Here is a 57671-nt window from a genome sequence, read left to right as displayed (position 1 = left end):
GCTCGGTCAATCTTTTTTTGTTTTCCTCGACATACGTCGTATCCTGCGTCTGCAAGTACGCCTGGCGATACCAGTCGGCCTTGAGCAGATTATACGCCGGATGATCCGGCGATAAGGCCAGCGCTTCATCAAGCGGCGCCAGCAGCTCGTTGAGCGGTCGCTGCTCGCTTGTGGCCAGGTAGACCGCATGCTTGAAATAGCGCTGTGCGTTATACTCACGGTAGGCGACGACGGCCAGGATGATCGCGAGTACGGCCAACACCGATGGATAGATATAGCGTATGATACGTAATTGATTCCAGGATAGTTTCGGAATCTTGATTTCCTTAGGATAAATGCCTCCAAGCACGCCCAATGATAGAAAGACGACCGAAGAAACATAGACATAACTCATATCAAAGTCAATCAGGCTGTGCACAAGAATTGCGGCAGAGAAAATAAAAAATACCAGGTGGTCCTTCTCGTCCTCGCGGTCTTTGAAGTAATGGCGAATGTACCAGTAATAGACAAAGCCAATCAGGCCAATCAAGACAACAAAGCCGATCCACCCAACCTCGACCAACGATTGCACCAGATAGCTGTGCGCCTGTCGGCTGATGTACGGGTTGTTCTGATACTGCTCATACAAAGCGGTCCAGCCGCCCCCGCCTGCGCCAAGCAAGGGATAATCGGCTACGACTTTCATAGCGTCCACGTAAAAGGTGGCGCGCTCAAGCACACTGTGCTGCTGAAAGTTGATGTTTTCCAAGCGATTGGCGATCGCTTCCGGCAGGAATGTGTTGGCGAAACCCGACAGCAACACAAAAACAAAGACAATGCCAAGTACAGCCAAAAGCACCGGGACAGCGAACACAGAAAAACGTTTTTCGGCAATTTTCGCAAGCTTGTCGTGAACCCAGCCGCTGGAACGGTGCAACCCGTAGACAACCAAAGCCGTCAATAAGGATGCTGCGACCAGCCAGATCCAGCTCTCCAGGGCCGGCGACTCCCAAAACGGGATCGTATTCGCTACGCCGCCGTTCGCCCGTGGTTGGACGCGTTCGGCGATACTTATGTAATTCTGAGTAATCTTACCCAAGATGATGAGCATTGAAACGCCTGAAATCGCCATCGCCAAAATAAATTGAACTTGCTTGTGCAGGCGCATGAATGGCAGCACCAGCAGAATCAAAATCGGCAGCAGCACGAGGGCGCCGCGCGAGTAGGTCAGCATGAGCGAAAGCCAGATGGGGACCAGCATTGCGCCGTGAAAGGCCGCGCTATACCAGCGCCTCGCATGCGTCGCGCAATACAGGGCCGCCAGTACGAGGGCTACCAGATATCCGGCATAGGTGTTAGAATACTGAAAGACGGAGGTCAGCCGGTAGTCGCCGCTGGAGAACCAGAGTGCGTCCGGGAAGTAGCGCTGGCCGAGCAAATTCAGCACGCCGAAAAGGACGACGCAGTAGCTGGAAAGCAGCAGGGCGTACTTCAAGACCTGACGAGTGGTGAAGGTAGACGCAATGTACAAGCCAAGCATGAAGAAGCCTGCCAGCAGGCAGTAAATTAGTGTCATGAGCTTGGCATTATGACTGGCCACGGCCTGAAAGGAAGAGAGCCAATAGACGAAAGGCAAAAGGAGTGAACCAAGCGCCAACAGGCCGCGGGAGGTCTCCAACTGCCATTGCTTGAACAAGTAAGCTGCGAAGACAATAAGCATGATGAAGACAAATAGCATCGCTTCGTAAATGGGCAATTCAAAATCGTAGATTAAGCTGTTAAATAGGCCGGTTTGGAAAGGGAAGATGAATAGGTATAGGGATGCTGAGAGGATTAATATCCAATGTAACAAAGAAAAATCGACTGATTTCGCAACCGGCCTTCCCCTATTCGAACTGTAATTTGACTTGGTTTTTGTTTTCATTTAGAACTCCTTTTTACGCGTCACTAGATTGGGATGGATACCATTTTAGCAAAATGAAGACAGTAAATCTATAATGCATGATTTACGGATAACACAATCCATATATTTGCAGCGAATGGGATAGGGTGGAATTGCATTCCGAAGTCTGCTACTATATTTTGCAAGACAATAATCGTCAATTTCAACCCGTTTACATAAAATTTTGTCGATTTAAATCGATACAAGCAGGGGGCCAAAAGCGATGAAAGTCAAGAAAGCAATTATTCCAGCGGCTGGACTGGGGACGCGCTTCTTGCCAGCTACTAAGGCTATGCCTAAGGAAATGCTCCCAATAGTGGATAAGCCAACGATTCAGTACATTATTGAAGAGGCGGTCGCATCAGGAATCGAGGATATTATCATTGTCACGGGAAAGGGAAAACGAGCGATTGAAGATCACTTTGACAGCAGCTTTGAGCTTGAGCACAATTTGATGTCCAAAGGGAAGCTCTCTCTTTTGGATGAGGTCCAGAGACCATCGCAAATGGCCGATATACACTATATCAGGCAAAAAGAACCTCGTGGTCTCGGACATGCAATCTGGTGCGGTAGAAAATTTATCGGCAATGAGCCATTTGCCGTATTGTTAGGCGATGATATTGTCGATACTTTGGGGGAGCCATGTACCCGGCAGTTGACGGAAATGTATGAAAAAACGGGCAGTTCGATTATTGGCGTCAAAAGAGTGCCCGATCATGAAATTTCCCGATATGGTATAGTCGATGGCGAAGCTATAAATGATCAATTGTTTAAAATACGCCATCTCATAGAAAAACCACCACTTGAACAAGCGCCATCCAACGTTGCAATCATGGGCCGCTACGTTCTGTCTCCTCTTATATTTGATTTGTTGGAAAATATGCCAGAGGGAGCGGGAGGAGAAATTCAGCTAACAGATGCGATCGCAGCGTTGGCCAAAATGGAAGAAGTACTCGCCTTTCAATTTGCAGGAGAACGTTATGATGTGGGTGAGAAACTAGGTTTTTTGAAAACCACCATTGAGTTTGGACTCGCTCGAGAAGATTTAAGGAAAGAATTATTGCATTATATGGAGACCCTATTAAATAGAGAGCGAATAGAGCGTCATAGTCATAGTCATAGCATAGGGACTGGAGGACGAGAAGTATGAATATAGGTGTTGTGGGCGCAGGTTATGTAGGGCTTGTAACAGCTGTGTGTCTGGCAGAAGTGGGACACAATCTAAAGGTAGTGGAAGTAAATGCAGAGAAAGTTGAAAAGCTAAATAACGGGGAATGCACAATATACGAAGCTGGACTTACTGAACTGCTTCAAAATAATATTCAAGCTGGTAGATTAAACTTTACAAATCACTTGACAGATATGATTAATGATTGCGAAGCGATTTTTCTCTGTGTAGGCACGCCTCCTAAAGAAGATGGGAGCGCCGATCTTTCCCAAATTGAGGCGGCAGTAAAAGAAATTGTAGCACAATCCAATGAAGGTCAATATAAGCTCATTGTTGTGAAAAGTACAGTGCCGGTAGGTACAGCCGATTGGTTAAAAGAAATCGTGTCGTCCCACGCGACAGGGAGACAGGTCATTGAAATTGCATCTAACCCCGAATTTTTACGCGAAGGCGTTGCAGTAAACGACTTCATGGAACCGGACCGCATTATTCTGGGTGTCTCTTCGATTGAAGGGAAACGGCTATTGGAGAAGCTTTACGAGCCTTTTGCTTGTCCAAAAATTATAACGGATTCGAATACTGCAGAAGTCATCAAATACGCGGCAAACTCCTTTTTGGCGACGAAAATTTCATTCATCAATATGGTATCCGACTTGTGTGAGGAAGTGGCAGCGGATGTATCTCAAGTGGCCGAAGGCATGGGATACGATAAGCGGATCGGACCGGAATTTTTAAAGGCAGGAATTGGCTTTGGGGGCTCGTGCTTCCCTAAGGATTTGAGTGCATTCTTGCATGTCGGTCAAGCTCGGGGGCTTAACTTTGGCCTGCTCGAGCAGGTCATTTCCGTAAACGAAGAACGTCCGGCCAGAATTCAGAAGAAAATTGAGTCCCTGGTAGGCCCCCTAAAAGGAAAAACCATTGCCTTCTTGGGATTGGCGTTTAAAGCAAATACAGACGATGTCAGGGAAAGTCCGTCCGCCAAATTGGCAGCTTTGCTGAAAAAAGAAGATGTGACGATCAGAGCTACGGATCCAATGGCCTCTGCGAATTTTAAAGCGATGTATGCGCCGCTAGCGCAAAGTATGGACTTTTTCGAATCTGCTGAAGAGACGCTTAAAGGCAGTGATTGTGCGGTGATATTAACGGATTGGGAGCACTACAAAGCAATTGATTGGAATAAAATAAAAACGATTATGAATAGAGCGGCAGTGGTTGATGCGAGGAATCTGTATACGGAGCAAAATTTGCGCCAATTGGGTTATTCGTATGCCGGGGTAGGCAAGGAATTAGAAAAACTAGAGGGAGTATTCTAATTGGTGTGAAAGGAATAGATTGCCATGATCGATCTCCTGCTGTTCTGTCAAGGAGGCATCATGGCATTTTCTCTTGTCTGGTGGAGTGGATATCCGAATAGAAATGGTGTGGATCACATTGCGTAATTATTTAAGCGAAATTTTAAAACGGAAAGACTTATTGATATATCTAGTGAAGTCGGGATTAAAAGCGGAGCATCGAAATAGTTACCTTGGGTATTTTTGGTGGCTGTTGGATCCTTTGCTCGGAGCATTGATTTATTACTTCTTAGTTGTCGTGATTTTGGGCAGGGGAGGAGAGAACTACGGCGTTTTTCTGGTAATTGGTTTGGTCGCATGGCGTTGGACCAGCTCGGCAGTTAACAGTTCGTCCAAGGCGATTACAAGCTATACTTCCATCATTAATCAAGTTTACTTACCGAAAGCAATCTTTCCAATGACACGAACCTTTGCCCAATTAATTAATTTTGTTTTTGGGCTTGCGGTAATTGCGATTTTCTTGGCCTTCTTTGGCATTATGCCTTCATGGCATATTGTTTATTTGCCTTTTATTATGCTTGTTCAATTATTGTTTTTAATTTCCATTTCATTATTTCTGGCATACATTTGCGTTTTTGTACGCGACATCGATAATATTTTGTCGCACTTTATTCGGCTATGGTTCTATGCTTCTCCTGTCATTTGGGAGGGTGGAAGGTTGCCAGAACAGTATCAATGGATTGTGAATATAAATCCTTTTGCTCACATTGTGACGAGTTATCGTAATATATTTATGTATCATCAAATGCCAAATCTTATAAATTTGACCGTAACTGGTATAGCATCTTTACTATTAATTATTTGCCTGTTGCTGTTTTATAGTAAGAATGAACACAAAATTATAAAAGCACTTTGATATATATGGAGGAATTGTGGATGGATACGGAGGCTGTAATAAGCGCTAAAAATCTCGGAGTTTCTTACATCTCCGGGTACCGCACAGACGATTATAAATCTTATATCTATCACTCTCTTTTTCGGAAAAAGGGGAATTCAAATAAAAATGTGATTTGGCCGATAAAAAACATCGATTTCACTGGATACAAGGGTGAAATATTGGGGATTATCGGATCAAATGGTTCTGGAAAAACAACGCTTTGCAAATTAATTAGTGGTATCCTTACGCCTGAGGAAGGGCAGTTGCAAGTGAAAGGCGAGGTGACCGCGCTTTTTTCATTAGGACTCGGGTTTAATAAAGAATTAACAGGACGCGAAAATGTATATATGAGCGGAATGATACTCGGAATTAAAAAGAAAAAAATCCAACAGTATATAAACGACATTCATAAATTTTCAGGGATCGGCGAGTTTATGGATCGTTCTGTGAAACACTACTCGAGCGGAATGAAGGCTCGACTAGGTTTCAGCATTGTCGCATTAATGGAACCAGAAATTCTTGTCCTGGATGAGGCATTGAATACTGGTGATCTTGCTTTCAGTACTAAGGCCGCGGAGAAGATGAAGGAGCTAGTGAAAAAAGCCAAAATGGTTATTATGGTGACTCACAGTATAGGGTATGCTGAACGAAACTGTGATCGCTTAATATGGCTGGACAAAGGTGTCATTAAAGCCGTAGGTGCCCCAAACAAGGTTGCTGAAATGTATAAAGCTTCAGTTCCGCAAAAAAAAGCGGTGAAAAAGAATAATAAAATTGAGTTTAAACAGACAGAGATTATGAAGCGAGACAACTTAATTGTAGAGGCCAAATCCGTAGGTGTTAGGTACAAAGTCAAGGGGAAAATGTTCCAAGCATTGGAAAATGTCAGCTTTAAAATAAAAGAGGGAGAAGTAGTCGGTGTTATTGGTCATAATGGAGCCGGAAAAAGCACACTTTGCAAAGCGTTAACGAATATACTCGTACCCGATCAAGGCGAGTTAATCGTAAAGGGAAGAACGACAGCGCTATTAGGGTTTGGCGCAGGGTTCAGTCAGCAATTAACTGGAGCGGATAATATATATCTTAATGGCATGTTATTGGGGATTTCAAAAAAAGAAATAGATGAAAAATATTCAGAAATTGTATCTTTTTCCGAGCTTGAGAAGGTAATAGATAAACCGGTTAAACAATATTCAAGTGGTATGAAAGCCAGACTTGGGTTTAGCATAGCGGCCGTTCTTGAACCGGACATATTTGTTATCGACGAAGCCCTGTCGACGGGAGATATGGCCTTTAATCAAAAGGCAAGTATTAGAATACAGGAAATGATTGATAGGTCGAAAGCGGTTATAATTGTAACGCATAGCATGGGGTTTGTTGAAAAAATTTGTAGTAAAGCCATTTGTTTGGGGGCAGGAAAAGTTCTATTTGACGGGTCTCCTAGGGATGCTATTAATTTTTATAAGGATAAATTTTCAAAAGACATTAAGAGTTGATGGTTCTACAACTCATTTGGGCGAGGTGATTTTTGAATTGAAAAAAAAAAGAATAGAAAGAAAATTGTCGACAATGCTACTGAGTAAAACAAATAATGTTTTAAATGATGATTGGAAACAGAAGATTAAAAAGGTATTACCGATGAGATTCCAAGTTATATTAAAAGAATTATTGGTTCAATCTTCTGTTGAACCAAGGCTTAGCGCTATTAAACTAAAATTAAGAGAGTTAGGGCTTGAAATGTCTGCTCAAGCAGAGTTGGAAAAGATAATTGAAGAAACGAAAAGCGCCAAGGAAAAGTATTTAGCTAGAAGAGAATTAGCATTGTGGTATGCAAATCAACGAAATCCAGATTCAGCAATAAAATCACTATATTATTTATCAAACATGAAACAATATAAATATCACAAAGAAGATATATTGCACATAGAAGATATATTGATAGAAACAGAAAATTATTTGCTTTTAAAAGAAACTATGAAGGGTAAACAGTTGCTTGATAGTATACTTCCAAAATTGAAATTGCTCGATTTGTTTTTTATGAGGGCAAATTTCGAAGACGAGATTGAGCAAAAAATATTTTGGATCAATAAAGGGTTAGCAGTTAAGAATCTATTACCTATTTCAATCGATGCATTTTCTGGAAAACCGCCTTATGATTGCATCAAGTCAGATATTGTGAATGAAAAAGTAGATTTAGAACGATCTAAAAAGTTTAAAGTCTCAATTATTGTCCCGGTTTATAACGCTGAGGATACTATTGAAACAGCATTGATTTCATTAATAAATCAAACATGGAGTAATATAGAGATAATTGTTGTTGATGACTGTAGCATTGATAATACTTCTACTAAACTGAAAAAAATTAAACTTATTGATAAAAGAATAAAAACAATAACAACAAATAAAAACAGTGGAGCATATGTTGCTAGAAACGAAGGGATTAAAGTTGCTACAGGCGACTTTATCACTTGTAATGATTCTGATGACTGGTCACATCCTCAAAAAATAGAAACTCAAATAACTAATTTTCTGTTAAACCCAGGAATAATAGCAAATACTTCTCAACAAATTAGGGCTACCTCAGATTTATGTTTTTATAGAAGAGGTAATTTTCGTCTTCTGATTCCTAATGTATCTTCATTAATGTTTAGAAGAAAGATCGTTATGGAAAAATTAGGGTATTTAGATTCTGTTAGGTTTGCAGCGGATTCTGAGTTTATAAGGAGAATTAAGGTAGTATTTGGGAAGGATTCTGTGCTAAATCTTGAAAGTGGGCCATTGTCTTTTCAACGTCAATCAAGTAGTTCATTGACTGGTAATGAAGCATTCGGTTATCATGGTTTCTTTATGGGAGCAAGAAAAGAATATTTTGAAAGTCAGATTTATTTTCATAAAACAGCTCCGGTGAAAAAATTATATTATGAGTATCCTATGCGCAAAAGGCCTTTTAAGGTTCCACGTCCTTTACTTGAAAAGGGAAACTCAGTAGTTAAACTGGAAAAAATACTAATATTTGATTTTAGGGTTTTTGATAGAGATATTTTTGATTTAATAGCGATGTTATCTTCAGGTGATTCATGTAGAATTGGGTTGATCCAATATTATAAATATGATTTTAACCCTACTACTTTTATAAATGAACAAATTAGAAACTGCCTTAATAATAGTGAATGCGAATTTCTAGTGTATGGACAGAAAGTTTTCTGTGAAAGTTTATATATACTAGGTTCTGATTTATTGCAACATAGACAACGTTATGTGCCAAAAGTTTATTCAGATGAAGTATACATACTTGAGAGGGGAAGCGCAGTAATAGAAAATCAAGTATACGAAAATTCTAGGTATTTTCTCAATTATAATAAAATTACAACTTTATCATTGGAAAAATTCAAGAAGAATAAGGAGGTAGAAAATGGCGATTAAACATCAAAATAATGAATCATCATATTGGGATGAAAGAATTAATTTAATTTATTATGAATACGTGCGAATCCTTGTAAGGGGCCTTGCACATGATTCAAAAAGTCTTATTGATGTTGGGTCAAATGAGACTCCTCTTATAGAGGAATTTGATTGGATTCCCACAAGAAATTCATTAGACATTGAGAAACCATATAGCTCTGACAATGTTTTGGGAATAAAGGCTGATTTCTTTGACTTTAAACCTCAAACTAAATATGACTTTTTAACATGTCTTCAAGTTTTAGAACATGTTCCGGACCCAACCAGATTCGCACACAAATTATTAGAAACTTCAGATCGTGTACTAGTTTCCTTGCCCTATAAATGGAAAGAAAATTCTTGTAAAGAACATTTGCACGACCCGGTTGATCTTGAAAAAATTGTGAATTGGTTTGGGAGAAAACCAACATATTACGTCATTGTTGATGAACCATTATACGTTTCGGAAAATAATAAAAATCAAAGAATAATTTGTTATTTCTACCCTGAAAAAAGAAGAATCGGATTTTACACTTCTAGGAAGAGGGCCTATTCTAATGAAAGATTTAATATAAATTCATTGAGAAAATTAATTGATGAAGAAAAAGATACGACTGGTATTTTGAGAAGTCAGTTAGAAGATGTTAGAGAACAATTGGATTATACAAGAAGGTGTGTTGAAGATAGTGCAGATAACTTAGACAATGTAATTTCAACTATAAAATATTTTTTGGAAATTTCAAGAAATCGAAATGAATTTTTGAAACGAAATATCGATAACATGAAACGGAAAATACATGATGAAATAAATAAAGGGAAAAAGATAGAGCGAAAATTGAGTCATTACGAAAAAATTAGTTATGAAATAGAGAATAGTAATACCTGGAGGATGACTAAAGTGTTAAGAGATATTAAAGATAGATTGAAATAATAATTCAGATAAACGAGGTGTAACCATGAGCAAAGTTTTTAAAGCAACATCAGAAAGTGTGATAGAAAATTTCCAAAGAAAAAATTTTGAAATTGAACAAAATACGAAATTATTAGAAGAAGCTTTAAGAGAGCAGGCGGCATTAGAGACTGAATATTTAAAACTAAGTAAAAACTTGAAAGTTCAAATCCGAAAAAATAATCACAATAAAAGATTGAAAGAAAAACACAAGAGGAAGTATTCGGAAATCGAAAGAAGTAGAACTTGGAGATATACTAGATTTTTGAGATACTTAGGTTCAGTTTACAAAAAGGGTTTCAGAAAAGTAAATCATTCTGTGCAAAGCGAAAAATTTATAAATGAATCTGTAGCTTTAAAGAAAGATCTGCAAAGAGTTGAGAGAATAAAACAAAAGCTGTTTAATTTGGGTTTTACTGAGAGGGCGCTGGAAGAGCTAAACAATATAATTTTAAAAAATGATACACAATTGAATACTCAAAAAAATATAGCAGCTTGGGTTTTAGCCTTGTGGTATGCTAATATGAGAACAAATGAAAATGCAAAAAAATGTTTAGAAATGTTAAGTATAGTAAAAGAAAATCCAAAAGGAATTGAAATTGATAGAGTATGTATTTTAGAAGCAGAATGCTATATCCTACTTGGGGAAATAGAAAAAGGAAAAGAAATATTAATGAAATTTGTCAATAAGCCGGGTCACATAGATTATTATCTTGCAATTAGTAATACTGAAAACAAACTAAGCGATAAGCTTAATTGGATAAATAAAGGTCTTCAGAATTATGGCATTAATGATATTTTTATTTGTTCAAATTCCTCTTTAAAACCATATGATAGATTATACTGTGAAGAATTTAATACTGTTAAAGATAACATTCAGCCCAAAGTTAGCGTTATTATGCCAGTTTATAATGCAGAACATACTGTAGAAACAGCAATTAAATCAATTTTAAATCAATCATGGTCTAATTTGGAACTTATAATTGTGGATGATTGTAGCAATGATAATTCTCTTGAACTTGTTAAGAAACTAGCTGTGAAAGATCATCGAATTAAAATTTTGCAAAACGAACAAAATGCTGGTCCTTATGTTTGTAGAAATATGGGAATTGAAATTTCCGAAGGTGAATTCATAACTTGTAATGATTCTGATGATTGGTCCCATGCGCAAAAAATTGAATTTCAAGTTCTTCATCTAATTAATAATCCAAATGTTATGGGGAACACTTCACAACAAGTTAGAGCGACTTCAGATATGGAATTTTATAGAAGGGGGAACTTGAGGCTTGTTTTTACAAATATCTCATCATTTATGTTTAGAAAAAAACCTGTACTAAATAAAGTGGGCTATCTTGATGAGGTGCGTTTCGGTGCTGACTCTGAATATATTAGAAGAGTTCGGAAAATATTTGGAAAAAACTCTGTGGCGGATCTTTCTACAGGTCCTCTTTCTTTTCAAAGACAGTCTAGTACATCCTTAACAGGAAACTCTGCCTTTGGATATCATGGCTTTTTAATGGGAGCGCGTCAAGAATATTTTGAAAGTCAGTCATTTTATCATCAAAATGCAACTTCTTTATTTTATGAAAGGAACGGTAATGAGCGCCCGTTCCCTGTTCCAGAACCGATGTTGCCTAATAGAATAAAAAGTGAAAATGAGTTAAGAAAATTTGATGTCATAATTATTTCTGACTTTAGGAAACTAACTGGAAATGAGCGGGAATTGCTTGAATTAATTAAACTTTCAATAGACAACAATCTGAAAACTGGAATTATTCAAATGTCCCTATATGAAATTAACCCCACGTACAAAATGTATGATGAAATTCGAAGCATTATAGATGGACAAAATATACAAAAAGTTGTTTACGGAGAAAAGGTTACTAGTGATAAAATAATTATTTTTGATTCCAGAGTTTTAATTGATTACCAGAAGTATGTTCCTAGTGTGAAATCGAAAGAAGTGTTGGTAACAATTAAAAACACGAGAAAAGATGTTATTGAAAAAATAGAAATTATGAAAAAACATTTAGATTTCTATTTTCAATGCATTGATGTTACAACTTGGCTTCCTGAAGAAAAGGACTCAATAAGTGAGGGAGTTGCAGGAACAGAGATAAATTTACTTATGGAAGAATGGGATTATCAATATTTGTTCGAGCACACTAAAAAAATCGGTTACCTATGATAAATATCGCTATATTGAGCGCTTTGTTTGGCAGTTGACTTATTTAATTTAGTGGCTTTATCAAATAAAAACTTTATTTCTTTTCAATAGTGTACTAATTTGATAGCTAACATGCTGTTTAGTTCTTAGTAAATAATAACTGATTAAAGAAACATCTAGTACAAATGGGTTAACGGTTTTTTTTCAATATGGTGCGTGGTGTAAAATGTTTTTATAACACTAAATTAACGGAGATGGTGTTAGTGGAAAAAAAAGATTTGAATAAAAACACTAAGACAGATTCAAAAAATCTTGTTAATATACCTAAATTCACCTTTAATACCAATAGGGATTATAAATTTCTTGAAAAAGGGTTGTATAGCTTTGAAATAGATCGAATCAAATATGATTTTTTATTTAGTCCTGGTGAAGAAAAGCGTCTCTTTGTATTTTTCAATGGCGATTTTGACCGAAATAAATATACTCCCCCAGTATTTCAACGCTGGTCGTGGGCTTCACATTTTCCAGGTCATTGTATTTATATATCCGATCCTAGTCTAAACCTTTGCAAAAATGTTGGACTAGCTTGGTACATTGGCACAAAACAAATTTCCTTTACAGAGAAGATTACCATGCTTGTAAGGAAAGTCGCACAAATCACTCGTGTTAATGAGGAAGACATTGTGTTCTATGGCTCATCTGGTGGTGGATTTGCTTCTCTTTTTATTTCAAAAAACTTTCCTGCTGCACTAACAGTTGCCATAAATCCTCAGATTGACTTGACCCGTTACTATCAAAATAAGGTGAACGACTTTTTAAATGAACTTTTTGATGGTTTTAATATAGACGATATTAAGAAATACTACTATAACAGATTTTCTATTTTAGAACATTCCAAAGAACTGATTAGTCAGAGAATCATTTATGCACAAAACAAACTCGATAAACACCATTACAACAACCATTTTAAACCATTTTGTAAAAAAATGGACTTAAAACTTGAGTCGGGGAAAGAGAATAATATTTTTAAGATTTTATTTGAACACCCGGAAGGTCATAAAAGGGCCGAAACTCCTGAAGTCTTTAAAGAAATTATGAATTATGTTATAAACACTTGAGATACTCATTTCTTAACAAACTAAATTTTTTGGATTATTTCAGACCTCCACAACGCTAATATATTACATTTTTGTTGTATGCCCACTAAGGATGGCGTTCATCTTGTATCTACAAAAGCATAGCCATGCTGGAATTTCTAAGCTGCCTTACGTCAGGGCTTTTTCAATTTGACAATGGCTAGACCTGCTCTGGCATTTACTAAGCTATCGATTGACCGAATCGTGTGAATTGATCTATGTCTGGCGCTTTTACAACATCACTGTCGCTTGTAGATCAATAATAATAAGTGCAAAGACGGCTTCTTCATTCTTTACGTGCCGATGCAATCACTTGTAGTACTGAGATTGAATTTCTACTGAATCTCTTCGATGGGCTTTAATCGTCACGTCCACGAACCGAATTATCTATAGTTCACCATCTAGCTCTCTCGGTTAAACAGGAATGCTTGTCCACAGTCGTCAATGTCTATGCTTGCCCACGAGAATTCTGAAAATTGGATGCGGACAGCACAGCTAACCAAGCAAGGCATAATCCACTTTGATGGGAGTAGCTATTTACTAGATAATGCAGGAATACACCTTGATCCTAATTTGGATGATCCTTATTTCATCCAGATGTGTGCTCCGGGAATAGCGTTTGGTAAAGAGTATGATAAGGACCATGACGACGTTGGATCGCCACTCTGAGTTGTCCAAGCGAATACCCCCAAACCTTTCCTGCTGGGCGACTTACCCTTTAGGTCTTGCCCTTGTCTAAATTCGGTGGCTTTTTGTAAAGGAGGCGTAGGCGTAACGGTACCCCTGGAATGAAGGTTCTATGGCAAGGCTTTCAGGTATTCAAGAATGTCTTCGTCTCTTTTTGTGTGTTTCAGGAAGCGTTATGGTGCAAACATAGTCATCAGTGTACCTTAAACCAGGCAGCATTTTTGGGGAACGCTACGCATGTGTGCGAATGAAAATGAAAATTCAATAATTTATTTAAATATTTCCATAAATTGACCGAACAATTAGGATTTCAACAGTGAGGTGATTATTTGAACACACATTTTGTAATAACTCCAGGAAAAAACAATGAAAATATTTTTTACAGAAGAGACCGTCTGGTTCAATTCATACAAAATTTAGAAAATACTTCAAAAGTAATTATTGTCTCAACAAAGGAAATAGGATTTAAAATAGGTGAATTGAATATAATAGATAACAAAAAAAGCTTCTTACTTACGGCAACTTATCCTAAAAATATATTGAAATATATTTTTCAAAAAAAGGCTGTAAGAGGTATTTTGGATCATTATGAAAAAAATAGTAGAAATTACTTATGGTACACATACCCGATTTATGATTCTTTGTTAAATGCAACTATGTGGGATAAGGTGATTTATGACTGCAGTGACTTCTGGGTAGAATCTGAGAAGTCAAATACAGGACTGGATTGTCTAAAGCGTCATTTAATTAAGAAAACGCAGGAAAATATAATTAGTGGGGCGGATATTTGCTTTGCATCTTCCTTAAAACTTAAAAAAATAATTAAAAAACATCAGAAAGAAGCTATACTTATTGAAAATGGTGTAAACTATAAATTTTTTCAAAAAAAATTAGTGAACTCAGAATTAAACAATAACAAGGGAGTGACTCTCGGTTTTATAGGAGGTCTTAAGTCATGGAAATTAAATTACAATCTTTTGTTGGTTATTTCAAAGTTGAGGCCTGATTGGAAAATTTCCTTAATTGGAAAGATATATGGAGAAGAAATAGATACTTATAAATCATTATTGTCCCAGCCAAATGTAATAAAAATGGATGAAGTAGATGTTTCAGAAGTTCCTCGGTATTTAAGTGAATTTGATTTAGGTATTCTCCCTTATTTGGATAATGAATACAATAAAGGTGTCTTCCCGCTTAAATTCTTTGAATACTTAGCTGCAGGACTCCCCGTAGTAGGATGCGGACTCCCTTCCACCTTGCATTACTGTGAGGAGGGTATTTATGAGCATACAGAGAATGATGCAGTACGTTTTGTCGAAGCGTGCGAACGTGCTCTCGCATGGGGGGACCATTACAAAGATCAACGATTGGCTCTGGCCAAAGAAGCAGACTGGGAGAAGAAATTTCAAACGATGTGGGACTTGGTTAGAGCAGACTGACGAGTCCCTTTTTTGCATTTAGATGAAGTAGGTGAAAGGCTTTGGGAGAACAGTTCCTCACAGTCGTGATGCCGGTCTACAATCGCGTCCACACTGTGAAAAATGCACTTGCGAGTATTTTAAACCAAACATATCCCCATTTTGAGTTAATTATTGTAGACGACGCTTCTAAAGATGGGACGCGCTCAATTGTGGAATCCTTTGATGATCCGCGGATTCGTCTTATTGCACATGCTGCGACCATGGGGGCGCCAGCCGCACGAAACACCGGAATATTAGCCGCTAAATCAGAATGGATTGCTTTCCAAGACAGTGATGACGAGTGGCTGCCTACAAAGCTGGAAAAGCAGGTTCAAGCGCTCCAAAATGCTGTTTTTGATAAAAAGACAGTGGTATACACTGGTTTCTACCGTTTCCGAGGAGAGCAAAGAGAATATATTCCGGCTAAGGCGATTATCAATAAATCCGGCATGATTCACGAAGAGCTGCTGCTGGGCAATTTTATCTCGACCCAAACCATATTGGTTTCGAAAGCGGCACTTGAGGAAGTGGGAGGCTTTGACGAGAATATGCCGCGTTTTCAAGATTGGGAGCTATGCCTTCGTCTTTCGCAAAAGCATCCTTTTCTGCTTGTGGATGAACCGCTGGTTCATGTGCATTACACCGAACAAAGCATATCTGCAAGTCAATCCAAATTGGTCGATGCCTATGCTCTTGTTCTAAAAAAGCATAAAGCTTTGTTTCAAGCGGCCGGCAAAAAACAGATGGGACGTTTGCAGTTCTCATATGGGCATAATTTATGCCTATTAGGAGAAATCCGCAAGGGCAGAAAACAACTTTTGCACTCTATTAAAAATTATCCCTATTCCATAAAAACCGCGGCCTCGATTGGAGCAAGCTTGCTTGGAAGCCGATTTTACAACTCCCTCTACCGGCGTCTAAAGAACTAGCAGTTCTTTACGCCGGTTATTTGTTCGAAGCGTGCGTGCATCCAAGAGTTCATTTTGCTAGAATGAGTACAGTGAATACAGAACATGGAGGCCACACACCGTGAAAGGCATAATCCTAGCCGGAGGCACAGGCTCGCGCCTGTATCCTCTGACAAAAGTGACGAACAAGCATTTGCTGCCGGTGGGGCGGTATCCGATGATCTATCATGCGATCGCCAAGCTGCGGCAGGCGGAGATCGCGGACATCCTGATCGTCACCGGAAAGGAGCATATGGGCGATGTGGTGAGTCTGCTCGGCAGCGGGGCGGCATTCGGGGTGAGCTTCACCTACAAGGTGCAGGATCAGGCCGGCGGCATCGCCCAGGCGCTGGGGTTGGCGGAGGGCTTCACGGGAGACGACCCGCTGGTGGTTCTTCTCGGGGACAATGTGTTTGCCGACAGCATCGTGCCGTATGTCGACCATTTCCGGCGTCAGGGCGAGGGCGCCAAGCTGCTCATCCAGCAGGTGCCGGACCCGCAGCGCTACGGTGTGCCGGAGCTGAGCGGGGACCGGATCATCTCTATTGAGGAAAAGCCGCGCTTGCCCAAGAGTAATTATGCGGTGACCGGCATATACATGTATGATCGGACGGTCTACGACATCATCCGCACGCTGGCGCCCTCGGCGCGCGGCGAGCTGGAGATCACGGATGTCAACAACGCCTACCTCCGCCAAGGCAAGCTGACGTACGACATCCTCCAGGGCTGGTGGACGGATGCGGGCACGCATGCCTCGCTCACTCGCGCCCACGCGCTCGCGCAGGAGATCGTGCTGCCCGCTATGGAGAAGGAGGGGTAGGCCCCCGCAACCAATTGCAAGTCAAGGGAGGCCAGAAGAATGAAGGTCCATGCTACCTCGCTTCCTGATCTGAAGCTGATTGAACCGGCCGTGCATGGCGATGCGCGCGGCTTTTTCATGGAGAGCTACAATCAGATGACCTACCTGTCGCACGGCATCCGCCATGTGTTCGTACAGGACAATCACTCGCTGTCTGCCGAGGCCGGCGTGCTGCGCGGGCTGCATTACCAGCTCGCGCCCAAGGCGCAGACCAAGCTCGTGCGCTGCACAATGGGCGCGATCTACGACGTGGCCGTCGATCTGCGCCGGGGCTCGCCGACCTACGGCCAGTGGCAGGGCTTCATCCTGAGCAGCGCCAATCACCGGCAGCTGCTCGTGCCGCAGGGCTTTGCCCATGGCTTCTGCACGCTGGCGCCCGGATGCGAGGTGCAGTACAAGGTGGACGCGCTCTATTCGCCGGAGCACGACCGCGGCATCGCCTGGGACGACCCGGCGCTGGGCATCGATTGGCCGGTCTCGGCGCCGATCCTGTCCGACAAGGACCGGCGGCATCCGGTGCTGGCCGACGCCGAAGCGAATTTCGATTACGGAGGGTGAGCGCATGAAGATACTCGTGACCGGCGGAGCCGGGTTTATCGGCAGCAACTTCGTGCTGCACCTGTTGAAGACGTATCCGGGCTATGAGCTGATCAATGTGGATGCCCTCACGTATGCGGGCAATCTGGACAATCTGCGCGCGGTCGAGTCGCTGCCGCAGTATCGCTTCGTGCATGCGGATATTACGGATCGGGCGGCGCTCGCTTCGCTTTTTGACGAGGGGCTGGACGCGGTGGTGAACTTCGCCGCGGAGTCGCATGTGGATCGCAGCATCCTGCAGCCGGATCTGTTCGTCCGCACCAATGTGCTGGGCACGCAGGTGCTGCTGGAGCTGGCGCGGGAAGCGCAGCTGCAGCGCTACGTCCAGGTGTCGACCGACGAGGTATACGGTACACTGGGCGCCACCGGCCTCTTCACGGAGCAGACGCCGCTCGCGCCCAACAGTCCGTACTCGGCGAGCAAGGCCGGGGCCGATCTGCTCGTGCGGGCCTATCACGAGACGTACGGCCTCCCGGTCAACATCACCCGCTGCTCCAACAATTACGGCCCGTACCAGTTCCCGGAAAAGCTGATCCCGCTCATGATCGAGCGTGCGCTCCAGGATCAGCCGCTGCCGGTGTACGGCGACGGGCTCAATGTGCGCGATTGGCTGTATGTCGAGGATCACTGCCGCGCGATCGATCTCGTGCTGCACGGCGGGCATCCGGGCGAGGTGTACAATGTCGGCGGGCGCAACGAGCGCAACAACCTGCAGGTCGTCCGTACGATCCTGCAGGAGCTGGGCAAGCCGGAGTCGCTGATCGACCACGTCCAGGACCGGCTTGGCCACGACCGGCGCTACGCGATTGATGCGGACAAAATCCGCGCCGAGCTCGGCTGGCAGCCGCAGCACGACTATGAGAGCGGCATCCGCGCGACGATCCGCTGGTACCTGGACAATCGCGAGTGGATGGCGCGCGTGCGGTCCGGTGCCTATCGCGTGCCGCAGCAGCCGTCTGCGTCGCCGGGAACGCCGCCCGCACCGGGCGCGTCGGACACGCCGGGAGGCGGCGCGTGAGCCGCGCGGGCCTGAGTGTGCTCGTCACCGGCGCCGGCGGCCAGCTCGGCCGCGAGCTGGCGCTGCTGCCCGAGCAGCCCGGCATCGAGGTGGTGGCGCTGACGCGCGCGGAGCTGGACGTCACGGAGCTCGAGGCATGCCGCCGCGTACTCGCGCATCATCGCCCCGATGCGGTGCTGCACTGCGCGGCGTATACCGCTGTCGATCGGGCCGAGGCGGAGCCCGAGGCGGCCTGGCGCGTCAATGCGGCGGGGACGCGCCATCTCGCGCTGGCGGCGCGCGAGCATGGGGCCAAGCTGTGCTATGTCAGCACAGACTATGTATTCGACGGCAGCGGCAGCGTGCCATACGACGAGTATGCGGGGACGAATCCGCAGACCGTCTACGGACGGACCAAGCTGGCCGGCGAGCGCCTCGCGCTGACGCTGCATCCGCGCTGCTTCGTCGTGCGCACGTCCTGGGTGTACGGGCGGCACGGCGCCAACTTTGTCAACACGATGCTGCAGCTCGCGCAGACCAAGGACGAGGTGCAGGTCGTGCGCGACCAGATCGGCTGTCCGACGTACACGCGCGATCTGGCGGTGTTCCTGCTCGAGCTCGTGCAGACGGAGCAGTACGGCATCTACCACGCATCCAATGCCGGGAGCTGCAGCTGGCACGAATTCGCCGCGGCGATCTTCGAGCTGAGCGGCAGCCGCACGCGGGCGCTGCCCTGCACCACGGCGGAGTTCCCGCGACCGGCGCCGCGGCCGTCGTACTCCGTGCTGGGCGATCTGGCGCTTCGCGGCAGTGGCCTCACGCCGCTGCGGCCGTGGCGCGAGGCTCTGGCGGCGTATCTCGGCGAGCTGGGCGAGCCGGGATCATCCGATGAGGGGGCGCCCTCCTCATGAGCGAAGCGAGCGTATGCATCGTCACCTACAATAGCGCCGACGACATTGAGGACTGCCTGCACGCGGTGCTGCGGCAGTCCTCGCCTGTGAGACGAATTGTCATCGTTGACAATGCCTCCTGCGACGACACGTGCGCGCGCATCGCAGCGCTGGACCTCGGTCCGCGCCTGACGCTGCTGCGCAATCGGGTGAATAACGGCTTTGCCGGCGGGCAGAATCAAGCGATCGCCCAGACCGATACGCCCTACGTGCTCGTTCTGAATCCGGACGTGCGCCTGCACGAGCACTACCTGCGCGAGACGATCGCCGAGCTGGAGCGGCAGCCTCGCGCAGGCAGCGCCTGCGGCCAATTGCTGGCCGGCGCGGACCCGCAGCGCATGGACAGCGCCGGGCTGGGGCTGCGCGCGACCCGGCAGGCGTACGACCTGGGCGCGGGCGAGCCGGCCTCGCAGTGGCAGGCGCCGCTGGACGTCTTTGGCGTGTCCGGCGCCGCGGCGGTGTACAAGCGCGCGATGATCGAGGCGATCGCGGAGGAGAGGCAATTTTTCGACGAGGACTTCTTCGCGTACAAGGAGGATGTCGATGCCGCCTGGCGGGCCCGTCACGCCGGCTGGACGGCGCGCTATGTGCCGGCTGCGCGAGCCTGGCACCACCGCGGCTGGAAGAAGGGCGGCCGGCGGGCGATGCCGCTGTTCGTGCGGCGGCATTCCTATCAGAACCGCTTCTTCGTCTTGATCAAAAACGAGCGACTCGGCTGGCACTGGCTGTGGCGCCTGCCGCTGCTCGCCGCGGCCGAGTTGGCCAAGCTCGGCTATATCTTGCTGCGCGAGCCCGGCTTGCTGGCGTGCTGGCCGGTCATCCTGCGGCTGCTGCCGCGCATGCTGCGCAAGCGCCGCGCCATTTTGAAGCGCGCCGCCGCGCCGTTTCGACAATAAGTCTAGCGAACCGGGTTGGTTCATTAGACTTTTTTTGTTACAATAGGAGGCATATGATAGATTGGCTACGTCTCTGAGGCGGGGAGAGGAGGAGACCGATGCTTCGGCAGAATCAGCGCTTTTTGACGCAATTATACATAATATCCGATCTGGGCTGTATGTTGGCCGTCTTTTTTGTGGCCTATTGGCTCAAGTTCTATAGCGGCTGGCTGCCATCGTCCCACACGCTGCCGTTCAAGAGCTACCTGCTCTGGGGCACAATTTATGCTTTCGCCGCCGTGCTGATCGGCTTTTATGTCAGTTTTTACGCGCCGCGGCGCCGCAAGAGCTTTTCCGGCGATATCGTCAAGATCGTCCAGGTGCAGGTACTCAGCTTCCTCGGTCTGCTCAGCATGCTGTACGCGGCCAAGGAGGTTCACATCTCGCGGGAGTTCCTGCTGATCTTCTTCGGCCTGAATATGTTCTCGCTGGTCCTGTATCGCTACGTCGTGAAGCTGTCGCTTGCGCGTCTGCGCCGCAAGGGCTACAACAAGAAGTACGTGCTCATCCTCGGCGCAGGTACGGTGGGGCGCAGCTTTTACGAAGGGCTCCAGCAGCAGCCGGAGCTGGGATACGAGGTGTACGGCTTCCTCGACGATCATCGCCGGCAGCACGACGCCGAGGCCGCCCATATGAGCCCGATTCGCGGCCAGCTGTCCGATCTGGAGCAACTGCTCGCCAAGGCCATGATCGACGAGGTCATCATCGCCCTGCCGCTCGAGGCGCACAGCAAGTTCGCCCGCATCATCGCGCTGTGCGAGAAGGCCGGGGCCAAGACGCTCATCATTCCGGATTATTTCGATTTGCTGCCGGCGCGGCCGTTCTTCGACAATTTTGCGGGCATTCCGCTCATCAACGTGCGCGACATCCCGCTCGACGAGTTGAATAACCGCGTGCTCAAGCGCGCCTTTGACATCGTGTTCTCGCTGGCTGCGATCGTCGTGACCTCGCCGGTCATGCTGCTGGCGGTGATCGGCATCAAGCTGACCTCGCCGGGACCGGTCGTCTTCCGGCAGGAGCGCATGGGGCTGAACCGGCGTACCTTCATGATGTTCAAGTTCCGCTCGATGCGCCTCTCCGACGAGGCGACGGCGGATACGCGCTGGACGGTCAAGGACGACCCGCGCCGCACGCGCTTCGGGACCTTCCTGCGCAGCACGAGCATCGACGAGCTGCCGCAGTTCTTCAACGTGCTGCTCGGCCATATGAGCGTCGTCGGACCGCGGCCGGAGCGGCCGTACTTCGTCGAGCAATTCAAGGAAGAGATTCCGCGCTACATGGTCAAGCACCACATCCGGCCGGGCATCACCGGCTGGGCGCAGACCAACGGCTTGCGCGGGGACACCTCGATCGCCGACCGGATCGGGCACGACCTGTTCTATCTGGAGAATTGGAGCTTCTTCTTCGATCTCAAGATTATCCTGCGGACGATTGTGAAAGGCTTCGTGAACAAAAATGCCTACTGACACAGGCCAATTGCCGCAGACGCCGTCCCGATTGCGCCATGAAGCTGATGCCACACTGCCGCCACATACGGCCATGCTGGTGCCGACGCCGACCGTATCGGTCATCATCCCGACGTATAACGCGGGCCCGCGCTTCGGCGAGCTGCTCACGCGCTTGCAGCGCCAGACGCACGCGCCGCAGGAGATTATCGTCGTCGATTCCACCTCGCGCGACGACACGGCCGCCATCGCGCGGCGTGCCGGCGCGATCGTGCTGGAGCTGCCGCAAGCCGAATTCGACCATGGCGGCACGCGCAATATGGCGGCCGCACGCGCCGAGGGCGACGTGCTGCTGTTCATGACGCAGGATGCGATGCCGGCGGACGAGCACCTGATCGCACATTTGATCGCGCCGCTCGTGGAAGCGGACGTGGCCTGCGCTTACGCGCGCCAGCTGCCCTATGCGGACGCGGACCCGCTGGAGCGGATGGCGCGCGCCTTTAATTATCCGGCGCAGCCGCAGCGCAAGCGCGCTGACGATCTGCCGCGGCTCGGGCTCAAGACATTTTTCTGCTCCAACGTCTGCGCCGCCGTCCGGCGCCACCGCTTCCACGCGCTGGGCGGTTTTGCGGCGCCGGTCATTTTCAACGAGGACCTGTTCCTGGCCGCGACAGCAGTGCTGGACGGGTATGCGATTCATTATGCCGCCGAGGCGCAGGTGTATCATTCGCACGGGTACACGCTGACGCAGCACTTCCGGCGCTTCTTCGACAATGGCGTGTCGATGCGCAGCAACGCCTGGATCTATCCGTATGCCAAGGTTGGCAAGGAGGGCGGACGACTCGTCCGGGCGCAGCTGCAGCAGCTGCGCCGGGAGCGCCGTTGGCACTGGATGCCGCGCCTGATCGGTGAATCGGCGGCCAAGTGGCTTGGCTACCAGCTCGGCAAGCGCTACACGCGTCTGCCGCGCGCCTGGTGCGCGCGCATGAGCATGCATCGCCGCATCTGGGACAAGCTTCAGCGCCAGCCGGCCCGCGCCGAGCCCGGCGGCGTCTCGATGCGCGAATGATCAATCATTCGCTCGCTCCTCGAGTGGTCGACGGCGCGTTGGGACGGACGCCAAAAAAGCCGAAAGGCCCGTTATTCGGGACCTTCGGCTTTTTTTGACGGAACCCGGATGAATGCCGGCGCCGTTACACTTTCAATTCATTTTCATAGTTTTGAATCAACTGCTTGGCCTGCTCGACATCCTTTTTGAGCACTTGGAGCAGCTGCGTTTCCGCGACGCCGGTGGCGACTTTGGACTTCACCCCCTGCGACTTCAGGTACGCCTGCAGCCGGTCGATGACGTCCGTGCGCGATCGGCTCTCGGACCGGACGGTCTGCCAGCGCCCGCGCGCCGCGATGGAGCCGGCGATAATGGCAGCAACGACGAGGACGACGAGAATCACCCATAGCACTTCCATAGCGTAACGATGCACCACCTTTACAAGAATTGGCCAATCAGCGGTTACTGCCGCTATAATGACTGTATGCGAAGGACAGGCACGTTCATGCCTGCAACATGACCGTAGGGGAGGGAGCGCTAGTGATTGCATTGGGCCTGTCGGGATGGGGCGACCACGATCTGCTGTATCCGAATAAGCGTCTGGCCGCAGCCAAGCTGCCGAGCTATGCCCAGTGGTTCCCCGCGGTAGAGCTGGACAGCTCGTTCTACGCGGTGCAGCCGGAGCGCAACATGCGCAAATGGGTAGAGGAGACGCCGCCGCCGTTTCGCTTTTTGGTCAAGGCGTACCAAGGCATGACCGGACATGCGCGAGGCGACATTCCGTTCGCGGATGAAGAGGCGATGTATGAGGCGTTTCGTGCGTCGCTGGAGCCGATGCTGGAAGCGGACAAGCTGGAGGCTGCCTTGTTCCAATACCCGCCATGGTTCGATTGTACGCGCGACAATGTAGCCCTGCTGCGCACGGCCAAAGCCCGCATGCGCGGTATTCGTTGTGCAATCGAGTTCCGCCATGCCAGCTGGTATGCGCCGGGCCTGCGCGAAAAAACGCTCGCCTTCCTGCGGGAGGAAGGCTGGGTACATAGCGTCTGCGACGAGCCGCAGGTCGGAGACGGCAGCATCCCGATTGTCGAGGAGGTCACCGATGACGAGCTGACCGTGGTGCGCTTTCACGGTCGCAATGTCGGGGGCTGGCGTTCGTCCGGCCAGCCGAACTGGCGCGAGGTGCGCTATCTGTACCGCTACGACGAGGAGGAGCTCATGGACTGGGCGGAGCGTCTGCGACGGTTGGAGCGTCAGTCGGAGCGTCTCTGCGTCATCTTCAACAACAACTCCGGCGGGGATGCCGCAGCCAATGCGCTTCAGCTCATGCGCATGCTGGAGCTCCAGCCGCCGCGCGAGCATTTCGAACCCGATCCGCCGGACGAGGAGCCTCCGGAGCAGCTGTCGCTGTTTTAAGGCCTGACGGCGATCGGGGATTTCGGGATATTCGATTGCCAAGCGCCGCATAACGAGCGCTGTCTTCACGCAAAATAAACAGGATACAAGCCCTTTGGTTTACGATAGGGGTCATGTTCATGTTGACAAAATAAACTGTAACTGATAATCTTACAGTAAGAAGCGGGGTGCCGTTGACATGAACAGCGAATTTACGATTGCCGTCCACAGTCTGGTGTTTCTGGCCTATCTTCCGGAGCGGATGGCTTCCAGCGAGACTATAGCTGACAATGTGTGCACGCACGCGGCCCGGGTACGCAAGATCATGGGCTGTCTTCGACGCGCAGGCATTGTAGAGACGCGCGAAGGGACACGCGGCGGCTATCGGATGGTTGCAGCTCCGCAGACCGTTTCGCTTGGGGCGATCTACCGCGTGATGGCCGGCGGCTCGCTGACGCCGAGCTGGTGTTCGGGCAGCCCGGATATGGACTGTGTCGTCTCTTCCAACATGCAAGAGGTGATGCATAACATTTTCGGAGCCGCCGAGAAGCACCTGGAAGCGTACTTTGGTCAGATCACCATAGCCGACGTGCTGGCGCAGATCCACGAATGCCAGGATTGTTAGTTCTCTTTGGTCGTGCATTCGTTTCAAACGCGATGTGACGGGTTATCCCCTTAACATAACTTTAAGATTCACTGAGAGGATGATAATCATGACAGTAGCACTGACAAAAGACAATTTCGAGAGCAGCATCGAATCCGGCGTATCGGTCGTTGATTTCTGGGCACCATGGTGTGGACCTTGCAAAATGCAGCTGCCGATTGTTGAGGAGCTGTCCGCAGAAATGGAAGGCCAAGCGGTCATTGCTAAAGTTAATGTAGACGAAGAGCCCGAACTGGCTTCCAAATTCGGCGTTATGAGCATCCCGACGCTGATCCTGTTCAAGGATGGCCAACCTGTTGACAAAATGGTCGGCCTGCAAAGCAAGGATGCGCTGAAAAGCAAAATTCTTAGCCAAGCATAATCGGACACGACGATCACAAAAGCCTTCTCTTCCTTGCCGCCAGGCAAGAAGGGAAGGTCTTTTTGCCATTATGCGATACGCTCTGCGCCGTTCATTATTGGCGGGCCGATCGATATATATGCAATTTGGCATGTGTTGCGGTAATTTGCTGTGCCGTATGCTGTGCTGTGTGCTGTGTGCTGTGGGTTCCGTGGTATTCGTTGCACACGGCGCGCCTCGCTTTTTGGTTTTTATTGCCGTTATGTTATCGGGAATCGAAGCCTTGCAGCCGTATCCCCTTGGCTCAGAAAAAGTTGACACATGCTGACGCATGTGGTCGTCCGCACCCCGTCATGCTGCCGCAACCCGCTCGCCGGGATATGTGGAGGTATTCGCTCGCCGGGATATATGGGGGATGTGGAATATATACGAAGGGCTACAAGGGCCTGCGGGAATTGCGCGCGGAAATAAGCTGCTTCCAAGAAGGATTTTTCTGGAAGTCCGAAGACACTCAACTGGTGGCGATTCAGTAAACGGACATGCGCTCAAATCAAAGAAACGCTTGCCAACTTCTAAAGCGTATTGGGCTTGCTCGCCCGCTATGTGCTAAGGCAAATGGACAAAAGAGAGCGGAACGCATGGTTCTCAGGGGCGCAGGAATGATTAAAACGAAAACAATACTCATCTAAATAGGCTTGGAGATACTGGCGTTTTAGACCGCCATATGTTGCTCTCATCCATTGCCGGGCTTCTGCCATATACTGCATGACAGGCAATCGGCGGGCGTAATAAAAGCGCTCGGCTCCGCTGCTAAAGGCAGGGCGGGCTTGGACAACTTCGTCCGGGGCTGCTTGCTGAACGGCAGGGAACGAGAGTTTTGAAGCAGCGTATGAAACGTTGGAATAGTATGCAGGGATAGATCGGTTGAAAGATGAGGAATTGTGACAGTTTGTAGAATCAGAATTTGGGCATTCGGGAACAGGAGCGACATGTTGATCTTGAAAGGCATTGCGTCCGCGTGGCAGTAGCGTGCGACAACGAACATGTCTGGGTTCCACAAGTTTGATTTTCAATTGAAGCGGCGTTCCTTGTGTATCCATAGCCATAGCTGCGACGACAGGACGGCCCGGCTCAGTCGGGCGCATCGCCAAATGACCGGCTTCCTCGCAATAACTCAACCCGGCCTGCACCGGACCGGATAGTAGTTTGCGGGCATCCGCTGCCGAAAGGGCGTGGCGAATTTTATGCAGCATTAGCCAGGCAGTTTTATAAGTAATCGAAAGCACCTGCTGCAAATGTGTCGCCGTGATACCGCCGGGCTCGGAGGACAGGAGGTGGATGGCGGCGAGCCATTTGACAAGCGGCGTGCGGCTGCCGGCCAAGGCCGTCCCTGCGGTCAACGAAGTCTGATGCCGACATCGCTTGCATTGATAGAGGCCGCGGCCGGCAGAGCGTACGCTGTCCGCGCGAGCCGGAGCAGGGATGAAGTAGCAGCGATCATGCTCGCATACCGGGCAGCGAAAGCCTTCGGGCCATCTGCGCTCGAATAACAAACGTGTCGCCCCGCTCTCTCCTCCGATGTGTGTGGCGAAATGCGATAAAGAAAAAGCAGGTGCTGGAGAATCAACTGCCATCGTGCGGCCTCCTTTCAAAAATGGGAACAAACGTTCTATTCTTATAGTAATTAAAAAGTGGGAAAATGTAAAGAAATATTTGTCATGCCGTATGGATCTGAGCGAAGGGAATCTGAGCGTGGGAATTCGAATTGTTGGAAATCTGAGCGAAGGGGATATAGCTGCAAAGGAAGCGGGGGGGGGGGGGCCATACGCGGTTGACTCCAAGTGCAAGAGCCACGCCTGAAGCCAGCCCGGTGCAAGCTCAGAGCTCAGAGCTGATGCACGGAGCACAAGCGCAGAACACAAGCACAGAACACAAGCACAGAACACAAGCACAGAACACAAGCACGGAGCACAAGCGCAGAACACAAGCACATAGCACAGAGCTCCGAACAGAGCGTGCCTCACAAAAGAAGCATGCACGAGGCACGCATGAAACATGCACGAAACATGCACGAAACATGCACGAAGCACGCATGCTGCATGCATGAAGCAAGCATGAAGCATGCGCAGGGATATACGCTTATTGCGGCTAGAGCGGGATAATGGGTATAATGGCGGAAGGGAATCAGGAGAAAATAAGGAGCTGTGAACAACAATGCCTCTGTCTTGTGGAATCGTCGGTCTGCCGAATGTCGGCAAATCGACGTTGTTTAATGCCATTACCCAGGCCGGTGCGGAGTCGGCCAATTATCCGTTCTGCACAATTGACCCGAATGTCGGGATCGTGGAGGTGCCGGACGAACGGCTGGATAAGCTGACTGAGCTCGTCGTGCCGCAAAAAACGGTGCCGACGGCCTTTGAATTCATTGATATTGCCGGAATCGTCAAGGGCGCCAGCAAGGGCGAGGGACTCGGCAACAAATTCCTCGCGCATATCCGCGAGGTCGATGCGATCGTGCATGTCGTGCGCTGTTTTGAGGACGAGAATATTACCCATGTCTCCGGCGGCGTCGATCCGCTCAGCGATATCCAAACGATCAATCTGGAGCTCGTGCTGGCCGATCTGGACACGGTTGAACGGCGCATCGAGCGCAGCCGCAAAAATATGAAGGGCGGCGACAAAAAATACGCCCAGGAGATCGAGCTGCTTGAGCGCGTGAAGGAAGCCCTCTACGACGACAAGCCGGTCCGGAGTCTGGAGTTGACCGATGAGGAGCGGGCGATCCTGCGCGAGCTGCATCTGCTGACCATCAAGCCGATCCTGTATGCCGCGAATGTGAGCGAGCAGGAGGCGGCCGACCTGGACGGTAACCGGTATGTGCAGATTGTGCGCGAGTTCGCTGCGGCGGAGAATGCCGAGGTCGTGCCGATCAGCGCGCGCGTGGAGTCGGAGATTGCCGAGCTGGAGGGCGAAGACAAGGCGATGTTCCTCGAGGAGTTGGGGCTCCAGGAGTCTGGCCTTAACCGGCTCATTCGCGCCGCCTACAAGCTGCTCGGCCTATATACGTACTTTACGGCTGGCGTGCAGGAGGTGCGGGCCTGGACGATTCGCAAGGGCATGAAGGCGCCGCAGGCGGCCGGTGTCATTCATACCGATTTCGAGCGGGGCTTCATCCGGGCGGAGGTGGTCTCCTACGGCGACCTCGTGAGCGCGGGTTCGATGAACGGTGCGCGCGAGCGCGGCCAGCTGCGGCTGGAAGGCAAGGAATACGTCGTGCAGGATGGCGACGTCATGCATTTCCGCTTCAATGTGTAAAACATGAGAAGCAGGAGTCTGAATTAGGGGTGTATGAACGATGATGTTGGACCGATTGCAAGCGCTGGCCGACCGGTACGAAAAGCTGAGCGAGTTGCTCTGCGACCCGGATGTGGCCAGTGATACGAAGAAGCTGCGCGAGCTCTCCAAGGAGCAGTCCGACCTGCAAGAGCCGTACGACGCTTATATGGAATACAAGACGACGCTCGAGCAGCACGAGGACGCCAAGCAGATGCTCGGCGAAAAGCTCGACGACGAGATGCGCGAGATGGTGAAGCTCGAGCTCGAGGAGCTGGGCGCCAAGCTGGCTGAGCTGGAGGAGCGCGTGCGCGTCCTGCTGCTCCCCAAGGATCCCAACGATGACAAAAACGTCATTGTCGAAGTGCGCGGCGCTGCCGGCGGCGACGAAGCGGCGCTATTCGCGGCGGACTTGTACCGCATGTACACACGGTATGCCGACTCGCAGGGCTGGCGCGTCGAGATCATGGATGTCAATGAGAGCGATCTGGGCGGATACAAAGAAATCATTTTCATGATCAGCGGCAAGGGCGCTTACAGCAAAATGAAATACGAGAGCGGCGCGCATCGGGTGCAACGGATTCCGGTCACGGAGTCGGGCGGCCGCATCCACACGTCGACCTCCACCGTGGCGGTCATGCCCGAGGTCGAGGACGTCGAGATCGAGATTCTCGATAAGGATATCCGGGTCGATACGTTCTGCTCGAGCGGGGCGGGCGGCCAGTCGGTCAATACGACCAAGTCGGCGGTGCGGGTGACGCATATTCCGACGGGCATCATGGCCACCTGTCAGGACGGCAAGTCGCAGAACGACAACAAGGCCAAGGCGCTGCAGGTGCTGCGGGCGCGCATCTTCGATATCCACCGTCAGGAGGAAGAGGCGAAGTATGCGGGCGAGCGCAAGAGCAAGGTCGGGACGGGCGACCGCAGCGAGCGCATCCGCACGTACAACTTCCCGCAGAGCCGGGTGACCGATCACCGGATCGGGCTGACGCTGCACAAGCTCGACGCCGTCATGAACGGCGACATGGAGGAGATCGTCAATTCGCTCACCGTCGCCGAGCAGGCGGAGCTGCTGGAGAAGGAAAATCTGGCGTGATGGCTGACCGGGAAGAAAAGCGGCTGATCACGCCAACACGTGAAACGCACGAAACGCACGAAATGTGCGAAACGTGCGAAACGAGCGGCGAGCCGTCAAAAGTGGCGATTACGTTGCGCGAAGCCTGCTTGCAGGCTTCTTCGCAGTTGTCCGAGGCCGGTGTCGAGGAGCCGCGGGCGAATGCCGAGCTGTTGATGATGCATCTGCTTGGGCTGACCCGGGCACAGCTGCTGCGCGACGCAGGCGAACCGCTGCCCGCCGAACAAGCGCAGCGCTGGGCTGCGCTCGTGCGCCGCAGGGCGGCAGGGGAGCCGGTGCAGTATATCATCGGCGAGCAGTGGTTCTACGGACTGGAGCTGCACGTGACGCCGGCTGTGCTCATCCCGCGCCCGGAGACGGAGCTGCTCGTGGAGGCGGTGCTGGAGGAAGCGGATCGGCTATGGCCGTCTGGTTCGGGGAGCGGCGCAGGCGGCGTGGTTCGATCTGGCACAATGGAGCCCCCTGGCGCTGGTTCGCCTCCGGGCACTGTGTCGGGCTCCGGGACCGGAATGCGGCAACGCGGGCCGACGGGTGAGGCAGCCAAGGACCGCGGGTCGGCGCCGACGGCGGTCGATGTCGGCACAGGCAGCGGCGCCATTGCCGTCGCGCTGGCGACGCAGCGCCCTCAATGGGACCTCGTCGCAATCGATTTATCCGCCGACGCCTTGGACGTGGCCCGTGCCAATGCGGCTCATCACGAGTTGGCGGGCCGGATCGATTTTGTGCAGGGCGATCTGCTCGGCCCGCTACTCGGGGAATCGCCCCCGGTCGATATCGTCGTGTCGAATCCGCCGTATATCCCGGCGGGCGATCTGGCGACGCTGCAGCGCGAGGTGCGGGAGCACGAGCCCCGGCTGGCGCTTGACGGCGGTGCGGACGGACTCGATCCGTATCGCCGACTGGTCGGCCAGCTGCTGCAGCTCGCCGAGCTGCCGCGGCTAGTCGCGCTTGAGGTCGGCAAGGGGCAAGCCCGCGACGTGGCGCGCTTGCTGGAGGCCTGCACGGCGTGGAGCCGTCTGCGTATCGTGACCGATTATGCAGGCATCGAGCGTCACGTCATCGCGGTGCGCGAATAATGTCTATCATCTAGCAATCGACCACCACGGCATCTGGCACGGAATCTGACAAGGAATCTAGCACGCGCTCCTCTCATAGGTTTAAAGATTGCGAGGACGGACCATACTAGGGAACATAGACGTTCCGGAACGCAAGCTGACGCACCGACGGGTGCGGCCGAGAGGGGCTTGTGACGTATGGTTATCCGCAATCATTCCCGTTCTACTTCTTTTCGCCGTGTCGTGCTGTTGCTGGCTGTCGTGCTGTCCGTGGCCATCATGAGTTGGGAGAATCACCGCACCGACGCGGCAATCGTCGGCGGCTCCATTCCGGAGGAATCGATTCGCCTGCGCATCCTTGCGCATTCCGACGCACCGCAGGACCAAGCGGTGAAGCGCTATGTCCGCGATGCAATCGTGGCCGAGATGGAGCGATGGTCGGACGAGCCGCAGACGATCGAGGAGGCGCGCCGTACGCTGCGCGCCAAGCTGCCGGAGCTGGGACGCATCGTACGGACTGTGCTGGCGGATCGCGGCTTCGCCTACGGCTATCGTCTGGAGCTGGGTCAGGTCGACTTCCCGACCAAGATGTATGGGAGCGAGGTGTATCCGGCAGGCGAATACGAGGCCCTGCTGGTGACGCTCGGCGAGGGCTCAGGGCAGAACTGGTGGTGTGTGCTGTTTCCGCCGCTCTGCTTCATCGATGGCGTGACCGGCGAAGCTGCCGCGGCTCCGGCCGACCACGAGTCAGGAAGCGCCGATGCGGTGCCGGCGGCAGCTGCGGTCGGGGATGCGGGTGCGGGCGCTGCGACCGACGAAGAAGTGGAAGTGCGCTTTTTTCTCTGGGATGTGCTGCAGGCCATCGTCGATTTTGTGCGCAACTTGTTCTAGTATCGGGGTATTGGGGCTGAAGCAATGGAAGGAACGACGAAAATATGGCGGGATGCCGAGGCCGGAGTGGCCGAGGCCGGCGCGATGCTCGCGGCAGGCGGCATCGTCGCCTTCCCGACTGAGACGGTATACGGACTCGGCGCCGATGCGCGCAATCCAGTCGCTGTGGAGCGGGTGTTCGCGGCCAAGGGAAGACCTAGCGACAACCCGCTTATTGTGCATATTGCCGATCGGTCCGGGCTGGAGCAGTTGACCCTGCCTGCGCCGGCGACAGCTCTGCGGCTCATGGACCGGCACTGGCCGGGCCCGCTGACGCTGGTGCTGGCGGTCCGTCCGGGCGCCGTCGCCGCGCGCGTCACGGCCGGGCTGGACACCGTGGCGGTGCGGATGCCCGCCCACGGTCTCGCGCGGCGGCTAATCGCCGCTGCGGGCTGTCCGATCGCGGCGCCCAGCGCCAATCGCTCCGGGCGCCCGAGCCCGACGACGGCGGCGCATGTGCGCGAGGACCTGGACGGCCGGATCGACGGCCTGCTCGACGGCGGTCCGGCGGGCGTGGGCCTGGAGTCGACCGTCGTGCAGGTGGATGAGGGCGGGCGCATCCACATCCTGCGCCCGGGCGGCGTCACGTCGAGCGAACTGGCGGCCTGCGGGCCTCTGGCCGAGCCCGAGCCTGCAGGGTCCGCCGAGGACGAGACGGCGGCCGCTGCGCCGCGCTCGCCCGGGGTCAAGTACAAGCACTACGCGCCGAGCGGCGCGATGCGCCTAGTCGAGGGCGCGCCGGATGCGGTGCGGGCGCGCATCCAGCAGGAGGTCGACGAAGCGGCGCGGCGCGGCGCGCGCACCGGCGTGCTGGCCTTTGCCGAGCATGCGGCGCATTACCGCGCCGATCTCGTGCTGAGCTGCGGCTCGCTGTCGCGTCTGGAGGAGGCCGCGAGCGGTCTCTACGCCGCGCTGCGCGCATTCGACGCGCAGGGCGTCACGGCGATCTGGGCGGAGGCGGCTCCGCGCTCGGGCATCGGCGAAGCGCTGATGAATCGGCTGGAGAAGGCCTCCGGCCAGCCCCCGCTGCGCGTCTAGCGCAGCGTTGCCGCTCGGGCGGCATTTGGCCGATTGCGCTGAGCTGTCGCGGTCATCTTTGTCCACTTGTTCGCATATCATCAAGAGAGATGTGCGGACAAGGGGGAGATAGGATGATCGAAGCCCATCTGCTGGCCGGGCAGCTGGCCACGATCCTGATCATGGCCGTCGCGCTGGGCATGGATGCCTTCTCGCTGGGCATCGGGATCGGGCTCAAGGGTATCCGGCTGCGCGAGGTCGCCGGGCTCAGCTCACTGATCGGCGCGTTTCACGTGCTGATGCCGTTGCTGGGGATGTATGCCGGCCTTTATATGAGCGGGCTGCTCGGTCATGTCGCGACCTCTGCGGCCGGTGTGCTGCTGGTGCTGCTGGGCGCGCATATGATCTACAGCTCGCTGCGCGGCGAGAGCGAGACGGCGATGCGGCCGCGCACGATCTGGGGACTGCTGCTTTTTGCGCTGAGCGTGAGCGTGGATTCGTTCTCGGTCGGCATCTCGCTGGGCATGTTCGAGTTGGACGTCGTGCTGACGGTCTTGCTGTTCGGTCTGTTCGGAGGCTTGATGTCGACCATGGGGCTGATGCTCGGCAGGCGGGTCAGCCGCAATCTCGGCGGCTACGGCGAGGCCTGCGGCGGAGCGATACTGCTCGCGTTCGGCTTGTTGTTTTTATTGTGAGCCGATTGTGGTATCTTGTTAACAAAAGGCCATAGAGGAGGAGCTCGCGCTATGAAACGGATTCTGTTCGTGTGCACGGGCAACACGTGCCGTTCGCCGATGGCCGAGGCGCTGCTGCGCCAGCGGGCAGCTGCGGCGGGACTCGACCTGGACGTGCGCTCGGCCGGCGTCTCGACGCTGGACGGGCTCCCGATCTCGTCGCATGCCGCCGCGGTGCTGGGCGAGCGCGGCATCGCGCGCGAGGGCGCCTCGCGCGCGCTGGCGCTGGAGGCGATCGGCTGGGCCGATCTGATCCTGACGATGACGGCCAGTCACAAGCGGCATCTGCTGGAGCGCTATCCCGGGGCGCTGGACAAGGTTTACACGCTCAAGGAATACGTGGAGCAGGACGGGGCGGTGCTCGCCGATATCGCCGAGCTGGAGCGGCTGTATACGGAGCTGCATATGAAGCAGGCGCTGGGCGGGCAGCTGTCGGATGCGGAGCGGGCGCGCCTGATCGAGCTGGAGCGGCGAATTCCGAGCTTTGATGTCGGCGACCCGTTCGGTGGCTCGCTGGCGGAGTACAGGCGGACGGCGGACGAGCTCGAGCTGGCGCTGGACAAGCTGCTGCGCAAGCTGCGCGACGGGGATTGATTTTATTTTGGCATTCCGGTATGATGGAGACAGCATAGACGGATCCGATGTGACTGGCGACGATAGTGGGGAACCACGATGGAGCATCGGAACATACGGCCGGTCGCCTGGGCAAAGAGCAGCGTGTCTTGTACACGTTTTGCTCTTTTTTTCGTCTAGCGGGGCATGCGAACACCTGTGGTATACTAAGACCAGCGCGCGGCCGGCCCGTCCGGTCAGGCCGGCGCGTATTCGATGAGGAGGCTGGAACGTCATGAAAATCGCTATCGGAGCCGACCACGCCGGCTACAGACTGAAGGATGTGGTCGTGCCGTTCATTGAATCGCTCGGACACGAGGTCGAGGACTATGGCTGCGACTGCCCGGACTCGGTCGATTATCCCGACTATGCGCTGCCGGTCTGCACGCAGGTGATCGAGGGCAAAGCGGATCGCGGCATCCTGATCTGCGGCACCGGCATCGGCATGTCGATTGCCGCCAACAAGCTGCCGGGCATTCGCTGCGCACTGACGCATGATATGTTCTCCGCCCAAGCGACGCGCGAGCACAACGACACCAACGTGCTGGCCCTCGGCGAGCGCGTCATCGGCCCGGGCTTGGCTCAGGAGATCATTCGCATCTGGCTGGAGACGCCGTTCTCCGCCGGCGAGCGCCATATCGGCCGCATCGGCAAGGTGCAGGCGCTCGAGGCCCGCGGCGCCGCCCAGCGCTAGGGGGCGACGCAGATGGAGACGCGCGAATTGCTGGAGCAGGTGCGCGCCGGGGTCGAGACCGTGGTGCGCGAGCTCGCGCAAGCGGCGGCGCTCGGCCCGGGCAAGCTACTCGTCATCGGCGCGAGCACCAGCGAAGTGCTCGGCAGCCGGATCGGCACAGCCGGCACGCTGGAGGCGGCCCGCAGCATCTACGAGGGTGTGGAGTCGGCGCGGCGCGAGCGGGGCTTCCAGCCGGTGTATCAATGCTGCGAGCATCTCAACCGGGCGCTCGTGCTGCCGCGCGAGACGGCGGAGCGGCTCGGCCTGGAGGAGGTCGCCGCCGTGCCGATGCCGCGCGCGGGCGGCTCGATGGCGGCCTACGCCTATCGCCAGCTGGCAGACCCGTGCCTCGTCGAGGCGGTGCGGGCGCACGCGGGCATCGATATCGGCGATACCCTGATCGGCATGCATCTCAAGGCCGTTGCCGTACCCGTGCGGCCCTCGATCCGCGAGCTCGGCGCCGCGCACGTGACGATGGCGCTGACCCGGCCGCGGCTGATCGGCGGCGAGCGCGCCGTCTACCAGCGCACATAAGGATACTCTTAATTACCATGTCAGGAGGATGACGACCATGGAACAATTACGCAAGCAAGATCCCGAGCTGCTCAAGGCGATGGGCCTGGAGCTGCAGCGTCAGCGCGACAACATCGAGTTGATCGCGTCCGAGAATATCGTCAGCGAAGCGGTGCTGGAAGCGATGGGCTCGGTGCTGACGAACAAATACGCGGAGGGCTATCCGGGCAAGCGCTTCTACGGCGGCTGCGAGCATGTCGACGTCGTCGAGAACATCGCCCGCGACCGCGCCAAGGAGCTGTTCGGCGCCGAGCATGCCAACGTGCAGCCGCATTCCGGCGCGCAGGCCAACATGGCCGTCTACCTGGCCGTGCTCAAGCCTGGCGACACGGTGCTGGGCATGAATCTGGCGCACGGCGGTCACCTGACCCACGGCAGCCCGGTCAACGCCTCCGGCCTGCTGTACAACTTCGTCGCCTACGGCGTGGACGAAGAGTCGTTCACGATTGACTACGAAGAAGTGCGCAAGGCGGCCTTCAAGCATCGTCCCCGTCTGATCGTCGCCGGCGCAAGCGCCTATCCGCGCACGATCGACTTCGCGCGCATGGCGGCCATTGCCAACGACGTAGGCGCCTTGTTCATGGTCGACATGGCCCATATCGCCGGCCTCGTCGCAGCCGGCGAGCATCCGAGCCCGGTGCCGCACGCCCACTTCGTCACGACGACGACGCACAAGACGCTGCGCGGGCCGCGCGGCGGCTTGATCCTGTGCCGCCAGCCGTGGGCGGCCGCGATCGACAAGGCGGTATTCCCCGGCTCGCAGGGCGGTCCGCTGATGCACATCATCGCCGCCAAGGCCGTCGCGCTCGGCGAAGCGCTGCAGCCGGACTTCAAGACGTACGCGAAGCAAGTCGTCGCCAATGCGCGCACGCTGGCGGACGCGCTGATCGGCCACGGGCTGAATCTCGTCTCCGGCGGCACGGACAACCATCTCATGCTGATCGATACGCGCAGCGTCGGCATCACCGGCAAGGTCGCCGAGCATGTACTCGATCGGGTCGGCATCACGGCCAACAAGAACGCGATTCCGTTCGATCCGACCAGCCCGTTCGTCACGAGCGGCGTGCGCCTGGGCACGCCGGCGGCGACCTCGCGCGGCATGGACGAAGCGGCGATGGTCACGATCGCCGAGGTGATCGCCATGACGCTCAAGGCGCCGGAGGACGAAGCCGTGCTGCAGCAGGCCGAGGCCAAGGTGCGCGAGCTGACGGCGCGCTACCCGCTGTACCCGGAGCTGACGTACTAGGCGGCATATATTTATAAAGGGTTTGCTGAGCGTTTTCTCCTGCCGATAGCGGGAGAAGACGCTCTTTGTTATAATGGATAAGATTATGCGTCGGGACTGCGCGCGCGTGCGGCCGCAGCCTGCGAGGAGGACGAGGAATGGGCAACGTATTCGTATGCGAGCACCCCCTGATTCAGCACAAGCTGACCTATATCCGGGACAAGCAGACCAACACCAAGGACTTTCGCGAGCTGGTCGACGAGGTGGCGACGCTCATGGCGTACGAGCTGACGCGCGACGTGCCGCTGGAGACGGTGGAGGTGCAGACTCCGGTCGGTCCGGCCGAGGGGCGGCTGATCTCGGGGCGCATGCTCGGTCTGGTGCCGATCCTGCGCGCCGGCCTGGGCATGACGGACGGCATCCTCAAGCTGATTCCGGCCGCCAAGGTCGGACACATCGGCTTGTACCGCGATCCGGCGACGCTGCAGCCGGTGGAATATTATCTGAATCTCCCGACCGACGCGGCCTCGCGCATGCTGATCGTGATCGATCCGATGCTGGCGACCGGGGGCTCGGCCAATGCGGCGCTCGCCGCGCTCAAGCAGCGGGGGTGCAAGCAGCTCAAGCTGATGTGTCTGATCGCCGCGCCCGAGGGGATCGCCGCCGTGCAGCAGGCCCATCCGGAGGTCGACATTCACGTGGCGGCAGTCGACGAGCGCCTGAATGAGCACGGCTATATCGTGCCCGGCCTTGGCGATGCGGGAGACCGCATGTACGGTACGAATTAGGCAAGGGGAAGGAGCGAGCAGGTTTGACGAATGCAAACTTGAACAAACTAAAAGTAATGACCATATTCGGCACCCGTCCAGAGGCGGTCAAGATGGCGCCGCTTGTGCTCGAGCTGCAGAAGCATGCCGAGCATATCGAGTCCATGGTGTGCGTCACCGCGCAGCACCGACAGATTCTGGATCAGGTGCTGCAATTTTTCGGAATTGCCCCCGACTATGATCTCAATGTCATGAAAGAGAGGCAGACGCTGACGGAGACGACCGTGCGCGTGCTGGAAGGACTCGAGCCGGTGCTGAAGGAAGCGGCGCCGGACATCGTGCTCGTGCACGGCGATACGCAGACGACGTTCCTGGCCAGCTACGCCGCGTTCCTCCAGCAGATCCAGGTAGGCCACGTCGAAGCCGGCCTGCGCACCTGGAACAAGCTCTCGCCGTACCCGGAGGAGATGAACCGCCAGCTGGCGGGCGTGCTCAGCGACGTGCATTTCGCGCCGACGGCGCGCTCGGCGGACAACCTGCGCCAGGAGAACAAGCCGGAGCAGGCGATCTACGTGACCGGCAACACGGCCACGGACGTCTTCCAATATACGGTCCGTGACGACTTCGCGCACCCGGTCCTGCAATGGGCCGCTGGCCGCCGCCTCATCCTGATGACGGCGCATCGCCGCGAAGCGCTGGGCGAGCCGCATCGCAACATCTTTCGCGCGGTGAAGCGGATCGCCGACGAATTCGAGGACGTCGCCGTCGTCTATGCCGTACATCCGAATCCGGCCGTGCGCGAGCCGGCCAGCGCGATTCTGGGCGAGCATCCGCGCGTCAAGCTGATCGAGCCGCTAGATGTATTCGAATTCCATAATTTTTATCCGCACGCATACATGATTATGACCGATTCCGGCGGTCTGCAGGAGGAAGCGCCTTCGTTCGGCGTGCCGACGCTGGTGCTGCGGGACACGACGGAGCGGCCGGAGGGCATCGACGCGGGCACGCTGGAGCTCGTCGGGACGGACGAGGATACGGTGTACCGTCACGCGCAGCGGCTGCTTCGCGACGAGGAGGTCTATGCGAGCATGAGTCAGGCGGCCAATCCGTACGGCGATGGCCGCGCCTCGGAGCGGATCGTGCAGGCGATTTTGCATCATTTCGGGCGCAGCGGGACGCGTCCGGAGCCGTTCACACAACGTTCATAGTTTCGCTGCGGCGCCAGCTTGCACCGGGCCAACGCCAAAGAATACAGCGTACAGTAGTACTGTACGGTTTGGAAATGGCAAAAAACCAGATTTATCAAGGCTTTCGCGAAATCTGTTCACGAAACGTTTGAATTTATTTGAATTGACAAACCTCGTATTGCTCCGATAAAATATATGAGGATTGACAGGGGTATGAGCCATGAAATCAAAACGAAACGGCGAGCAACCTTGGCGCGCAGCCGGTTTGGTCGGTGTCATGGGCCTGGATATCGCAGTGTGCATGTGCCTTGGGTATTACCTGGGCGACTGGCTGGGTGATTCACGTGGCTGGGTTGTCTTCGGATTGCTTTTCGGTTTGTTTGTCGGAATCTTCTCCTGCATTATGTTGATTAAAAAGATTGTGGAGGATACCGATGGATGACCTCGTGAGGCGTGCGATGCGATCGACCTTATGGCTTGCGACGGTTTGCATCGTCCTCTGGATTTTCGTGCCGCAAGGCAAGCCCGTCGCGGCCGGTATTGTGCTCGGACTCGTTGCCAGCATCGTCAACGCTTTTATTTTGCGCAGGCGAGTCGAAGCGCTGGGAAGCGTCATCCATACGGGCCGGCGCAAGCCGCTTGGATTGGGCGTAGGTGCACGAATTGCGATGGTACTATTCGTCGCATTGATTGGACTGCGCTACCCGGATCGGTTCAGTCTGCCGGCGGTGCTGATCTCCAGTTTTTATGTGCAGTTCGCGATTTATGTAACCGCATTTTTTAACCAGTTTCAAAATACCGACCGAAAGGGGTGAAATGACTGCATGCATATTTTCCCGATCCTCGAAATCGGAGGGCTGGAATTCGATTTGTCTTCCATTCTCGGCATTCTGGTGTCCTGTATCATCTGCTTTGTGCTTGCCCGTTTGGCAGTGCGTAATTTGTCAGTAGACAAACCATCCAAATTGCAAAATTTTATGGAATGGGCACTGGAATTCGTGCATAATACAGTGGCCGGGACGATGCCGATCAAGCATGCGCGCAAATACATTGCGCTCGGGGCAACGATCATTTTCTTTATCTTTGTTTCAAACTTGCTCGGCCTGCCGTTTGGCGTGGTGTTCGATGCGCATGAAGAGCTCAAGCTAATCGGGTATACAATTATTTCGGAAGGGACACTTGCCGAACACGGCGGACATGCCCACATCGCATTTTGGAAATCCCCGACCGCGGATCTTTCGGTAACTGCGGGACTGGCCCTGATCGTGTTTGTATTGATCCATTACTTGGGGATCAAAAATAACACGAAACATTATTTCAAGCATTACATCGAGCCATTTCCGATCTTTTTGCCGCTAAACCTGATGAAAGTTGTATCAAAACCGCTCACGCTGGCGCTCCGGCTCTATGCCAATATTTTTGCTGGTGAGGTGCTCATTGCAACCATCCTTATGTTGGGCTGGATCGGTATCCCGATGCTCGCGGTGTGGCAAGGTTTCAGTATCTTTGTCGGTGCGATTCAGGCCTTCCTGTTCACAGTTTTGACGATGGTCTACATTGCCGAGTCTACTGTGCATGAGGAACATTAACCTTTGCTTCTCCCCGATAAACCGCATCGGCGAAACGTCGGCGGCCCGGGATTTGGAATAACAGCTCTAGGCATTACCCAATACACCATCCTTAAGGAGGATATTCTCAATGGAATTTTTGGCAGCAGCACTTGTAATTGGTTTGGGCGCAATCGGCGCCGGTGTCGGTAACGGTATGATCGTCAGCAAAACGGTTGAAGGGATTGCGCGTCAACCTGAAGCTAGAGGTCAATTGCAAGCCACTATGTTTATCGGCGTTGGTATCGTCGAAGTCGTGCCGATCATCGGCGTTGTCCTCGGCTTCCTGATTTACTTTGCTTAATCGACACAATTAAACGCTTCATCCGAAGGGCGGGGATGGCCTATGCCTCCACGCCTTCGTCATGATTGGCAAGTTTTACGTGAGGAAACCAACTGCAGAAAGGAGTGCCAGCATTGGAATTTGTATGGACATCGACAGTCATTGCAATCATTGCGTTCGCCCTGTTGTACTGGCTGCTTGAGAAATACGCATTCGGGCCGCTGTTCGGCGTAATGGAAAAGCGCCGCGAGCTGGTGCAGGAGCAGATCGCTTCCGCCGAGAACAGCCGCGAAGAAGCCGCACGGCACCTCGAAGAGCAAAAACAGGCGCTGCAGGAAGCGCGCAAGGAAGCCTACGCGATCATCGAACAGGCGAAGTCGACGAGCGTCAAGCAAGCCGACGACATCATCGCGACCGCCAAATCCGAAGCCGGCCGTCTGAAGGAAGAAGCCGTCAAGGATATCGAAACGGAAAAGAACAAAGCGGTCCTCTCGCTGCGCAGTGAGGTCAGCGGCTTGTCCGTGAAGATCGCCTCGAAAATCATCGAAAAGCAAGTGGACGAAAAAGAGCAAAAGCAACTGGTTGACCAGTACCTGAAAGAGGTAGGAGGCAAGCCATGAGCCGCTCAAGCGTCATAGCCGGACGATACGGCAGAGCGCTGTTCGAAGCGGCGCAGGCGCACGGCATCGTATCCGAGGCCGAGGAGCAGCTGCGCGTGTCGGCCGAAGCGCTGCAGGGCGACGCGCTGATTGCCAAATTCCTGGATTCGCCCAACGTGGCGGACGACCGCAAGATCGAGCTGATTCGTCAAGCGCTAACCGGAAAAGTGGCGGACGTCGTGCTGAATACGGTCGACATGCTCATTCGCCGCGGGCGTATCGGCGAACTGAACGGCGTCTACGAAGCATACAGCAAGGCGGCGGGGGAAGCGCTGGGCCGGGCCGATGCGGTCGTGTACAGTGCGATCGAGCTGTCCGAAGCCGAGCTGACCGACATCGCGGCCAGGTTCGGCACATTGATCGGCAAGCAGATCCGGGCGCGCCAGATCGTGCAGCCGGAGCTGCTAGGCGGCATCCGCGTGCGGATCGGCAATCGGCTGTATGACGGCTCTCTGGCAGGCAAGCTGGGCCGGATGGAGCAAGCGTTGAAATCAAAAGCACTGTAGATAGGGGTGAGCGAATTGAGTATCAGACCTGATGAAATCAGCACGCTGATTAAACAACAGATCGAACAATATAAATCCGAGATCGAGGTAGTCGACGTCGGCACCGTCATCAATGTCGGCGACGGCATCGCGCGCATCCACGGCCTGGACAACGTCATGGCCGGCGAATTGCTGGAATTCGCGGGCGGTGTAGTCGGCATGGCCCAGAATCTGGAGGAGAACAACGTCGGCGCAATCATCCTCGGACCGTACACCGACATTCGCGAGGGCGACCAGGTCAAGCGGACCGGCCGCATCATGGAAGTGCCGGTCGGCGAAGCGCTGCTCGGCCGCGTCGTCAATGCGCTCGGCCAGCCGCTCGACGGCAAGGGCCCGATCGAGACGACTCACGCGCGCCCGATCGAATCGCCGGCTCCCGGCGTCATCGAGCGTAAATCCGTCCATGAGCCGATGCAGACCGGCATCAAGGCGATCGACGCGATGGTGCCGATTGGCCGCGGCCAGCGCGAGCTGATCATCGGCGACCGCCAGACCGGTAAAACGTCAATCGCGATCGACGCCATCATCAACCAAAAAGGCAACGGCATGAAGTGTATCTACGTCGCGATCGGCCAGAAGCAATCGACGGTCGCCAACGTCGTCGAGACGCTGCGCAAGCATGGCGCGCTCGACTACACGATCGTCGTCACCGCCTCGGCCTCCGAGCCGTCGCCGATGCTCTATCTCGCTCCGTACGCAGGCTGCGCAATGGGCGAGTACTTCATGTACAAGGGCGAGCACGTCCTGGTCGTCTACGACGATCTGTCCAAGCAAGCCGCGGCCTACCGCGAGCTGTCGCTGCTGCTGCGCCGCCCGCCGGGCCGCGAAGCCTATCCCGGCGACGTCTTCTACCTGCATTCCCGCCTGCTGGAGCGCGCAGCGAAGCTGAGCGACGAGCTGGGCGGCGGCTCGCTGACGGCGCTGCCGTTCATCGAGACGCAGGCTTCCGACGTATCGGCCTACATCCCGACCAACGTCATCTCGATTACCGACGGTCAGATCTTCCTGGAGTCCGACCTGTTCAACTCCGGTCAGCGTCCGGCGGTCAACGTCGGCATCTCGGTCTCCCGGGTCGGCGGCTCCGCGCAGATCAAGGCGATGAAGAGCGTCGCCGGCACGCTGCGTCTGGACCTCGCTTCCTATCGCGAGCTGGCGGCATTCGCGCAGTTCGGCTCCGATCTGGACAAGTCGACGCTCGCTCGTCTCAACCGCGGCGCGCGTACGATGGAGATCCTCAAGCAGGGCGTCAACCAGCCGATGCCGGTCGAACAGCAGGTCATCAGCATCTACGCCGCGGTCAAAGGGCATCTCGACGACATTCCGGTTGGCGATATTCTTCGTTTCGAAAAAGAATTCCTCGCCTATCTGGATTCCAACGAGCCCCAAATCCCGGCTTCGATCCGCGAAGCGAAGCAAATCACCGCGGACAACGATAAAGCGCTCGTGGATGCGATCAACAAGTTCAAGCGCAGCTTTGCCGTAACGGCTTAAGATAAGGATAGCGCCGCGCGCGCATCCCACACCAGGCCTCGGAGCGCAGCCGCGCTCCGGGCAATAAAGGCGGGTGAAAAAATTGGCCACCAACATGCGCGATATCAAGCGCGAAATCAAGAGCAAGCAAAATATGAAGCAAATCACGAAGGCGATGGAGATGGTCGCCGCCTCGCGTCTCAGACGCGCGCAGGAGGCCGCCCAAGCGGCTCGTCCTTACGCGGAGAAAATGCAGGAGGTCGTATTCAGCATCGCTTCGGGTACGAAGGACGTGCGTCATCCGATGCTGCAAAAGCGTCCGATTCGCAAAACCGGCTACCTCGTGATTACGTCGGACCGCGGTCTCGCGGGCGGCTACAATGCCAACATATTGCGCAAGCTGTCGCAGACGATCCAGGCCCGGCACAAGTCGAGCGACGAGTATGCCTTGTTCGTCATCGGCCGCAAGGGGCGCGATTACTTCCGCCGCCGCGAAATGCCGGTCGTCGAGCAAGTAATCGGACTGCCGGACTCGCCGTCATTCGCCGATATCAAGTCGGTCGCTTACACCGCGGTCAAAATGTTCGAGGAGGCGGCCTACGACGAGCTATACCTGTACTACAACGAGTTCGTCAATCCGCTGACGCAGATTCCGACCGAAAAGCGGCTGCTGCCGCTCGAATCGGACGAAGCGGGCGAATCCGCCTCGGAAAATGCAAGCTACGAATACGAGCCTTCCGCCCAGGGCGTGCTGGACGCGCTGCTGCCGAAATATGCGGAGACGCTCATCTATAGCGCGCTGCTCGACGGCAAGGCGAGCGAATTCGGCGCACGGATGACGGCAATGGGCAACGCCACGAAAAATGCGACGAAGCTCATCAACGAGCTCTCGCTCACGTACAACCGGGCGCGTCAGGCGGCCATCACGCAGGAAATCTCCGAGATCGTCGCGGGCGCCAACGCGCAGGCGTAACGGATCGGACGTAATAGCCAGAACCAACCGATTGTCACAGGAGGGAAAACTATGAATAAAGGACGCATTGTATCCGTCATGGGTCCGGTCGTCGACGTAGCGTTCGAACGCGGGCAGCTGCCCGAGATCCTGAACGCGCTCAAGGTCGACCAGAAGGGCGAGGGCGGCGGCAAGGATGTCCAACTGACCCTGGAAGTCGCCGTGCATCTCGGCGACAATCTGGTACGTGCCGTCGCGATGAGCTCGACCGACGGCCTCGTACGCGGCACGGACGTGCTCGACACGGGTGCGCCGATCACGGTCCCGGTCGGAGCGCCGACGCTCGGCCGGATCTTCAACGTATTGGGCGAGACGATCGACAATGCCGGAGAAGCCAAGTCCGACATCAATAAACCGATCCACCGCGCGGCGCCGACATTCGATGAGCTGTCGACGCAAGCGGAAATTCTCGAGACCGGCATCAAGGTCATCGACCTGCTCGCGCCGTATGCCAAAGGCGGGAAAATCGGTCTGTTTGGCGGCGCGGGCGTCGGCAAAACGGTAACCATTCAGGAACTGATCAACAATATCGCGCAGGAGCACGGCGGCATCTCGGTATTCGCGGGCGTCGGCGAGCGTACGCGCGAAGGCAACGACTTGTATTATGAGATGAAGGATGCGGGCGTATTGCCCAAAACGGCGATGGTCTTCGGCCAGATGAACGAGCCGCCGGGCGCGCGCCAGCGCGTCGCCTTGACGGGTCTGACGATGGCGGAATACTTCCGCGATGAAGAAGGCAAGGACGTTCTGCTCTTCATCGACAACATCTTCCGCTTCACCCAGGCGGGCTCGGAAGTATCGGCGCTGCTCGGCCGGATGCCTTCCGCGGTTGGTTATCAGCCGACGCTGGCGACGGAGATGGGTCAGCTGCAGGAGCGGATCACCTCGACCAAAAAAGGCTCGGTTACGTCGATCCAGGCGATCTACGTCCCTGCCGATGACTATACCGACCCGGCTCCGGCGACGACGTTTGCCCATTTGGACGCAACGACGAACCTGGAGCGTAAAATCTCCGAGATGGGCATCTTCCCGGCGGTCGATCCGCTGGCGTCGTCCTCGCGGATCCTCTCGCCCGATGTCGTCGGCCAAGAGCATTACGACGTAGCCCAGGGCGTGAAGCAAATCCTGCAGCGCTACAGAGAATTGCAGGACATCATCGCCATTCTCGGGATGGATGAGCTGTCCGAGGAAGACAAGCTGATCGTCTCGCGCGCGCGCAAAATTCAACGCTTCCTGTCGCAGCCGTTCCACGTCGCCGAAGCGTTCACCGGCACGCCGGGGACGTACGTATCGGTCAGCGATACGGTACGCAGCTTCAAAGAAATCCTCGACGGCAAGCACGACGAGCTGCCGGAATCGGCATTCATGTACGTCGGTACAATTGAAGAGGCCGTGGAAAAAGCCAAATCGCTGTAAAGCGGGGCAGGAGGATCGCGCATGAGCACGTTTTTACTTGAAATCGTAACCCCTGAGCGGATCGTATACGCCGAGCAAGTGGATATGGTCAGCGTCAAGGGTGTGGAAGGCGAGCTGGGCATCCTGCCGGGGCACATCCCGATGGTGACGCCGCTGCAGATCGCGCCGGTCACGATCAAGCGCGGCAGCCAGCACGAACTGGTCGCGGTCAATGGCGGCTTCATCGAGGTGCGTAAGGATAAGGTTGTCATCCTGGCGGAAAGTGCCGAGCTGCCGATCGACATCGATGTCGATCGTGCGCAGGCAGCCAAGCAGCGTGCGGAGCAACGCCTGCAGACCAAACGCAACGAGATTGATCATCACCGTGCACAGCTTGCGCTGCAGCGCGCGCTCAACCGGTTGGATACGCGCCAGCGTTAGCCTGCGGCTAAGAAGAATAGACCGAGGCATTGACCTGGGGCAAAATGCCCGGAACGAGGACGTTCCGGGCATTTTTTCGTGCGTATTGGCGTGTTTTCTCGTCCAGAAGCGCACTTCTCTAGCCCTCTGGTCTTGATTCCTCCGGTTCAGCTTTTCCAATTCATTTAGTGAAAAAGATTCAAATACACGGCGAAATATGTTATATTAGCTTACACAGAGAGATTGTTAAATTTAACAAGGAGTGGGGGATGTCCCATGTTCGATTGGCTGGGCTTCAAAAAAGGTTTGCCCCTTTGGTGGTCCTATCGGCTGAATGCGCAGCTGAAAACGGACGTACAGGATGTCTTTGAAGGCATCGCGGATACGCGCAAAAATCTGCTGCATTCGTGGACGACCGAATATTGGCGCCATCTGGAGCGGCTAAGCGCGCAACTGAACGGATTGAAGCAGGGCGCGTCGCTGCTTGAGGGCCAGAACGAACGCATGTGGGAATCGATGATCCCGGCTGTCTACATGCGAGCGGCTGATTTTTCCGAAATTTTTTTGCTGGACGAGCACGGCACCGTGGTGTACTCGACGTATGCCAAGCACATCCATCGATCATACGGCAGCGGCAGTATCCTCGAGGGCGGTCTGAGCTATACCCGGAAAAAGCCGGGGGACAAGTGTCTGTTCGGACCGTACGGTGATCCGCTCACGCTGGAAATCGGGCCGCGGACTTCCTCGTTCCACGATAAAATGACCTTGCTCTTCATCGAACCGATTGTCGAAAACGGGGAATGGAAAGGTGCGCTGTGCGGCCGCGTGCCCAACGATGTCATCGGCGACCTCATCCAGCGCGAGTCGGGTCACGTCTATCCGGACTCGGGCGACAACTATATTTTCATGGCCAAGCCGGGGCTGAATACGCAGATTCCGCCAGGCATGGCGCTTTCCAGAAGCCGCTTCGAGGATCGCACCTTTACGCATGGCGAGAATCTCAAGGACGGCGTCACCACGGATTGGGGCACGGTCGGCATCAAGGAGCATACCGAGCTCGAGATTATGTTCACCGACCCCGCCACCGGACAGCTCCATCCCGGCGTGGCCAATACGATCCGCAACGGCAGCAACCTGTTCGTCGAATTCCCCGGCTACTCCGATTATCGGCATATTCCGGTTATTGGCAAGGGGGTGACGTTCCAACTGCCGCATTGTCCCGATCTGTGGGGCATGATGTGCGAAGGAGATCTGGAGGAGGTCTACCGGATACGGGGCATCGGCTGGCGTCATCTGCGGCTGAATCTGGCGCTCATGCTGGTGCAAGCGGTGCTGGCGGCCGCGCTGGTCTACTTCGTGGCGGCGCAGGCCTCGCCTGTGATCACCGGCATTGTCGCCGGCGTGTTCTCGCTGGGATTCGGCCTGCTCGCAGCAGGCGTGCTGCACAAGCGCTCGACGACCCGCGTGGTCGGCCACCTGCACAACATCAATCGCTTCATTCGGATCAACGCCGAAGGCAAGGGCGATCTGACCCAGCGGCTCAAGACATCTGAATTCGACAATGACGAGACGCGCGAGCTCGCCAAGTGGATCAACAACATGATTGACTCGCTCGAAGGCATCATGCTCCAGGTCAAGCTCGCCGCCGGCGATGTACTGAACAGCCAGCAAATGCTGAACAAATCGGCAGGGGCTACGGTAGGCTCGACCGAGCGGGTGAACGCCAAGATCAAGGACATGATTCGCAGCATCCTGCATCAGCTCAAGGATATTGATAATGCCAAGGACGTCGCTTCGCAGATGCGCGAAACGTTGCGCATGCTGGAGGAAAAAGCGGCCGATCAAATCGAGGTCGCGCAGGGCGAGGTCATGCGCATCGGCGATAAAATGCAGCACATCTCGCTCAAGGTGGAGGAAACGAACGCCACGATCCGCGAATTCATGGACACGACGCAGGAAATTCGCAATGTGCTGGCGGTGATCGGCGAAATCTCCGCGCAGACGAATCTGCTGGCGCTCAACGCTTCGATCGAAGCGGCGCGCGTCGGCGAGCACGGCAGGGGCTTCGCTGTCGTCGCCTCCGAAATTCGCAAGCTGGCCGACTTGACCCGCAAGTCGACGGAGGAAGTCCATGAAATCGTTGAAAACATTTACGACAATGCCCGCAAGGCGTTCCAGTCGATGGAGGAAGGCACGCAGGTCGTCGAAGAGGGCAACGTGCTGGTGGCGGCGGCCTCGGAAATTCTGAACAGCGCCAAGGAAGAAGACTCGCGCAAAACGCGCGTTGTCGACGAGGTCGTGCTGCTGATGGAAAAAATCGCCGGCGTCAGCCTGGACAACCGCTCGGTCTCTACCGAAGTCGAAGGGAAGGTGCAGGAGCTGCTGCGGGATATGATGGGCGTGCGCCATACGTCCAACCATGTCGAGGCCATCACCGCCTTCCTGCAGCAGCTCGTTGGCCAGTTCCAGCTGACAGAGGCTCGCCGCAGATAAGCTCGAGCTTCCGGTTGCCATGCATACTTTGGATGAGCGCTCCACAAGCTAAGGCAGGCTGTTTAAACCCTGGGCCGTCCGGGTAAAAAACACTACAGCAAATGAAAGGAGCGTTCACCTATGGCGACAAAAGCACCGGTAAAGAAGGCAAACACGGATAATCGCGTCATCGAGCATCTCAACGTTCAAGTGGCAAACTGGAGCGTCATGTATATGAAGCTTCATCATTTTCACTGGTATGTCAAAGGGCCGAACTTCTTTTCGCTTCACGTCAAGTTCGAAGAGCTGTATGACGAGGCGACACTGATTCTTGACGAATTGGCGGAGCGTGTGCTGACCATCGGCGGCAAACCGCTCTCCACCTTGAAGGAGCACTTGGCGCAAGCGACAATCGGCGAAGCCAAAGGCGGCGAATCGACCGAGCAAATGGTCAAAGCCATCATTGCCGACTTCGAGCAGCTCTCCGACGAGGCGGGTCAACTGGCGGATCTCTCCGAGGAAGCCGGAGACAAGTCGACGGCCGACATGCTGATCGGACGCCAGGAATGGATTCAGAAATCCGTCTGGATGCTCAAAGCGTACCTCGGCTAAGCGCGATTAAACAGGTCAATCCAAGCGGCATCGGTGCCTTCCGGTGTCGCTTTTGCGCGAGGCTGATGATCGCTCCAAGTGTGATGTTAACGTTTCCTACACAGTGCGGGGGTCTTTTTGACTATTTATCTGACAGGATACGGATAAACAAGTGACAATGGCTGCCGAGGCGTGCTAGAATGGGATATTATAACTAGTTGTTGATCGGGCGCAGGTCCCTGCAAGAAAGGAAGACTGAGGCGATGTGAGGCGAAAAACGGTCTACATGCTTGAACCGGGCGACGTGCTGAGCGAGCCGGTGCGCAACAAATACGGCAATGCCATTCTGGAGGCCGGTACGCAATTGACCGAGCACTATATACGCAGGCTGAAAGAAATAGGCGTCAAATCGGTCACTGTCAAAACAAAGGAAATCGCCGCACAGCCGCAAAAATCGCAGCACAGTAGCGTCGCGCCGCTGCGGCCCGTTGCTTTGGCGACGGAAAAAGAAATTGCCGCCCTGCTTCTCAAGAAGACGGATGTGGAAGAGCTCCCGTGGGCGTTCTCCTCGCCGATACTGGAGGTGCAGTTTCGCACCATTTTTCGCTCGATTATCGTCGACCTTGCAGCCCGCGAGGAGATCATGAAGCAGCTCAAAGCGATTTACGATACCGACCAGTACATTTTTGAGCATTCGATCCGTGTTGCCGTATTGGCGGGGATGGTCGGACTGTCCAAGCAATACAGCCGCACGAAGCTCAATGAATTGACGCTGGGCGCGCTGCTGTTTGATATCGGCATGACCAGTCTGCCCACCTCGATCATCAAGAGCCGCAGCGAGTTGACCGGTCCGGAGCGGCGCTTGCTGGAGCATCACACGATTGAGGGGTACCGGGTGTTGATCAGCATCGACGACTTCCCCGCCGCTGCGGCCAAGTGCGCGCTGCTGCATCATGAACGCTTCGACGGGAGCGGCTATCCGATGCAATTCGAGGGCACGCAGATTCCGGAATATGCACAGATTGTGGCGATGGCGGATGTGTACGACGCACTGATCTCGCCGCGTCACCACCGCCGGCCGTATACCGTATCCGAAGCGACCGAATACATGTTTGCCTCCGGCAACAAATACTTCGAAGCCGATCTGGTACGGCTCTTTCACAACCATATCTGCGGCTACCCGGTCTCGACGGTGGTCCGTCTCAGCAGCGGGCAGATCGGCATTGTGACCTCGATCCATCGCGCGATGGCGCATCGGCCGGTGGTCAAGATCGTGGAGGAGTCAGACGGGATCAAGGTCACGGTCCCCTACGAGGTCGATCTTAAAAACGACCGCAATTTGGTCATTGTCGACTCCATTCTGGGCGAACAGTACACATAAGCGCCGCTCCACGCGCGCATCCCCGGCATGAAGGCATCCCGGCTCCGCATACGATGACGGAAGGATGCCTTTTCTTTTGTGCCTCGCTTTTGTTATAATTGGAAAGGAAATTGAACCGATAGCCAGCCAAGACACGGAGGCGATAGGCATGGAGACGTACGCCAACAATTATGTGATGGTCGCGATCTTTCTGTTGCTGGGCATTTTCCTTCCCGTCGCCGCGCTTGCCGCAGGCAGGCTGCTCAGGCCGCACCGGCCGAGCGGCGCCAAGCTGACCACCTACGAGAGCGGCAACGATCCCGTCGGGGAAGGTCAGGTGCAATTTAACATCCGGTACTACCTGTTTGCGCTTATGTTTGTGATTTTTGATGTAGAAACCGTTTTCTTATATCCCTGGGCCGTCGCGTATCGGCAGCTCGGGCTTTTTGTGCTGGTGGAAATGCTGATCTTCGTCGCTCTGCTACTCGTTGGCCTGCTCTATGCCTGGAAAAAGAAGGTGCTCAAATGGGATTCGATCTAGCGAATGTTACCGTCGAGGAACGCAAGGAGCTCGAACGCAATGTGTTCGTCGGGACCTTGGAGCAATTGAAAGCGTGGGCGCGCAGCAACTCGTTGTGGCCGCTCACCTTCGGACTGGCCTGCTGCGCGATTGAAATGATGGGCACGGGCGCCTCGCATTACGACCTCGACCGGTTCGGGGTCATGTTCCGCACGTCGCCTCGCCAGTCCGACGTCATGATCGTTGCCGGGACGGTCACCAAAAAAATGGGGCCGCTGCTGCGGCGCTTGTACGATCAGATGCCGGAGCCGAAATGGGTCATCGCGATGGGCTCCTGCGCGACGGCCGGCGGACCGTATGTGAAGTCCTATGCCGTCATGAAGGGCGTCGACCAGATCGTACCGGTGGACGTGTACATCCCGGGCTGTCCGCCCAATCCCGCCGCGCTGATCTACGGCATCAACAAGCTGCAGGAAAAAATCCGCTACGAAGCCAAGACCGGGAAGCGGGTGACCGCGCGATGAGCGATCCGTCCGAAACCCCGGCGCCGAACCAGCCGAGGCTGGAGGCGGCTGCGGCGCTGGTGAAGGCCGAGCTCGGCGAGGACGCGCTGGAGGAGGCGTATCTCAACGCGCTGAGCGGCGATGCGCCGACGCTGGTCCTCGCAGCCGATCGCGTCGACGAGGCCGCTGCGCTCTTCCGCTCGCATGAGACGTTGCGCTGCACGTACCTGCGCAACCTGTCGGGCATTGATTGCGAGACGCATATGGAGGTCATCTACCATCTGATGGCGCTGGAGAGCGGGGAGGACTACGTGCTGAAGACGAAGCTGGACCGCGAAGCTCCGAGCGTGCCGTCTGTGACCGCGGTGTGGCCGGCGGCGAATTGGAACGAACGCGAAGCGTACGATCTGCTCGGCATCGTCTTCACGGGGCATCCGGATCTGCGGCGCATCATGATGCCCGACGACTGGGAAGGCCACCCGCTGCGCAAGGACTATGCACCGCTCGATTCGGAGGTGTGAGACGTACATGATACGCACGGAAGAGCTGCTGCTCAACGTCGGACCCCAGCATCCGAGCACGCATGGCGTGTTTCGCATTATCGTCAAGCTCGACGGCGAGGTCATCACCGAAGCGACGCCGGTCATGGGCTATCTGCATCGCGGCACGGAGAAGCTGGCGGAAAATCTGACCTATACGCAAATTATCCCCTATACGGATCGAATGGACTACGTAGCGGCCATGACCAACAATTATGTGTTATGCTATGCGGTAGAGTCGATGATGGGGCTCGAGGTGCCCGAGCGCGCGGAGTACTTGCGACTGGTCGTCATGGAGCTGCAGCGCATCGCCAGCCATCTGGTCTGGTGGGGTACGTATCTGCTCGATATCGGGGCGATGAGCCCGTTTTTGTACGCCTTCCGCGATCGCGAGAAGATCATCGATCTGTTCAACGAGCTGTGCGGCGCACGGCTGACGTATAATTACATGCGGGTCGGCGGCGTGAAGTGGGACGCCCCGGAGGGCTGGCTTGACAAGGTGCGGGATTTGATCCCCTATATGGAAGAGAAATTAAAGGAATACGACCGTCTGGTCAGCGGCAACGAGATATTTCTGGCCCGCATTCGCGGCGTCGGCGCTTACGATGCGCAGACGGCCATCGGCTACGGATTGTCCGGCGCGAATTTGCGCTGCACGGGCGTGGACTGGGATTTGCGCAAAAACGCGCCTTATTCGCTGTATGACCGATTCGAATTCGAGGTGCCGACCGGCGAGCGCGGCGATTGCCACGACCGCTACCGAATCCGGCTGGAGGAGATTCGCCAGAGTCTGCATATCCTGCGTCAGGCGATGGCGCAGTTCCCGGAGCCCGGCCCGACGATGGGCAAGGTGCCGCGCGTCATCCGGCCCCCGGCCGGCGAGATCTACGCCGCCATTGAATCGCCGCGCGGCGAGCTGGGCTGCCACATTGTTTCGAGGGGCAAGGCGGAGCCGTATCGGCTCAAATTCCGGCGTCCGTCCTTTGTCAATCTGCAGATTCTGCCCAAGCTGCTGGTCGGCGAGACGATGACCAATCTGATTACGATACTGGGCGGCATCGATATTGTCGTCGGGGAGGTCGATTGCTAATGGGCGACTTGCTGCGCGAGCCGCTGACCGCGGGCAATGCGCTGCTCTTCCTGCTCGCGGCGGCGGGACTGCTGCTGATCGTACTCGGCTTCGTCACCTACGCGATCTACTTCGAGCGCCGGGTCATCGGCTGGATGCAGCTGCGGGTCGGGCCGAATCGGGTCGGCCCGCTGGGACTGCTGCAGACGGTGGCCGATATTTTCAAGCTGCTGATCAAGGAGGATACGATACCGCGCAAGGCCGATCGCGCCCTGTTCGTGCTGGCGCCGGTCCTGGCGTATGTGCCGGCCTTCGCGGTGCTGGCGGTGATTCCGTATACGAGCGGCTTGTACTTCGCCGATCTGAATGTGGGGCTGCTCTATTATGTGGCGCTCTCGAGCATGACGACCCTGGCCATCGTACTCGGGGGCTGGGCCTCCAACAACAAGTACGCCCTGCTCGGCGGCATGCGTTCGGCGGCGCAGATGATCAGCTACGAAGTGCCGCTGGTCATGTCGGTCGTCGGCGTGGTGATGCTGTCCGGGAGCATGAATCTGAGATCGATCGTGGCGGCACAGGGCGACTGGTTCTGGCAGTGGCATTTTTTGCCCCAGCTGATCGGCTTCGCCATTTTTGTCGTCGCGTCCGTGTCGGAGCTGAACCGCACGCCGTTCGATCTGCCGGAGGCCGAGTCGGAGCTGGTGGCTGGCTATCATGTGGAATACAGCGGCTTTCGTTTCGCGTTTTTCATGCTCACCGAGTATGTTTACGTTTATGCGATCGCAGCATTGACGACGGTATTGTTCCTGGGCGGCTGGCATCCTCCGGCGCCGTTCCTCGATATCGTGCCGGGCTTGATCTGGTTCGTGCTGAAGTTCGCGCTCGTCGTGTTCGTGCTTTTCTGGCTGCGGGCGACCTTCCCGCGTCTGCGCGTCGACCAATTGATGGGATTCGGCTGGAAGGTGCTGCTGCCGCTGGCGCTGCTCAATATATTTGTAACCGCCGCCTACATGGAGCTGTGGATCAAATGATAAGGGGGAATTACGTATGAAAGGGATGCTGCAAGGCTTGGGTGTCACGTTGAAGGCCCTGACCTCAAAAAAAGTCACGACGTCCTACCCCGACGAGCCGCTCCAGATGCCGGACCGGTTTCGCGGCATCCAATATTTCATTCCGGATCTGTGCATCGTCTGCAATCAGTGCGTGCGCGTTTGTCCCACGGACTGCATCACGCTGACCGGCAAGCCGAATCCGGATCCGGAAAAAAAGGGGAAGGTCATCGAGACCTACGACATTCAATTCGAAACATGCATTTTGTGCGATCTGTGCACGGAGGTATGCCCGACCGAAGCGATCGTCATGACGAATCAATTCGAGCTGGCGGCGTACAGCCGCGACGAGCTCTTCAAGGATATGCATTGGCTGAGCGCCAACGACAAGCAGGTGCGCGCCGACAACAATCCGATCGGCGCCCCGGGCAAAGGGGGCGGTAAATAACGATGTGGGGGACATGGAGCGGGGAGAGCGCCGCCTTTTTTGCCTTTGCCGCGCTGATGCTGGGCGGGGCCGGAGTGATGCTGAGCCTCAAGCGGATTGTGCATATGGTGCTGGCGATGGCGGCGGTCTTTTTGGGGCTGGCCGGTATGTTCGTGCTGCTGGAGGCGGAGTTCGTCGCGCTCGTCCAGGTGTTGATCTACGCGGGAGCGGTGTCGATCCTGATGGTGTTCGGCATTATGATGACCGGACGCAAGGCGCTCGAACAGGCGCCTCCCCGGCGCCTCCACGAGGCGGCCTCGGGGGGCGTGGCGCTGCTGCTGTTCGCCGTGCTTTTTTACGCCATTCGTTCCACCGAGCTGCCTGAGCCGGGGGGCCGGCCGGCGGCGGCGGACAACACGCTTGCCATCGGCCAGCAGCTGTATACCGCCCATGTCATTGCGTTTGAGCTCATTTCTGTCCTGCTGACGGTGGCGTTCATTGGCGCCATCGTCATTGCCCGGAAGGAGGCCTGACCTGCGATGCTGTCCGCATATTTGACGATGGCCGCCCTGCTGTTCTGCATTGGACTGTACGGGGCGCTGGCGAAGCGCAGCACCATCATCGTGCTGCTGTCGATCGAGCTGATGCTTGGCGCGGTCAACCTGAATTTGGTGGCGTTCGCCAAATACGGCGCGGCCCCGGCGCTGACGGGCCAGATTTTCGCTTTGTTTACGATTGCGGTAGCTGCTGCCGAGGTGGCGGTCGGCATTGCGCTGGCCATTGCGCTTTTCCGCGCGCGCGGCGCGTCCCGCGCCGATGAATACAACGAGATGAGGAGGTAGCCGATGACGACGATTTATTCGCAATTTGCGTGGCTCATTCCGCTGCTTCCGCTTGTCGCGTTTTTAATCATTACGGCGCTGGGACGGAGCGCGCGCGCCGGGGCCCTGCTGATCGGGCTGGTCGGCCATCTGATGGCGCTGATGCTCGCGGTGCTGATTTTCCTGGAGCAGCTTGGTCCGGGGCAGCGGGATTTTCGCCAGCAGCTGACTTGGCTGCGCATCGGCGATCTGCCGCTTACGATCGGCATTGAGGTGACGCACCTGACCGCGCTGATGCTGCTGGTGGTGGCGATCGTCAGCGTGCTGGTCAACTTGTACGCGCTTGGCTATATGCGCAGCGACCCGCGCATTTCGGTTTTCTTCGGCTACCTGGCCTTGTTCTCCTTTGCGATGCTGGGGCTGGTGCTGTCCGACAATCTGTTGACGCTATACATATTTTGGGAGCTTGTGGGCGTCTGCTCGTTTTTGCTCATCGGCTTCTGGTTCACCAAGCCTGCGGCGCGGGCTGCGGCTTACAAGGCGTTTATCGTGACGCGCGTCGGAGATATCGGCCTGCTGCTGGCCATTCTTTTGCTCTACTGGCACATGCCCGAGCATGCGCTTGATTTCAACTCGATTCAGAATGTATTCCAGAGCGGCCAGGGGACCGCCGTCATGGAGAGCGGTACGGTGACGCTCATCGCTCTGCTGCTGTTCGCGGGGGCGGCGGGCAAGTCGGGGCAATTCCCGCTCCATGTCTGGCTGCCCGATGCGATGGAAGGGCCGACGCCGATCAGCGCGTTGATTCATGCCGCGACGATGGTGGCGGCCGGCGTGTTTTTGCTGGCGCGCACCTACGATCTGCTGCTGGCCTCGCCCGAGGCGATGCTCGTGATCGCGTGCGTCGGCGCTTTTACGGCCCTGTTCGCGGCGACGATTGCGCTCGTGCAGCGCGACATCAAGCGCGTGCTCGCCTACTCGACGATCAGCCAGCTTGGCTATATGATGATGGCGCTTGGCCTGGGCGCTATGGGCGCGGCCATGTTCCACTTGGTGACGCACGCCTTTTTCAAGGCGCTGCTGTTTCTGGGCGCGGGCAGTGTCATTCAGGCCGTACGCACGCAAGATATTCATCAGATGGGCGGTCTTGGCCCGCGGATGAAGCTGACTGCCTGGACGTTTGGCATCGGGGCGCTTGCGCTCGCAGGTCTGCCTCCGTTGTCGGGATTCTGGTCCAAGGACGCCATCCTGGCTGCGGCCCTGCATGAGCAGCCGGCGCTGTTTGCGGTCGGACTGGCGGCCGCACTGCTCACCGCGCTGTATATGGCGCGTCTGTTCTTCCTTGTCTTCGGCGGCAAGCGGTCGGAGCCCGGACCGGTCTTTGAGTCGCCGGGCGTGATGACCGGCCCGATGGTCGCGCTGGCCGGACTCAGCTTGCTGGCGGGTCTGATCGAGCTGCCTTGGAGCGGGGCTGGCCGGCTCAGTCTCTGGTTGACCGGCTCCGAAGCGGCGCATCACGGTACTGCGCTGGTCATGATCGTCACCACGGCGATCGGGGCGCTTGGTATTTATCTCGGCTGGCTGATCTACGGCAAGGGCGTCGTCAATCGGACCGCGCTCTCCGAACGCGTGCCGTGGCTCGTGCGCTGGGTCGAGCGCGGCTACGACGTTGACGCGGCCTATCGGGTCCTGCTCGTCATCCCGCTGCAGGCGGCAGGACGCGGCCTGCAGCGGGGGCCGGAGGCGCTGATCGGCGAGACGGTCCGCCGCTTCGGCTCGGCCGCGCTGTGGGCGGGGCGGCTCGGCACGCGGCTGCAGAGCGGGCAGGTCCAGGCCTACGGCTTGCTCGCCGCACTTGGTCTGCTCCTGCTGCTCGTAGCCGTGATGGGAAGGGGGTGGTGGTGATGCCGGACAGTTGGCCGCTCCTGTCGCTGCTGCTCTTGTCGCCGGGGCTGGGCATCCTGGTCTTGTTGTTCGTCCCCAGCCGGCATCAGCGGCTGCTGCGCATTGTCGGCGTGTCGGCCACGCTGCTCCCGCTGCTGTTGGCGGGCTGGCTCTATGCGCTGTTCGAATCGGGGAGCGGGGGCCTGACCGAGCTCGCCGTCTGGGCGGAGCTGCCGCTCAATCGGGAGACGATCAATCCGCAATTTGCCGCTTCTTACGTGCTGCAGCTGCACTATCATCTGGCGGTGGACGGCTTGTCGCTGCCGCTCGTGCTGCTGACGGTGCTGGTCTCCACGATGGCGGCGCTGGCCGCGGTGCATGTGGTCAAGCGCCGCAAGGCTTTCTA

General features: G+C 54.7%; 58 protein-coding genes and 1 riboswitch (2 of these 59 cut by a window edge). Of the genes, 55 read left to right on the top strand and 3 right to left on the bottom strand.

Annotated elements, in window-relative coordinates; genetic code table 11:
- Window positions 1-1903, bottom strand: the 5' portion of a protein-coding gene (locus IDH44_RS12070) for an O-antigen ligase family protein (RefSeq protein ID WP_190917964.1). Its footprint begins 584 nt before the window's first position; the window shows 1903 of its 2487 coding nt (coding positions 1-1903); it begins with the start codon at window positions 1901-1903; its stop codon lies beyond the left edge, outside the window.
- A 241-nt stretch (window positions 1904-2144) separates the two neighbouring features.
- On the opposite strand from IDH44_RS12070, the gene galU reads away from it, so the two are divergent.
- The 17 genes from galU to IDH44_RS11985 all read left to right on the top strand — a co-directional run bounded on the left by galU (window position 2145) and on the right by IDH44_RS11985 (window position 22957).
- Window positions 2145-3071, top strand: coding sequence for a UTP--glucose-1-phosphate uridylyltransferase GalU (galU, locus tag IDH44_RS12065; protein WP_190917963.1), 927 nt, complete (start codon window positions 2145-2147; stop codon window positions 3069-3071).
- Window positions 3068-4402 carry a UDP-glucose dehydrogenase family protein gene (locus IDH44_RS12060; protein WP_190917961.1) on the top strand — a complete coding sequence of 445 codons (1335 nt, stop codon included), beginning with the start codon at window positions 3068-3070 and terminating at the stop codon, window positions 4400-4402. The genes galU and IDH44_RS12060 overlap by 4 nt, the downstream gene beginning before the upstream one ends.
- Window positions 4403-4520: 118 nt before the next feature.
- Window positions 4521-5297: an ABC transporter permease gene (locus tag IDH44_RS12055; protein WP_190917997.1), complete on the top strand. Its 777-nt coding sequence runs from the start codon at window positions 4521-4523 to the stop codon at window positions 5295-5297.
- A 20-nt stretch (window positions 5298-5317) separates the two neighbouring features.
- Window positions 5318-6814 (top strand): ABC transporter ATP-binding protein, encoded by a 1497-nt coding sequence (locus tag IDH44_RS12050; protein ID WP_223869608.1) that lies wholly within the window; start codon window positions 5318-5320, stop codon window positions 6812-6814.
- Between the two features lie 37 nt (window positions 6815-6851).
- Window positions 6852-8741, top strand: a complete 1890-nt coding sequence (locus IDH44_RS12045) for a glycosyltransferase family 2 protein (protein ID WP_190917959.1) — start codon at window positions 6852-6854, stop codon at window positions 8739-8741.
- Window positions 8731-9690 carry a methyltransferase domain-containing protein gene (locus tag IDH44_RS12040; RefSeq protein ID WP_190917957.1) on the top strand — a complete coding sequence of 320 codons (960 nt, stop codon included), beginning with the start codon at window positions 8731-8733 and terminating at the stop codon, window positions 9688-9690. The genes IDH44_RS12045 and IDH44_RS12040 overlap by 11 nt, the downstream gene beginning before the upstream one ends.
- Window positions 9691-9715: 25 nt before the next feature.
- On the top strand, window positions 9716-11896 hold the full coding sequence (locus tag IDH44_RS12035; RefSeq protein WP_190917955.1) for a glycosyltransferase family 2 protein: 2181 nt from the start codon (window positions 9716-9718) through the stop codon (window positions 11894-11896).
- Window positions 11897-12138: 242 nt separating this feature from the next.
- Window positions 12139-12993, top strand: coding sequence for a prolyl oligopeptidase family serine peptidase (locus tag IDH44_RS27165; RefSeq protein WP_190917953.1), 855 nt, complete (start codon window positions 12139-12141; stop codon window positions 12991-12993).
- A gap of 1034 nt (window positions 12994-14027) precedes the next feature.
- A complete protein-coding gene (locus IDH44_RS12025; RefSeq protein WP_190917951.1) occupies window positions 14028-15137 on the top strand; it encodes a glycosyltransferase in 1110 nt (369 codons plus the stop codon).
- 41 nt (window positions 15138-15178) lie between these two features.
- Entirely contained in the window at window positions 15179-16087 is a 909-nt protein-coding gene (locus IDH44_RS12020; RefSeq protein WP_190917949.1) for a glycosyltransferase family 2 protein, read from the top strand.
- 100 nt (window positions 16088-16187) lie between these two features.
- On the top strand, window positions 16188-16925 hold the full coding sequence (locus tag IDH44_RS12015; RefSeq protein WP_190917948.1) for a sugar phosphate nucleotidyltransferase: 738 nt from the start codon (window positions 16188-16190) through the stop codon (window positions 16923-16925).
- A gap of 39 nt (window positions 16926-16964) precedes the next feature.
- Window positions 16965-17522: a dTDP-4-dehydrorhamnose 3,5-epimerase gene (rfbC, locus tag IDH44_RS12010; protein ID WP_190917946.1), complete on the top strand. Its 558-nt coding sequence runs from the start codon at window positions 16965-16967 to the stop codon at window positions 17520-17522.
- 4 nt (window positions 17523-17526) lie between these two features.
- Entirely contained in the window at window positions 17527-18579 is a 1053-nt protein-coding gene (gene rfbB, locus IDH44_RS12005; RefSeq protein ID WP_190917944.1) for a dTDP-glucose 4,6-dehydratase, read from the top strand.
- An 11-nt stretch (window positions 18580-18590) separates the two neighbouring features.
- Window positions 18591-19469, top strand: coding sequence for a dTDP-4-dehydrorhamnose reductase (gene rfbD / locus IDH44_RS12000; RefSeq protein WP_190917995.1), 879 nt, complete (start codon window positions 18591-18593; stop codon window positions 19467-19469).
- Window positions 19466-20404 (top strand): glycosyltransferase family 2 protein, encoded by a 939-nt coding sequence (locus IDH44_RS11995; protein WP_190917942.1) that lies wholly within the window; start codon window positions 19466-19468, stop codon window positions 20402-20404. Before rfbD ends, IDH44_RS11995 begins: the two co-directional genes overlap by 4 nt.
- Before the next feature lie 98 nt (window positions 20405-20502).
- Window positions 20503-21909, top strand: a complete 1407-nt coding sequence (locus IDH44_RS11990; RefSeq protein ID WP_190917940.1) for an undecaprenyl-phosphate glucose phosphotransferase — start codon at window positions 20503-20505, stop codon at window positions 21907-21909.
- Window positions 21899-22957, top strand: a complete 1059-nt coding sequence (locus IDH44_RS11985) for a glycosyltransferase family 2 protein (protein ID WP_223869607.1) — start codon at window positions 21899-21901, stop codon at window positions 22955-22957. Before IDH44_RS11990 ends, IDH44_RS11985 begins: the two co-directional genes overlap by 11 nt.
- A gap of 124 nt (window positions 22958-23081) precedes the next feature.
- Here IDH44_RS11985 and IDH44_RS11980 read toward each other — a convergent pair whose 3' ends face one another.
- Entirely contained in the window at window positions 23082-23354 is a 273-nt protein-coding gene (locus IDH44_RS11980) for a hypothetical protein (protein WP_190917938.1), read from the bottom strand.
- 122 nt (window positions 23355-23476) lie between these two features.
- On the opposite strand from IDH44_RS11980, the gene IDH44_RS11975 reads away from it, so the two are divergent.
- From IDH44_RS11975 to trxA, 3 genes are all read left to right on the top strand, one after another.
- Window positions 23477-24352 carry a DUF72 domain-containing protein gene (locus tag IDH44_RS11975; protein WP_190917936.1) on the top strand — a complete coding sequence of 292 codons (876 nt, stop codon included), beginning with the start codon at window positions 23477-23479 and terminating at the stop codon, window positions 24350-24352.
- 178 nt (window positions 24353-24530) lie between these two features.
- Window positions 24531-24956, top strand: coding sequence for an RrF2 family transcriptional regulator (locus tag IDH44_RS11970; RefSeq protein WP_190917934.1), 426 nt, complete (start codon window positions 24531-24533; stop codon window positions 24954-24956).
- An 88-nt stretch (window positions 24957-25044) separates the two neighbouring features.
- Window positions 25045-25356, top strand: coding sequence for a thioredoxin (gene trxA / locus IDH44_RS11965; RefSeq protein ID WP_190917932.1), 312 nt, complete (start codon window positions 25045-25047; stop codon window positions 25354-25356).
- 578 nt (window positions 25357-25934) lie between these two features.
- On the opposite strand, the gene IDH44_RS11960 is transcribed toward trxA, so the two are convergent.
- Window positions 25935-26969, bottom strand: coding sequence for a transposase (locus tag IDH44_RS11960; protein ID WP_190917930.1), 1035 nt, complete (start codon window positions 26967-26969; stop codon window positions 25935-25937).
- A 580-nt stretch (window positions 26970-27549) separates the two neighbouring features.
- On the opposite strand from IDH44_RS11960, the gene ychF reads away from it, so the two are divergent.
- The 35 genes from ychF to IDH44_RS11785 form a co-directional block, all read left to right on the top strand.
- Window positions 27550-28650: a redox-regulated ATPase YchF gene (gene ychF, locus IDH44_RS11955; protein WP_190917928.1), complete on the top strand. Its 1101-nt coding sequence runs from the start codon at window positions 27550-27552 to the stop codon at window positions 28648-28650.
- 43 nt (window positions 28651-28693) lie between these two features.
- Window positions 28694-29767, top strand: a complete 1074-nt coding sequence (gene prfA, locus IDH44_RS11950) for a peptide chain release factor 1 (RefSeq protein WP_190917991.1) — start codon at window positions 28694-28696, stop codon at window positions 29765-29767.
- 107 nt (window positions 29768-29874) lie between these two features.
- Window positions 29875-30882, top strand: coding sequence for a N5-glutamine methyltransferase family protein (locus IDH44_RS11945; protein ID WP_397326767.1), 1008 nt, complete (start codon window positions 29875-29877; stop codon window positions 30880-30882).
- Window positions 30883-31059: 177 nt separating this feature from the next.
- Entirely contained in the window at window positions 31060-31752 is a 693-nt protein-coding gene (gene spoIIR, locus IDH44_RS11940; RefSeq protein ID WP_190917924.1) for a stage II sporulation protein R, read from the top strand.
- Window positions 31753-31776: 24 nt separating this feature from the next.
- Complete coding sequence (locus IDH44_RS11935; RefSeq protein WP_190917922.1) at window positions 31777-32829, top strand: L-threonylcarbamoyladenylate synthase; 1053 nt, start codon at window positions 31777-31779, stop codon at window positions 32827-32829.
- 113 nt (window positions 32830-32942) lie between these two features.
- Window positions 32943-33503, top strand: a complete 561-nt coding sequence (locus IDH44_RS11930) for a manganese efflux pump MntP (RefSeq protein WP_190917920.1) — start codon at window positions 32943-32945, stop codon at window positions 33501-33503.
- Between the two features lie 51 nt (window positions 33504-33554).
- Window positions 33555-34136 (top strand): low molecular weight protein arginine phosphatase, encoded by a 582-nt coding sequence (locus IDH44_RS11925; protein WP_190917919.1) that lies wholly within the window; start codon window positions 33555-33557, stop codon window positions 34134-34136.
- 39 nt (window positions 34137-34175) lie between these two features.
- A riboswitch (ZMP/ZTP riboswitch) is annotated at window positions 34176-34256 on the top strand.
- A gap of 133 nt (window positions 34257-34389) precedes the next feature.
- The gene (gene rpiB / locus IDH44_RS11920; RefSeq protein WP_190917917.1) at window positions 34390-34848 is read left to right on the top strand and encodes a ribose 5-phosphate isomerase B; all 459 of its coding nucleotides are present in this window, start codon (window positions 34390-34392) and stop codon (window positions 34846-34848) included.
- A gap of 12 nt (window positions 34849-34860) precedes the next feature.
- Window positions 34861-35421, top strand: a complete 561-nt coding sequence (locus IDH44_RS11915) for a TIGR01440 family protein (protein WP_190917916.1) — start codon at window positions 34861-34863, stop codon at window positions 35419-35421.
- A 37-nt stretch (window positions 35422-35458) separates the two neighbouring features.
- Complete coding sequence (locus IDH44_RS11910) at window positions 35459-36706, top strand: serine hydroxymethyltransferase (RefSeq protein ID WP_190917914.1); 1248 nt, start codon at window positions 35459-35461, stop codon at window positions 36704-36706.
- A gap of 137 nt (window positions 36707-36843) precedes the next feature.
- On the top strand, window positions 36844-37473 hold the full coding sequence (upp, locus tag IDH44_RS11905; protein WP_190917912.1) for a uracil phosphoribosyltransferase: 630 nt from the start codon (window positions 36844-36846) through the stop codon (window positions 37471-37473).
- 38 nt (window positions 37474-37511) lie between these two features.
- The gene (gene wecB, locus IDH44_RS11900; protein WP_317890166.1) at window positions 37512-38660 is read left to right on the top strand and encodes a non-hydrolyzing UDP-N-acetylglucosamine 2-epimerase; all 1149 of its coding nucleotides are present in this window, start codon (window positions 37512-37514) and stop codon (window positions 38658-38660) included.
- Window positions 38661-38859: 199 nt separating this feature from the next.
- A complete protein-coding gene (locus IDH44_RS11895) occupies window positions 38860-39081 on the top strand; it encodes an AtpZ/AtpI family protein (RefSeq protein ID WP_190917910.1) in 222 nt (73 codons plus the stop codon).
- Window positions 39082-39097: 16 nt separating this feature from the next.
- Window positions 39098-39454 (top strand): ATP synthase subunit I, encoded by a 357-nt coding sequence (locus tag IDH44_RS11890; RefSeq protein WP_190917908.1) that lies wholly within the window; start codon window positions 39098-39100, stop codon window positions 39452-39454.
- 9 nt (window positions 39455-39463) lie between these two features.
- Window positions 39464-40228, top strand: coding sequence for a F0F1 ATP synthase subunit A (gene atpB / locus IDH44_RS11885; protein ID WP_190917906.1), 765 nt, complete (start codon window positions 39464-39466; stop codon window positions 40226-40228).
- A gap of 109 nt (window positions 40229-40337) precedes the next feature.
- Entirely contained in the window at window positions 40338-40550 is a 213-nt protein-coding gene (gene atpE, locus IDH44_RS11880; RefSeq protein ID WP_190917904.1) for a F0F1 ATP synthase subunit C, read from the top strand.
- A 113-nt stretch (window positions 40551-40663) separates the two neighbouring features.
- The gene (atpF, locus tag IDH44_RS11875) at window positions 40664-41149 is read left to right on the top strand and encodes a F0F1 ATP synthase subunit B (RefSeq protein WP_190917902.1); all 486 of its coding nucleotides are present in this window, start codon (window positions 40664-40666) and stop codon (window positions 41147-41149) included.
- Complete coding sequence (atpH, locus tag IDH44_RS11870; protein WP_190917900.1) at window positions 41146-41694, top strand: ATP synthase F1 subunit delta; 549 nt, start codon at window positions 41146-41148, stop codon at window positions 41692-41694. The genes atpF and atpH overlap by 4 nt, the downstream gene beginning before the upstream one ends.
- Window positions 41695-41709: 15 nt before the next feature.
- Window positions 41710-43224, top strand: coding sequence for a F0F1 ATP synthase subunit alpha (gene atpA, locus IDH44_RS11865; RefSeq protein ID WP_190917898.1), 1515 nt, complete (start codon window positions 41710-41712; stop codon window positions 43222-43224).
- An 82-nt stretch (window positions 43225-43306) separates the two neighbouring features.
- A complete protein-coding gene (atpG, locus tag IDH44_RS11860; protein ID WP_317890164.1) occupies window positions 43307-44176 on the top strand; it encodes an ATP synthase F1 subunit gamma in 870 nt (289 codons plus the stop codon).
- A gap of 51 nt (window positions 44177-44227) precedes the next feature.
- Entirely contained in the window at window positions 44228-45631 is a 1404-nt protein-coding gene (atpD, locus tag IDH44_RS11855) for a F0F1 ATP synthase subunit beta (RefSeq protein ID WP_190917896.1), read from the top strand.
- 21 nt (window positions 45632-45652) lie between these two features.
- A complete protein-coding gene (locus IDH44_RS11850) occupies window positions 45653-46051 on the top strand; it encodes a F0F1 ATP synthase subunit epsilon (RefSeq protein ID WP_190917893.1) in 399 nt (132 codons plus the stop codon).
- A 255-nt stretch (window positions 46052-46306) separates the two neighbouring features.
- Complete coding sequence (locus tag IDH44_RS11845) at window positions 46307-48523, top strand: methyl-accepting chemotaxis protein (protein ID WP_190917891.1); 2217 nt, start codon at window positions 46307-46309, stop codon at window positions 48521-48523.
- A gap of 120 nt (window positions 48524-48643) precedes the next feature.
- Window positions 48644-49114 (top strand): Dps family protein, encoded by a 471-nt coding sequence (locus IDH44_RS11840; protein ID WP_190917889.1) that lies wholly within the window; start codon window positions 48644-48646, stop codon window positions 49112-49114.
- 244 nt (window positions 49115-49358) lie between these two features.
- Complete coding sequence (locus IDH44_RS11835) at window positions 49359-50474, top strand: HD-GYP domain-containing protein (RefSeq protein WP_190917888.1); 1116 nt, start codon at window positions 49359-49361, stop codon at window positions 50472-50474.
- Window positions 50475-50622: 148 nt separating this feature from the next.
- Window positions 50623-50994 carry an NADH-quinone oxidoreductase subunit A gene (locus tag IDH44_RS11830; RefSeq protein ID WP_190917886.1) on the top strand — a complete coding sequence of 124 codons (372 nt, stop codon included), beginning with the start codon at window positions 50623-50625 and terminating at the stop codon, window positions 50992-50994.
- Window positions 50979-51497 (top strand): NuoB/complex I 20 kDa subunit family protein, encoded by a 519-nt coding sequence (locus tag IDH44_RS11825; protein ID WP_190917883.1) that lies wholly within the window; start codon window positions 50979-50981, stop codon window positions 51495-51497. The genes IDH44_RS11830 and IDH44_RS11825 overlap by 16 nt, the downstream gene beginning before the upstream one ends.
- Window positions 51494-51997 carry an NADH-quinone oxidoreductase subunit C gene (locus IDH44_RS11820; protein WP_190917881.1) on the top strand — a complete coding sequence of 168 codons (504 nt, stop codon included), beginning with the start codon at window positions 51494-51496 and terminating at the stop codon, window positions 51995-51997. The genes IDH44_RS11825 and IDH44_RS11820 overlap by 4 nt, the downstream gene beginning before the upstream one ends.
- Window positions 51998-52004: 7 nt before the next feature.
- A complete protein-coding gene (locus IDH44_RS11815; protein WP_190917879.1) occupies window positions 52005-53105 on the top strand; it encodes an NADH-quinone oxidoreductase subunit D in 1101 nt (366 codons plus the stop codon).
- Entirely contained in the window at window positions 53105-54115 is a 1011-nt protein-coding gene (gene nuoH / locus IDH44_RS11810) for an NADH-quinone oxidoreductase subunit NuoH (RefSeq protein WP_190917877.1), read from the top strand. Before IDH44_RS11815 ends, nuoH begins: the two co-directional genes overlap by 1 nt.
- 16 nt (window positions 54116-54131) lie before the next feature.
- Complete coding sequence (gene nuoI, locus IDH44_RS11805; RefSeq protein WP_190917876.1) at window positions 54132-54581, top strand: NADH-quinone oxidoreductase subunit NuoI; 450 nt, start codon at window positions 54132-54134, stop codon at window positions 54579-54581.
- Between the two features lie 2 nt (window positions 54582-54583).
- Window positions 54584-55093: an NADH-quinone oxidoreductase subunit J gene (locus IDH44_RS11800; protein WP_190917873.1), complete on the top strand. Its 510-nt coding sequence runs from the start codon at window positions 54584-54586 to the stop codon at window positions 55091-55093.
- 6 nt (window positions 55094-55099) lie between these two features.
- Entirely contained in the window at window positions 55100-55402 is a 303-nt protein-coding gene (nuoK, locus tag IDH44_RS11795; RefSeq protein WP_190917863.1) for an NADH-quinone oxidoreductase subunit NuoK, read from the top strand.
- Window positions 55403-55405: 3 nt separating this feature from the next.
- Complete coding sequence (gene nuoL / locus IDH44_RS11790) at window positions 55406-57286, top strand: NADH-quinone oxidoreductase subunit L (RefSeq protein WP_190917862.1); 1881 nt, start codon at window positions 55406-55408, stop codon at window positions 57284-57286.
- On the top strand, window positions 57286-57671 hold the 5' portion of the coding sequence (locus IDH44_RS11785; RefSeq protein WP_190917861.1) for a complex I subunit 4 family protein. Its footprint extends 1237 nt past the window's final position; the window shows 386 of its 1623 coding nt (coding positions 1-386); its start codon is at window positions 57286-57288; its stop codon lies beyond the right edge, outside the window. The genes nuoL and IDH44_RS11785 overlap by 1 nt, the downstream gene beginning before the upstream one ends.

The sequence above is a fragment of the Paenibacillus sabuli genome, assembly GCF_014705605.1.
GTDB lineage: Bacteria > Bacillota > Bacilli > Paenibacillales > Paenibacillaceae > Paenibacillus_D > Paenibacillus_D sabuli.
The sequence above is the reverse complement of the archived record's forward strand: the minus strand, read 5'-3'. Positions and strand labels throughout refer to the sequence as shown.

Excerpts from the sequence above, each read along its gene's own strand:
- rfbC (WP_190917946.1), top strand. The coding sequence starts at position 16,965 with ATGAAGGTCCATGCTACCTCGCTTCCTGATCTGAAGCTGATTGAACCG.
- IDH44_RS11935 (WP_190917922.1), top strand. The coding sequence starts at position 31,777 with ATGGAAGGAACGACGAAAATATGGCGGGATGCCGAGGCCGGAGTGGCC.
- IDH44_RS12040 (WP_190917957.1), top strand. The coding sequence starts at position 8,731 with ATGGCGATTAAACATCAAAATAATGAATCATCATATTGGGATGAAAGA.
- ychF (WP_190917928.1), top strand. The coding sequence starts at position 27,550 with ATGCCTCTGTCTTGTGGAATCGTCGGTCTGCCGAATGTCGGCAAATCG.
- rpiB (WP_190917917.1), top strand. The coding sequence starts at position 34,390 with ATGAAAATCGCTATCGGAGCCGACCACGCCGGCTACAGACTGAAGGAT.
- IDH44_RS12060 (WP_190917961.1), top strand. The coding sequence starts at position 3,068 with ATGAATATAGGTGTTGTGGGCGCAGGTTATGTAGGGCTTGTAACAGCT.
- nuoH (WP_190917877.1), top strand. The coding sequence starts at position 53,105 with ATGGGCGACTTGCTGCGCGAGCCGCTGACCGCGGGCAATGCGCTGCTC.
- IDH44_RS11915 (WP_190917916.1), top strand. The coding sequence starts at position 34,861 with ATGGAGACGCGCGAATTGCTGGAGCAGGTGCGCGCCGGGGTCGAGACC.
- upp (WP_190917912.1), top strand. The coding sequence starts at position 36,844 with ATGGGCAACGTATTCGTATGCGAGCACCCCCTGATTCAGCACAAGCTG.
- atpD (WP_190917896.1), top strand. The coding sequence starts at position 44,228 with ATGAATAAAGGACGCATTGTATCCGTCATGGGTCCGGTCGTCGACGTA.
- IDH44_RS11830 (WP_190917886.1), top strand. The coding sequence starts at position 50,623 with ATGGAGACGTACGCCAACAATTATGTGATGGTCGCGATCTTTCTGTTG.
- spoIIR (WP_190917924.1), top strand. The coding sequence starts at position 31,060 with ATGGTTATCCGCAATCATTCCCGTTCTACTTCTTTTCGCCGTGTCGTG.
- nuoI (WP_190917876.1), top strand. The coding sequence starts at position 54,132 with ATGAAAGGGATGCTGCAAGGCTTGGGTGTCACGTTGAAGGCCCTGACC.
- IDH44_RS11840 (WP_190917889.1), top strand. The coding sequence starts at position 48,644 with ATGGCGACAAAAGCACCGGTAAAGAAGGCAAACACGGATAATCGCGTC.
- IDH44_RS12050 (WP_223869608.1), top strand. The coding sequence starts at position 5,318 with ATGGATACGGAGGCTGTAATAAGCGCTAAAAATCTCGGAGTTTCTTAC.
- prfA (WP_190917991.1), top strand. The coding sequence starts at position 28,694 with ATGTTGGACCGATTGCAAGCGCTGGCCGACCGGTACGAAAAGCTGAGC.
- rfbB (WP_190917944.1), top strand. The coding sequence starts at position 17,527 with ATGAAGATACTCGTGACCGGCGGAGCCGGGTTTATCGGCAGCAACTTC.
- IDH44_RS11970 (WP_190917934.1), top strand. The coding sequence starts at position 24,531 with ATGAACAGCGAATTTACGATTGCCGTCCACAGTCTGGTGTTTCTGGCC.
- nuoK (WP_190917863.1), top strand. The coding sequence starts at position 55,100 with ATGCTGTCCGCATATTTGACGATGGCCGCCCTGCTGTTCTGCATTGGA.
- IDH44_RS11845 (WP_190917891.1), top strand. The coding sequence starts at position 46,307 with ATGTTCGATTGGCTGGGCTTCAAAAAAGGTTTGCCCCTTTGGTGGTCC.
- atpE (WP_190917904.1), top strand. The coding sequence starts at position 40,338 with ATGGAATTTTTGGCAGCAGCACTTGTAATTGGTTTGGGCGCAATCGGC.
- IDH44_RS11985 (WP_223869607.1), top strand. The coding sequence starts at position 21,899 with ATGCCTACTGACACAGGCCAATTGCCGCAGACGCCGTCCCGATTGCGC.
- IDH44_RS11825 (WP_190917883.1), top strand. The coding sequence starts at position 50,979 with ATGGGATTCGATCTAGCGAATGTTACCGTCGAGGAACGCAAGGAGCTC.
- IDH44_RS11815 (WP_190917879.1), top strand. The coding sequence starts at position 52,005 with ATGATACGCACGGAAGAGCTGCTGCTCAACGTCGGACCCCAGCATCCG.
- nuoL (WP_190917862.1), top strand. The coding sequence starts at position 55,406 with ATGACGACGATTTATTCGCAATTTGCGTGGCTCATTCCGCTGCTTCCG.
- IDH44_RS11995 (WP_190917942.1), top strand. The coding sequence starts at position 19,466 with ATGAGCGAAGCGAGCGTATGCATCGTCACCTACAATAGCGCCGACGAC.
- IDH44_RS11895 (WP_190917910.1), top strand. The coding sequence starts at position 38,860 with ATGAAATCAAAACGAAACGGCGAGCAACCTTGGCGCGCAGCCGGTTTG.
- IDH44_RS11820 (WP_190917881.1), top strand. The coding sequence starts at position 51,494 with ATGAGCGATCCGTCCGAAACCCCGGCGCCGAACCAGCCGAGGCTGGAG.
- IDH44_RS11910 (WP_190917914.1), top strand. The coding sequence starts at position 35,459 with ATGGAACAATTACGCAAGCAAGATCCCGAGCTGCTCAAGGCGATGGGC.
- IDH44_RS11980 (WP_190917938.1), bottom strand. The coding sequence starts at position 23,354 with ATGGAAGTGCTATGGGTGATTCTCGTCGTCCTCGTCGTTGCTGCCATT.
- atpH (WP_190917900.1), top strand. The coding sequence starts at position 41,146 with ATGAGCCGCTCAAGCGTCATAGCCGGACGATACGGCAGAGCGCTGTTC.
- IDH44_RS11990 (WP_190917940.1), top strand. The coding sequence starts at position 20,503 with ATGCTTCGGCAGAATCAGCGCTTTTTGACGCAATTATACATAATATCC.
- IDH44_RS11960 (WP_190917930.1), bottom strand. The coding sequence starts at position 26,969 with ATGGCAGTTGATTCTCCAGCACCTGCTTTTTCTTTATCGCATTTCGCC.
- trxA (WP_190917932.1), top strand. The coding sequence starts at position 25,045 with ATGACAGTAGCACTGACAAAAGACAATTTCGAGAGCAGCATCGAATCC.
- galU (WP_190917963.1), top strand. The coding sequence starts at position 2,145 with ATGAAAGTCAAGAAAGCAATTATTCCAGCGGCTGGACTGGGGACGCGC.
- IDH44_RS11800 (WP_190917873.1), top strand. The coding sequence starts at position 54,584 with ATGTGGGGGACATGGAGCGGGGAGAGCGCCGCCTTTTTTGCCTTTGCC.
- IDH44_RS11930 (WP_190917920.1), top strand. The coding sequence starts at position 32,943 with ATGATCGAAGCCCATCTGCTGGCCGGGCAGCTGGCCACGATCCTGATC.
- IDH44_RS11850 (WP_190917893.1), top strand. The coding sequence starts at position 45,653 with ATGAGCACGTTTTTACTTGAAATCGTAACCCCTGAGCGGATCGTATAC.
- IDH44_RS12035 (WP_190917955.1), top strand. The coding sequence starts at position 9,716 with ATGAGCAAAGTTTTTAAAGCAACATCAGAAAGTGTGATAGAAAATTTC.
- atpB (WP_190917906.1), top strand. The coding sequence starts at position 39,464 with ATGCATATTTTCCCGATCCTCGAAATCGGAGGGCTGGAATTCGATTTG.
- IDH44_RS11925 (WP_190917919.1), top strand. The coding sequence starts at position 33,555 with ATGAAACGGATTCTGTTCGTGTGCACGGGCAACACGTGCCGTTCGCCG.
- IDH44_RS11890 (WP_190917908.1), top strand. The coding sequence starts at position 39,098 with ATGCGATCGACCTTATGGCTTGCGACGGTTTGCATCGTCCTCTGGATT.